At 71.7% G+C, this 51,892-nt stretch carries 45 protein-coding genes, 1 tRNA gene and 1 pseudogene; 22 read left to right on the forward strand and 25 right to left on the reverse strand.

The features are described from left to right. Positions 1-34: 34 nt before the first annotated feature. Both AB0K65_RS14235 and AB0K65_RS14240 read left to right on the forward strand, forming a co-directional pair. A complete protein-coding gene (locus AB0K65_RS14235) occupies positions 35-820 on the forward strand; it encodes a winged helix-turn-helix transcriptional regulator (RefSeq protein WP_365716131.1) in 786 nt (261 codons plus the stop codon). A gap of 164 nt (positions 821-984) precedes the next feature. After that, positions 985-1,680, forward strand: a complete 696-nt coding sequence (locus AB0K65_RS14240; protein ID WP_365716132.1) for a hypothetical protein — start codon at positions 985-987, stop codon at positions 1,678-1,680. A gap of 162 nt (positions 1,681-1,842) precedes the next feature. Here AB0K65_RS14240 and AB0K65_RS14245 read toward each other — a convergent pair whose 3' ends face one another. Next, positions 1,843-2,277, reverse strand: a complete 435-nt coding sequence (locus tag AB0K65_RS14245; RefSeq protein WP_365716134.1) for a hypothetical protein — start codon at positions 2,275-2,277, stop codon at positions 1,843-1,845. A 549-nt stretch (positions 2,278-2,826) separates the two neighbouring features. On the opposite strand from AB0K65_RS14245, the gene AB0K65_RS14250 reads away from it, so the two are divergent. From AB0K65_RS14250 to AB0K65_RS14260, 3 genes are all read left to right on the forward strand, one after another. After that, a complete protein-coding gene (locus AB0K65_RS14250) occupies positions 2,827-3,420 on the forward strand; it encodes a TetR/AcrR family transcriptional regulator (protein ID WP_365716135.1) in 594 nt (197 codons plus the stop codon). A 98-nt stretch (positions 3,421-3,518) separates the two neighbouring features. Next, a complete protein-coding gene (locus AB0K65_RS14255) occupies positions 3,519-4,190 on the forward strand; it encodes an enoyl-CoA hydratase-related protein (RefSeq protein ID WP_365716136.1) in 672 nt (223 codons plus the stop codon). Between the two features lie 148 nt (positions 4,191-4,338). Next, a complete protein-coding gene (locus AB0K65_RS14260; RefSeq protein WP_365716137.1) occupies positions 4,339-4,782 on the forward strand; it encodes a PaaI family thioesterase in 444 nt (147 codons plus the stop codon). Between the two features lie 71 nt (positions 4,783-4,853). On the opposite strand, the gene AB0K65_RS14265 is transcribed toward AB0K65_RS14260, so the two are convergent. Next, entirely contained in the window at positions 4,854-5,588 is a 735-nt protein-coding gene (locus tag AB0K65_RS14265) for a translation initiation factor IF-2 (RefSeq protein WP_365716138.1), read from the reverse strand. 151 nt (positions 5,589-5,739) lie between these two features. Then, positions 5,740-6,861, reverse strand: coding sequence for a hypothetical protein (locus tag AB0K65_RS14270; RefSeq protein ID WP_365716139.1), 1,122 nt, complete (start codon positions 6,859-6,861; stop codon positions 5,740-5,742). Between the two features lie 430 nt (positions 6,862-7,291). On the opposite strand from AB0K65_RS14270, the gene AB0K65_RS14275 reads away from it, so the two are divergent. From AB0K65_RS14275 to AB0K65_RS14285, 3 genes are all read left to right on the forward strand, one after another. Then, on the forward strand, positions 7,292-8,557 hold the full coding sequence (locus AB0K65_RS14275) for a helix-turn-helix domain-containing protein (protein WP_365716140.1): 1,266 nt from the start codon (positions 7,292-7,294) through the stop codon (positions 8,555-8,557). Positions 8,558-8,763: 206 nt separating this feature from the next. Continuing rightward, the gene (locus tag AB0K65_RS14280; RefSeq protein WP_365716141.1) at positions 8,764-9,048 is read left to right on the forward strand and encodes a hypothetical protein; all 285 of its coding nucleotides are present in this window, start codon (positions 8,764-8,766) and stop codon (positions 9,046-9,048) included. Then, positions 9,048-10,634, forward strand: coding sequence for a cation acetate symporter (locus tag AB0K65_RS14285; protein ID WP_365716142.1), 1,587 nt, complete (start codon positions 9,048-9,050; stop codon positions 10,632-10,634). The genes AB0K65_RS14280 and AB0K65_RS14285 overlap by 1 nt, the downstream gene beginning before the upstream one ends. Positions 10,635-10,723: 89 nt before the next feature. Here AB0K65_RS14285 and AB0K65_RS14290 read toward each other — a convergent pair whose 3' ends face one another. From AB0K65_RS14290 to AB0K65_RS14300, 3 genes are all read right to left on the reverse strand, one after another. Next, positions 10,724-11,089, reverse strand: coding sequence for a hypothetical protein (locus AB0K65_RS14290; RefSeq protein WP_365716143.1), 366 nt, complete (start codon positions 11,087-11,089; stop codon positions 10,724-10,726). Positions 11,090-11,153: 64 nt separating this feature from the next. After that, entirely contained in the window at positions 11,154-11,813 is a 660-nt protein-coding gene (locus AB0K65_RS14295) for a DUF4352 domain-containing protein (RefSeq protein WP_365716144.1), read from the reverse strand. A 141-nt stretch (positions 11,814-11,954) separates the two neighbouring features. Then, positions 11,955-12,164 (reverse strand): hypothetical protein, encoded by a 210-nt coding sequence (locus tag AB0K65_RS14300; protein WP_365716145.1) that lies wholly within the window; start codon positions 12,162-12,164, stop codon positions 11,955-11,957. A 455-nt stretch (positions 12,165-12,619) separates the two neighbouring features. Here AB0K65_RS14300 and AB0K65_RS14305 point away from each other — a divergent pair, with 455 nt between their 5' ends. The 3 genes from AB0K65_RS14305 to AB0K65_RS14315 all read left to right on the forward strand — a co-directional run bounded on the left by AB0K65_RS14305 (position 12,620) and on the right by AB0K65_RS14315 (position 14,329). After that, positions 12,620-12,760, forward strand: coding sequence for a hypothetical protein (locus AB0K65_RS14305; protein WP_365716146.1), 141 nt, complete (start codon positions 12,620-12,622; stop codon positions 12,758-12,760). A gap of 58 nt (positions 12,761-12,818) precedes the next feature. Next, positions 12,819-13,283 (forward strand): hypothetical protein, encoded by a 465-nt coding sequence (locus tag AB0K65_RS14310; RefSeq protein WP_365716147.1) that lies wholly within the window; start codon positions 12,819-12,821, stop codon positions 13,281-13,283. 182 nt (positions 13,284-13,465) lie between these two features. After that, positions 13,466-14,329 carry an LLM class flavin-dependent oxidoreductase gene (locus AB0K65_RS14315; RefSeq protein WP_365716148.1) on the forward strand — a complete coding sequence of 288 codons (864 nt, stop codon included), beginning with the start codon at positions 13,466-13,468 and terminating at the stop codon, positions 14,327-14,329. A 242-nt stretch (positions 14,330-14,571) separates the two neighbouring features. Here the strand turns inward: AB0K65_RS14315 and AB0K65_RS14320 are convergent, their stop codons facing one another. After that, entirely contained in the window at positions 14,572-15,453 is an 882-nt protein-coding gene (locus AB0K65_RS14320) for an AraC family transcriptional regulator (protein WP_365716149.1), read from the reverse strand. 199 nt (positions 15,454-15,652) lie between these two features. Between AB0K65_RS14320 and AB0K65_RS14325 the strand changes: the two genes are divergently transcribed. Then, complete coding sequence (locus AB0K65_RS14325; RefSeq protein ID WP_365716150.1) at positions 15,653-16,768, forward strand: serine hydrolase domain-containing protein; 1,116 nt, start codon at positions 15,653-15,655, stop codon at positions 16,766-16,768. Positions 16,769-16,855: 87 nt separating this feature from the next. Here the strand turns inward: AB0K65_RS14325 and AB0K65_RS14330 are convergent, their stop codons facing one another. After that, positions 16,856-17,170: a DUF6882 domain-containing protein gene (locus AB0K65_RS14330; protein WP_365716151.1), complete on the reverse strand. Its 315-nt coding sequence runs from the start codon at positions 17,168-17,170 to the stop codon at positions 16,856-16,858. 84 nt (positions 17,171-17,254) lie between these two features. Between AB0K65_RS14330 and AB0K65_RS14335 the strand changes: the two genes are divergently transcribed. Then, positions 17,255-19,045, forward strand: coding sequence for a serine hydrolase (locus AB0K65_RS14335; RefSeq protein WP_365716152.1), 1,791 nt, complete (start codon positions 17,255-17,257; stop codon positions 19,043-19,045). 494 nt (positions 19,046-19,539) lie between these two features. Then, on the forward strand, positions 19,540-21,192 hold the full coding sequence (locus AB0K65_RS14340; protein ID WP_365716153.1) for a cation acetate symporter: 1,653 nt from the start codon (positions 19,540-19,542) through the stop codon (positions 21,190-21,192). Between the two features lie 152 nt (positions 21,193-21,344). Here AB0K65_RS14340 and AB0K65_RS14345 read toward each other — a convergent pair whose 3' ends face one another. From AB0K65_RS14345 to AB0K65_RS14375, 7 genes are all read right to left on the reverse strand, one after another. Further along, the gene (locus AB0K65_RS14345) at positions 21,345-22,553 is read right to left on the reverse strand and encodes a hypothetical protein (protein ID WP_365716154.1); all 1,209 of its coding nucleotides are present in this window, start codon (positions 22,551-22,553) and stop codon (positions 21,345-21,347) included. A 334-nt stretch (positions 22,554-22,887) separates the two neighbouring features. Continuing rightward, positions 22,888-24,117 (reverse strand): SpoIIE family protein phosphatase, encoded by a 1,230-nt coding sequence (locus AB0K65_RS14350; protein ID WP_365716155.1) that lies wholly within the window; start codon positions 24,115-24,117, stop codon positions 22,888-22,890. Between the two features lie 197 nt (positions 24,118-24,314). Next, positions 24,315-25,271: a sigma-70 family RNA polymerase sigma factor gene (locus AB0K65_RS14355; RefSeq protein WP_365716156.1), complete on the reverse strand. Its 957-nt coding sequence runs from the start codon at positions 25,269-25,271 to the stop codon at positions 24,315-24,317. Positions 25,272-25,281: 10 nt separating this feature from the next. After that, on the reverse strand, positions 25,282-26,499 hold the full coding sequence (locus AB0K65_RS14360; RefSeq protein ID WP_365716157.1) for an FAD-dependent oxidoreductase: 1,218 nt from the start codon (positions 26,497-26,499) through the stop codon (positions 25,282-25,284). Positions 26,500-26,804: 305 nt separating this feature from the next. Next, positions 26,805-29,303 carry a hypothetical protein gene (locus AB0K65_RS14365; protein ID WP_365716158.1) on the reverse strand — a complete coding sequence of 833 codons (2,499 nt, stop codon included), beginning with the start codon at positions 29,301-29,303 and terminating at the stop codon, positions 26,805-26,807. Positions 29,304-29,306: 3 nt separating this feature from the next. After that, positions 29,307-29,380, reverse strand: a tRNA-Cys gene (locus AB0K65_RS14370). Positions 29,381-29,586: 206 nt separating this feature from the next. Next, the gene (locus AB0K65_RS14375; protein ID WP_365716159.1) at positions 29,587-30,453 is read right to left on the reverse strand and encodes an AraC family transcriptional regulator; all 867 of its coding nucleotides are present in this window, start codon (positions 30,451-30,453) and stop codon (positions 29,587-29,589) included. A 315-nt stretch (positions 30,454-30,768) separates the two neighbouring features. On the opposite strand from AB0K65_RS14375, the gene AB0K65_RS14380 reads away from it, so the two are divergent. The 3 genes from AB0K65_RS14380 to AB0K65_RS14390 all read left to right on the forward strand — a co-directional run bounded on the left by AB0K65_RS14380 (position 30,769) and on the right by AB0K65_RS14390 (position 33,202). Further along, the gene (locus AB0K65_RS14380; protein WP_365716160.1) at positions 30,769-31,209 is read left to right on the forward strand and encodes an Rrf2 family transcriptional regulator; all 441 of its coding nucleotides are present in this window, start codon (positions 30,769-30,771) and stop codon (positions 31,207-31,209) included. A gap of 81 nt (positions 31,210-31,290) precedes the next feature. Next, entirely contained in the window at positions 31,291-32,487 is a 1,197-nt protein-coding gene (locus AB0K65_RS14385) for a globin domain-containing protein (protein ID WP_365716161.1), read from the forward strand. 172 nt (positions 32,488-32,659) lie between these two features. Continuing rightward, complete coding sequence (locus tag AB0K65_RS14390; RefSeq protein WP_365716162.1) at positions 32,660-33,202, forward strand: hypothetical protein; 543 nt, start codon at positions 32,660-32,662, stop codon at positions 33,200-33,202. 36 nt (positions 33,203-33,238) lie between these two features. Here the strand turns inward: AB0K65_RS14390 and AB0K65_RS14395 are convergent, their stop codons facing one another. The 4 genes and pseudogenes from AB0K65_RS14395 to AB0K65_RS14410 all read right to left on the reverse strand — a co-directional run bounded on the left by AB0K65_RS14395 (position 33,239) and on the right by AB0K65_RS14410 (position 38,475). After that, the gene (locus tag AB0K65_RS14395; protein WP_365716382.1) at positions 33,239-34,432 is read right to left on the reverse strand and encodes an alpha/beta fold hydrolase; all 1,194 of its coding nucleotides are present in this window, start codon (positions 34,430-34,432) and stop codon (positions 33,239-33,241) included. A 690-nt stretch (positions 34,433-35,122) separates the two neighbouring features. Next, a pseudogene (locus AB0K65_RS14400) lies at positions 35,123-35,653 on the reverse strand (DUF6221 family protein); the annotation flags it as partial. A gap of 90 nt (positions 35,654-35,743) precedes the next feature. After that, positions 35,744-36,118 carry a VOC family protein gene (locus AB0K65_RS14405; protein WP_365716163.1) on the reverse strand — a complete coding sequence of 125 codons (375 nt, stop codon included), beginning with the start codon at positions 36,116-36,118 and terminating at the stop codon, positions 35,744-35,746. A 356-nt stretch (positions 36,119-36,474) separates the two neighbouring features. Further along, a complete protein-coding gene (locus AB0K65_RS14410) occupies positions 36,475-38,475 on the reverse strand; it encodes a hypothetical protein (protein ID WP_365716164.1) in 2,001 nt (666 codons plus the stop codon). A gap of 489 nt (positions 38,476-38,964) precedes the next feature. Here AB0K65_RS14410 and AB0K65_RS14415 point away from each other — a divergent pair, with 489 nt between their 5' ends. Next, positions 38,965-39,591: a maleylpyruvate isomerase family mycothiol-dependent enzyme gene (locus AB0K65_RS14415; protein ID WP_365716165.1), complete on the forward strand. Its 627-nt coding sequence runs from the start codon at positions 38,965-38,967 to the stop codon at positions 39,589-39,591. Positions 39,592-39,877: 286 nt separating this feature from the next. Here the strand turns inward: AB0K65_RS14415 and AB0K65_RS14420 are convergent, their stop codons facing one another. After that, positions 39,878-40,402, reverse strand: coding sequence for an ATP-binding protein (locus tag AB0K65_RS14420; RefSeq protein ID WP_365716166.1), 525 nt, complete (start codon positions 40,400-40,402; stop codon positions 39,878-39,880). Between the two features lie 415 nt (positions 40,403-40,817). Between AB0K65_RS14420 and AB0K65_RS14425 the strand changes: the two genes are divergently transcribed. Further along, positions 40,818-41,657, forward strand: coding sequence for a GAF domain-containing protein (locus AB0K65_RS14425; protein WP_365716167.1), 840 nt, complete (start codon positions 40,818-40,820; stop codon positions 41,655-41,657). 424 nt (positions 41,658-42,081) lie between these two features. Here the strand turns inward: AB0K65_RS14425 and AB0K65_RS14430 are convergent, their stop codons facing one another. Both AB0K65_RS14430 and AB0K65_RS14435 read right to left on the reverse strand, forming a co-directional pair. Beyond that, on the reverse strand, positions 42,082-43,764 hold the full coding sequence (locus AB0K65_RS14430; RefSeq protein ID WP_365716168.1) for an amidohydrolase: 1,683 nt from the start codon (positions 43,762-43,764) through the stop codon (positions 42,082-42,084). Positions 43,765-43,846: 82 nt separating this feature from the next. Next, the gene (locus tag AB0K65_RS14435) at positions 43,847-45,334 is read right to left on the reverse strand and encodes an APC family permease (protein WP_365716169.1); all 1,488 of its coding nucleotides are present in this window, start codon (positions 45,332-45,334) and stop codon (positions 43,847-43,849) included. Between the two features lie 134 nt (positions 45,335-45,468). On the opposite strand from AB0K65_RS14435, the gene AB0K65_RS14440 reads away from it, so the two are divergent. Beyond that, positions 45,469-46,212 carry a TetR family transcriptional regulator gene (locus AB0K65_RS14440; RefSeq protein WP_365716170.1) on the forward strand — a complete coding sequence of 248 codons (744 nt, stop codon included), beginning with the start codon at positions 45,469-45,471 and terminating at the stop codon, positions 46,210-46,212. 239 nt (positions 46,213-46,451) lie between these two features. Here the strand turns inward: AB0K65_RS14440 and AB0K65_RS14445 are convergent, their stop codons facing one another. Both AB0K65_RS14445 and AB0K65_RS14450 read right to left on the reverse strand, forming a co-directional pair. Continuing rightward, positions 46,452-47,033 (reverse strand): restriction endonuclease, encoded by a 582-nt coding sequence (locus AB0K65_RS14445; protein ID WP_365716171.1) that lies wholly within the window; start codon positions 47,031-47,033, stop codon positions 46,452-46,454. Between the two features lie 351 nt (positions 47,034-47,384). Further along, positions 47,385-48,044, reverse strand: coding sequence for a DedA family protein (locus AB0K65_RS14450; protein ID WP_365716172.1), 660 nt, complete (start codon positions 48,042-48,044; stop codon positions 47,385-47,387). Positions 48,045-48,617: 573 nt separating this feature from the next. On the opposite strand from AB0K65_RS14450, the gene AB0K65_RS14455 reads away from it, so the two are divergent. Continuing rightward, entirely contained in the window at positions 48,618-49,877 is a 1,260-nt protein-coding gene (locus AB0K65_RS14455; protein ID WP_365716384.1) for an SLC13 family permease, read from the forward strand. A gap of 22 nt (positions 49,878-49,899) precedes the next feature. Here AB0K65_RS14455 and AB0K65_RS14460 read toward each other — a convergent pair whose 3' ends face one another. Next, entirely contained in the window at positions 49,900-50,208 is a 309-nt protein-coding gene (locus AB0K65_RS14460) for a hypothetical protein (protein WP_365716173.1), read from the reverse strand. A 633-nt stretch (positions 50,209-50,841) separates the two neighbouring features. On the opposite strand from AB0K65_RS14460, the gene AB0K65_RS14465 reads away from it, so the two are divergent. Further along, positions 50,842-51,892: glycoside hydrolase family 5 protein (locus AB0K65_RS14465; RefSeq protein ID WP_365716174.1), on the forward strand; the 1,051-nt coding region annotated here is incomplete at its 3' end.

The following is a 51,892-nucleotide window of genomic DNA, read 5'->3' on the forward strand; positions in this document are numbered from 1 at the left end:
GAGCCACGCGCCGCCGGCGTTATAGGAGGCATCCGTGCCGCATGTCCTGGTCTTCGATGCGCTCCAGGAGGAGCTGGGCATCTCCCGGAAGGTACTCACCGAGCGCCTGGCGCACCTCGTGGAGGCGGGGGTCCTGGAGAAGGTCCCGTACCAGGACAGGCCGGTGCGGCACGAGTACCGGCTGACGGAGAGCGGCCGGGGGCTGTTGCCGGTGCTGCTGTCGATGCAGGACTGGGCGGACCGCTGGGTCTTCGGCGACGGCTCCCTCAGCGGCACCGCCGACGAGGCGAGCGCGGAGACGCGGCGTGTCGCGGGCCTGACGGGTGAGCGACTGCCGCGCCTGGAGCTGCCGGGCCACCGGGACGGCGCACCGGTGGATCCGGTGGCCGGCGGCGTGGCCACCGTCCTGTTCTGCTATCCGGCGACCGGGAGTCCGACCCCCCTGCCGGACGGCTGGTCGGGCATCCCCGGCGCCATCGGCTGCACGCTGGAGAACCGGCTGTTCCGGGACGCGCACGAGGACTTCCGCGCGGCGGGCGCGGAGGTGCGCGGCGTCAGCACCCAACGCACGGACGAGCAGCGGATGTTCGCGGTCGAGGAGGGCCTTCCCTTCACTCTCCTCTCGGACGTCGACCTGCGCCTCGCCGCCGCTCTGCGGCTGCCCACCTTCCGCGCGGGGCAGCTGCTGCGGCTGAAGCGGGCCGTGCTGGTGGTGGACCGCGACCGCGTCGTGCGGCACGCGCGCTTCCCGGTGACGGACATCCCGGCAGCGGTGGGCGAGGCACTGACGCGGGTACGGCGCCTGGCGTCGGAGGACTGAGGGGCGGCTGCCGGAATCAAGGTGGCCTCGGTGCCGGGAGTGTCGGTGAGGTATGTGAGGCTGCGCGCATGTCGTGGAACAGTGAAGTCCCCTCATGGCGGGACGTCGTACAGGCATTGCGTAGGGCCTCGGCTGCCGAGGAGAGCGTGCGCCTGGGTGGCGGGGTGAGCGACGCGGAGATGGACGGCTGGGGCGTGCCGGTGCCCGAGCCGGTCCGGGAGATCTGTCGCCGGGTCGGGGTACTGCACGTCGGCGGCCACGGTGAGTTCGGGGCCCCGTACCCTTCCGCGGCCGTCGGCGGCGGGGCCGCGTGGCGGTGCGGCGAGCCCGGCTCGTTCCGCGTCATCCACACCAACGCGGGTGCGGAGACCTTCTACGTGGATGTGGATCCCGTGACGGGTGCGTGGGGCCCGGTGTTCACCTTCTGGGAGACCCACGGTGCCGAGCTGGTCGCGCCGTCCCTCCAGCACTGGCTGGTGACCGTGGCCGGGCTGGTGACGTGCGCCGCAAGGGACGCGGAGCACTTCGACGGCTTCTCCACCGCATTCCTCAACTGGTTCTCCGGAGACTTCGCCGATGCCGGCGACGACTTCCCCGAGGACTCGCCGGAAGCCTTGGCATGCGCGGCCGCGCCCGCGAGCGCGGCGCCCATCACCGTCGCGGAGGCGCGTGCCTCGGGTGACCCGGCGCTCGCGGGCCTCGGTTCCCGGCTGCCCGAGGGCGCTCTCCTGGCCGACCTGCGCGGGGCGACCAGGCGTACGAGCGTCCCGTTCGGCCGTCACCCGCAGTGGCCCGGAGGCACTCCCGTCTACGGACGCTTCCGTGGCGGCACCCTCCTCACAGCCACCAGCAGGACATGACCCCACCGGCCCGCGATGGTCTGCGAGCCCCGCCCGGGTGGCATGCCGAGACGGAGGCGGGAGACGCTGCGCGACGGCCCGGGCAAGGCAAGGGTGGCCAGGAGGTGCGCGGCAGGGACGTGGGCGACGTGGTGGGACCGGTACGGTGGTGCGGCGGCCGGGTCAGTGCGGAACCCTTCCCGCTGTGAATCCCTCGCCGTCCTGGAACTCGATCAGCACTTCACCGTCGGCGAGGTAGATCCAACTCTCAGGAGAGCACTCCAGCACCGCCTCTGCGTGCTCCGCTACCAATGCGGCCTCCAGGGCGACGGACGGCGTTGCGAGATTGCTCCAGAACACGACCGCGAGTTCGTTCGCTCCCGCGCATGAGGCCAGCAGGGTGCGCAGTCCGTCGGCGTCGAACGACTCGCTGCGCGCGATCTCCTCGGCACCGGACCAGTCCAAGCGTGTCGACCTCACGGCTCTGAAACGCCCCACACTCATGGCAGCGAAAGCGCGGTCCTCCCGGAACGACAACACCATCGCCGCTTCGCCCGCGGCGTCGAGCAGCGCCGCGATCTGCTCCGGGTGCGTTCCGTACCTCTCACCGACGCTCACAGTGGCCCCCGGTCCGCCTCAACGAAGTGCTCCTGATCAGCCGGCCGCAGCGCCCCGGGCCGGGAGCGCGGTGCCGTCTCCCTCTCCATCTCCCCAGCGCTGAGCGCTCACCGCGTCATTCCGTCCACGTCCTCCACCGCATCCGGGGAGGGTCGCATTGACCGTATGCGACAGCTTCCTCGATGGAGTGGTTTCCGAAGTACACGCAGTCCGGGTACACCGGCTGCGTGGCGTACCAGCAGGTCGCGATCAGCGACACGAGCACCAGTGCCGAGGCCAGGTGTCTCCGCGTAGGGGGTCCTGAGGTGGGGCGAATCATGCCGATGATCATACGGTCGGAGTCTGAAGCGCCCCTGCGGCCGAAGCTTCGGCACGTGAGGGGCATGCGCGAGGACGGGGGGAATCTCGCGTACGCGGACCCGGGGCCCGGGCAGGTGGCCGCAGATCCCCAGGCTCCCCACCCCTTGCATGTTCTATGACCTACACCATAAGTTACCGCCAGGTAGCCCGCCCGGTGGGCCACCGCATCTACTGGAAGGTGGTGGGCGGGTGAGTCCGCGCAGGAGTGACAGCCGCGAGCGGATGATCCTCAGTGCCGCCGCGCTGCTGCGTGAGTACGGGGCGAGCGCGACCAGCGTGGACCGGGTGCTCGCGCACAGCGGAGCGCCTCGGGGATCGGTGTATCACCACTTCCCCGGCGGGCGGGCGCAGCTCATCGACGAAGCGGTGGCGCTGGCCGGGGACTTCATCGCGGGCCTGATCGATGCCGCCGTGCAGGCGGATGACCCGGTGGATGCGATCGACGCGTTCTTCGTGTTGTGGCGCGAGCGGCTCGTGGACAGCGACTTCCGGGCCGGTTGCCCGATCGTGGCGGTAGCCGTCGAGACCAACGACGACGCTCCGCAGCTCGCCCGCTCCGCCGCCGCCGTGTTCGCCCGCTGGCAGGACGCCCTCGCGGCCCTTTTCCTGCGGCACGGCCTGACCGAGGAACGCAGCCGCCGGCTGGGCGCCTTCGTCATCGCCGCCGTCGAGGGAGCGGTGATCATGTGTCGCGCCGAGCAGAGCACCGCCCCGATCGAGGCGGCCGCCGCCGAGATCCACAACCTGCTCCTCCACACCCTGCGCGACCGTCCCGGCGCCTAGGGCGTGGTTCGAAAGTCCCGCCTGCCCCGCGACGCCTGGCACACGCCCTAGCCGTACGCAGCCGCCTGACCTCACCCGGCTCAGCCGAAGGAGTCGCCATGCCCTCGCTCGACCGTCAGGACAACGTCTTCGTTCTCGACCTCGGAGACGGGGAGAACCGCTTCCACCCCGACTGGCTCACCGCCGTCGGTGCCGCGCTGGACGAGGTGGGGAAGGCGGAAGGCCCTCGCGCGCTGGTCACCGCCGCCACCGGCAAGTTCTACTCCAACGGACTGGACCTGGACTGGCTGTTCGCCCACGCCGACCAGCACCGGGACTACGTCGTCTCCGTCCATGAGCTGTTCGCGCGGATGCTGTCACTGCCGGTCGTCACGGTGGCCGCGCTGCAAGGGCATACCTTCGCCGCCGGCGCGATGTTCTCCCTCGCGCACGACTTCCGCGTCATGCGTGCCGATCGCGGCTACTGGTGCCTGCCCGAAGCGGACATCGACATCCCCTTCACCCCCGGCATGGCCGCCCTCATCCAGTCCCGGCTGACCCCGCGGACCGCCCACGAGGCCATGGTCACCGCCCGTCGCTACGGCGGCGTCGACGCCGCCGCCGCCGGCATCGTCGACCGGGCGGTCGGCGAGGACGCCGTGCGCGCCACCGCGATCGAGATCGCCCGAGCGCAGGTGAACAAGGCCGGCGACACCCTCGGCACCATCAAGTCGCGCATGTACGCCCCGGCCCTGGCCACCCTGCGCGACACCGCCGACCCGCTCGGCTGACCGACGCCCCACCGCCCACGCATCCCCGCCCGCACCCGGCCGCTTCAGCGCCCACGCATCCCCGCCCGTACCCGGCCGTTTCAGCGCTGACGAACAACCCCGCCCTCCCGGCGGCGGCACGACCCGCACCACGCAAGGAGACCGACCCGTGACCACCACCGACTTCACCACCATGACCGGCCTGGAACTGATGCGCTGGGTTCAGACCGAACGCCCCACCGACATCCCCTCCATCGGCCGCCTGCTCGGCATGCGCTTCGACGAGGTCGACCACGGGCGCATCGTCATCTCCCTCGACACCCGCCCCGACTTCGCCAACCCTCTCGGCACGGTCCACGGCGGCATCGCCGCCACCCTCCTCGACTCCGCCATGGGCTGCGCCGTTCACACCACCCTGCCCGCCGGCACCGGCTACACCACCCTCGAACTCAAGGTCAACTACATCCGCGCCGCCCGCACCGACGGCCAGACCCTCACCGCCGAAGGCACGGTCATCCATGCCGGCCGCCGCACCGCCACCGCCGAGGGCAAGGTCCTCGACGAGCAGGGCCGGCTCATCGCCCACGCCACCACCACCTGCATGATCTTCTAGCCTGCCGGGTGCGCGGCTCCGGGCGAGGACCCCGACGCGGGTGGGGCCCAAGGAGCCGGCCCCCTCCTCGTTCAGTGGGGCGGAGGTGCCGGGTCCAGGGCGTTGGCGACGGTGCAGCCGCCCTCTCCGGGCATCCGCTGGATCCGGGACGGCACCCACACCTCCGTGCCACCGGGGCTGACGCGGGCGAGAAGGCAGTCCTGCGCGTCGAAGCCGTGGCCCCGCACCGACAACAGGACGCCGACCCGGCCGCCGTCCGCCTTCACCTCGGTACGGATCTCCGGATGCGGGTCCAGGGCGGCGATCCGGCGGCGCACCTCGGCCTCGTCCACCCGGCCGCCCTCCGGCACCCGGGGAAGCGTCGCGCGAAGCGCGTCGTACGGCAGCCGGGGCGGTGCGGGTGGCGGGGCGAAGGTCAGCGGGGGGCCATCCGGGCAGTCCACGTCACGGGGCTCCTCCCGCCACTCCGACCTCGGCGAGACCCGCACCGCGAAACAGCGCCGGACGACGACCTCCTCCGCGTCGACCCATCCGTCGTACGCCGAGCCGGAGGTCCGGACGACCACGTCCACGCCGTGCCCGTCGTGGGTGGAGACGCCCGTCACCCGCAGTACCTCCACCCCGTCGATACCGGAAGCGGAGCGCCCGACCTCCTCCGCGGTGCGCGGCCGCTGGCCGTGGAGCCGCTCGCCCGCCTTCCGGGCAGCGTCCCGTGCGGCGTCGGACGCCGCGTTCTCGGAGGTCGGCACCAACCCGCAGCCGGCGGTGAACAGCAACAGCGGGGCGAGCAGCAGCAGTCGGCGCATGCGCCCCACCCTTCCCGCGCCGCGCGCGGCGGACAGCCCCTCACGTACTCGGACCGGCGTAAGCGATCGTACTCACGCTGCCCGGACTCGCGTCCGCGCCACCCCGGGAGGGCAGCGGTCTCCCCACCGCGCCGAGGAGAGCATGACGGCGTCAGGCCCGGCGGCAGCGATCCCGAAGCTCGGAGATCACGGCCTTCTCGTGCGCGCCGACGTGGCCGGACACGGCTGCCACCCGGTCGGCGACGTCGAGGAGGTCGCTCACGTCCCCGGGCTCCGCGTCCAGGTGTCGCCACACCTCGGCGGGATCGACATCGACCAGGCGAGCGAGCCGTTCATCGACGACCTGGTGCCGGTCCCGGACCAGTCTGACCAGGTGCCGCATCAGCAGGGCCTCGTCGTCGTCGATCTTCTCGTCCGCCGTGATGACGAGCCAAGCGACCCACAACATCAACCGCGGGTGCCGGCTGCGCTCGCTGAGGCCCTCGGCGATCTCGATCACCCGCGCCTCGTTCCGGAAGACCGCTTGCGCGTGCCGCCCCGCGAGCAGCGTCGTGTAGCGGTTCAGCACCACCGCGAGGGGCACGCCGACCACGGGGATACCGATCTTGATGACGTTGCGCTGCAGAAGGAACTTCCCCACGACGGGGAGCCCTCTCGCAGCGCTCAGTACCGCTCCGGAGTAGAACCGCTTGATCAACGGCCGCATCATGGCCGGGACCGCCTTGGTGACGCCTCCCCGGACCACTTCCCCGCTCTTGATCGTGAAGGCCACCCGAATGAGCTTCCACATGTCGTCGGGATCGGACAGGTCGAGCGGGACCCGGTACAGGACGGAGATGTCGTAGGCCAGGCGCATCTGGAGCCGGGTGATGTAGGCGACATCGACCATGACGGTCGCGACGGCGGCCGGGACGGTCGCCGGCGAGGCACCACCAAGGCTGCCGAGGGTGGCGACGACGGCCGCCGTGTAGGCCCCGGCGGAGAGTCCGCCTTCGAGTGCCGCGTACCGAGCCGCCATCTTGATGCGCTGATCGACGATGGCATCGGCGGGGACGCCCTCGTACCGCTCCTGGAAGTACCGCCAGTCGACCTTCTCGGTGTAGGAGCTCATCGCCTGAGCGCTGAGCTTGGTGAACCAGCCGCCCGACTTGATGTCGTCCGGGCTCAACCCCTTGACGAAGTCCCGCAACTCGTCCCGCTCACGCTCGACCGCCTCGCGGTCGGAGTCGTCGTCGCCACTGGCGTCGACAGCGTCGATCAGAGCTTCGGTCACGGCGGGTCCTCCCAGGTGGGTCAGCGTCCCGTCAGGTTGCCAGGTTTTGGACAACCCCGCTGACATCTCGACAAGTTGGCCCACCGACAGATGTCTGTCGACGTGTCACGACACCACGGAGGGAGCGGGCCGGCCCGTGGGAGGAGGTGGCGAGGGTGCGCGGGGCCCGGGGGCGCTGTGTCGCGGTCCCGCGCGTCCCCGGCTCCGCGGGTCCGTGCATAAGGAACATTACGATCCGGCTGAGACCCCTTCCCTTCCTGACCGACCGCTTAGCATGATGCCCGTTCCGGGAAGGACGCTGTCGGCCGTCGCCCACGGCGACCGGCCGGAATGCCTCCCCACAACACGCGCAGCTCACGTCGGCACCGCAGGTGGGCGCCTCGCGTCGGTACCCCGCGTGGCGCTCGCACCCCGTCCACCAGGAGCGTCCATGCACCGTAGTTCCGCCACCGCCACCGCCACGGACCCGTCCTCCGTCGAACTCTTCGACCGCGCGTGCCGACGGCTTCTCGGGTACGGCACGGTCTTCACGGACGCCGTCCTGGAGACGATCCGCGCCGAGGTGCCGTACTACGCCGACCCCGTGCTCGCACCGCCCGACGTCCGCGAGACCGTGGGAACGGGCATCCGCCACGGGTTGGAGACCGGGGTGGATCCGGGCAGGATCGTGGACGTCGAGCGTTTCACGAGAGAGCTGGGCATGCGGCGCGCCGAACAGCGCCGCCCCCTGGACGAGGTCCTGCACGCCTTCCGGGTCGCCGGATCCGAGGTCTGGAGCGGGATGATCGGCGTGGTGGAGCGGGAGGGCCTGGGCGACATGCGCCTGCTGGTCCACGTCGCCGAGCTGGTGTGGAAGAGCAACGACCGCGACGCCGTCCTGGTCGCCGACGCCTACCGGCAGGTGATCGAGGGGGTGGCCGGCCGGCACGCCGAGCGTGTCCGCCTGGTCCTGGCCGCCCTGCTGGAGACGCCCCACGACCCCGACTTCGCCCGGAACGCGGCCGACGTCCTCGATCTGCCGCTCGGCGGCCGGTACGCGGTGGCGGTCGCGGAGGCGACGCCGCCGTACGGCCGCGTGCCCAGGACCGCTCCCGAGGTGAGGGGCATCCGCGTCCTGCGACACGCCTGGGGCCAACGCGTCGTCTTCGTGGCCCATTTGGGGAACAGGCCGCTGGAGGCGTTCGTGTCCGGCCTCGCCGCCGGCCCGGGGCTGCGCATCGGGGTCAGCCTGGAGGTCACGGGCCTGGGAAGCCTGGCCCGCGCGCGGGACCTGGCCGGAGTCGCCGTACGCACCTGCCGAGCGGACGGGGAGGTCGTACGTCTCGACTCCCGACTGCCCGACGGTCTCCTGGTCTCGCGGCCCGACCTGTCCGGAGAACTCGTCCGCCAGGTGCTCCAGCCCCTGTACGAACTGGAACCCACCGACCGCGACCTTCTCCTCGACACCATCGGGGTCTGGATGGAATGCGGCGGCTCCACCGTCCAGGCGTCGCGGTACATGTTCTGCCATCGCAACACCGTGCTGAACCGCCTGCGCCGCGTCGAGCAGATCACCGGTCTCGCACTGTCCCGTCCCCGCGACCTGGTCCGACTCACCCTCGCGCTCGACGCCCATCGCCTGCTGGGGCCGGCCGCGCCGGCGGGCTCCGCCGGCTCCGTCGCCGACGAGGAACAGCGGCGCCGTCGGCCGGCCTGACCCTCTTCGGCCTCCTCGCCTCCTCGGCCTGACCCCCGCCTGGGCGTCGGCCCGCCCCCCTGGGCGTCGGCACAGTCACGCCTCCCGGACGTTGGGAACGCACACCCGTGGCGGCGCAGCGCGTGGACGAGCCGGACGCCAGGTGTTCTGGTGTGCCTCGTTCATGGGCGATCCATCCGCCCCCAGGCCCCCCAGAGGTGACCGCCATGTCCCACCCGCACGTCCCCCGCACCTCGCATCGCTCCCGGCCTCATCGCCCCGGCCGGTCCTTCGCCGTGGTCAACGGAACGGCCTTCGCCGTGCACGTGCTGCTGGTGTGCTCCTTCGCCGACCTCATGGCCGCCCCCGCCCAGGGTGGAACCGGTATCGGCATCCCGGCACTCCTGCTCCAGGCCGTGCTGCTGGTGTGGACGGCGGCGCGCTACGACCGCCGCGCGTGCACGTCCCGACCGGACGGCCACCAGACCACGCGCGAGCACGGGGGGTACTGATGACACCCGCGCCCCCACTCGCCGCGCCCGGCTCCCTGGACGCGGACACCCACACACTGGTCCTCGGCTGCTTCGTGGCGTTCGTCGTCCCCATCCTGTTCCTGTGCGTCCTCAGCGGCCCTCCGAGGGACCGCGTCAACGACTTCTACACGGCGGGCCGCACCCTGCGGCCACTGCGGGGCGCGCTCGTCCTCTCCGGTGTCTACCTCTCGTCGGCCACCGTGCTCGGCACCACGGGAAGCGTCGCCGTCTTCGGGTACGACGGCCTGTTCATCGCGCTGTGCACCCTGCTGTCCCTCGGCGTACTGCTCCTGCTGGCCGTGCCGCTGCGCGAGCGCGCCGGCTACACTCTGGGCGACACGTTCGGCCTGCGCGCCCCCGGGCGCGCCGTGAGGATCGCGGTCGCCGTCGTCACGCTGTGCATCTGCGTCCCCTACCTGGTCGTGCAGCTCTCCGGTGCGGGGGTGACCACCGCGGCGCTGCTGGGGCTGTCCGGTCCGGGCATCGAGAAGACGGCCGTGATCATGATCGGTGCTCTCGTCGTCTGCACCACGGCGTTCGGCGGCATGCGCGGTACGGTCGTGATCCAGGTGATCAAGACGGTGGTGCTGCTCTGCGTGGCCCTTGCCCTGTCCGCCGTGCTGCTGCACCGTTTCCAGTGGAGCGTCGACTCGCTGATCTCCGCGGCCGAGCGTGGAAGCGGCCGCCCCGCCGACTACCTGCGCCCTGGCCTCCGCTTCGACAGCAGCGGTGAACCGGCGGGCACCCTTGACTTCATCGGTCTCATGATCACCATCGTCCTCGGCGTGGCCTGCCTGCCCCACGTCGCCCTGCAAGTCGGAACGGCTCCCGATGCCGCCACGGCCCGCCGTACCGTACGCCACACCCTGACGATCGTCGCCGCGTTCTGCCTGACGACGGCCCTCATGGGCTTCGCTGCCTCGGCGTTGATCGGCACGCCGACGATCCTCGCCGCCGATCCGGGCGGAAGCAGTGCGCTGGTGTTGCTCGCGGGCGAGCTGGCGGGGGGTTCGGACGCCGGCGCCGGCGGGGCCATGCTCGTCGTCCTGGTCGCCTCCGGCGTCTTCCTCACCACGCTGGCCGTCGTCGCCGGCGTGACCCTGGCGGCAGCGGGGACGATCGCCCACGACCTGTACACCCACGTGCTGCGTCGCGGGCGCACCACCGAGGGCCGGGAAGTGGCCGCCGCCCGCCTGGCGTCCGCCGGTGTGGGCGTCCTGAGCATCGCCCTGGCCGTCTGGGTCCAGGGGTGGAACGTCCAGTTCCTCACGGCGCTCTCCCTGGCGGTGGCCGCCTCCTCCCTGCTTCCGGCACTCGTGTACACCCTCCTCTGGAAGGGTTACACCCGCGCCGGCCTGCTCTGGACGTTGTACGGGGGTCTGGGCTGCGCGGTCGGGCTGCAGCTGTCCGGCCCGGTCTTCTCGGGCAATCCCCTGGCCCTGTTTCCCGACTGGCACGTCGACTGGTTCCCGCTCCAGACGGTCGTCCTCGTGTCGGTACCGGTCGCCTTCCTCCTGGGCCGGCTGGGCAGTACCGGCGTGAGGCGACGCACCTCTCTGACGTGACCACGGCGGTGCGGCCACCGGCGGAGAGCACGCACCGCTCCTCGCCGGCGGTCGGCTCCCGCGGGCCCCACCCGCGCCGGCGGGCCGAATCAGGCGCCTTCGTCGAACAGCCCGGCCTCCACCTGGAAGGCGAGCGTCTGCAACACCTCTGCCGAGGAGACGTCGGACCGGCCGCTGTCGTGCGTCATGGCAAGGCTGCTGAAGGCGAGTGTGAAGCCGGAGATCATCGTCTGCAGGGCGGGACCGAGAGCGCGGGCGACGAGCCGGGCCACCTCCTGCGGGGCGGCGTCGGCCGGAACGCGGATGGCGGGCAGCATCTCGTTCAGCATCTGCGTGACCACACTCGACCCGAGCTCCGAGTCGTCCTCGTCCTCACCCGCTTCCGCGGCACGACGGATCTCCTCCGCCTCCGTCAGGATGCCAATCACTCGCTTCAGTACCTCGGCTCGCTGCATCCCCGGAGCCTAAGAGATCCCGACGGGGCCGGCAGCGGTGTCACGGCCGGACGGGCCTTCGCGGTCACGACACGTCGCCGCGCACGCCCTTGCCGAAGAGGCCGTCGACGTACGTCACGTACTGCGCGGTGAACTCCCCTCCACTGGTGACGGTGCCGGTGACCTTCTCGCCCGGCTCCAGCTCCACGGTGGCGATCTGGCCTTCGTCCATGCCGAGTTCGGCCACGTGCTTGACGCCGTCGGTATCGGTGATCGTGAAGTAGAGCGGGTTGACGTCGATCTTCTTCTCGCCGTTGTTGGCGACCGTCACTTTCACGCTGGTGTACTTCCCGCCTCCGTGCAGCACACTCGGCTTGAAAGCCGTCTTCACCGCGGTCACCGTGACGGGGGCCTTCTCCTCCGGGAGCGCGCCACCGAGAGCGCTGCTCTTGGTCGGAGCCGCCGCGCCGGCCTTGCCGTCGCTGGTGCCGTCTCCCCCTTTGACGAGCGCGCCGAGGACGACGAGGAGGACGAGGACGCCGCCGACGCTCAGGCCGACGGTCGCGCCTGTGGACAGGCCTTTCCTGGGCGGGAGCGGGGGCGGGCCGCCGTACGGTCCGGGGTGCTGAGGCTGTCCCCATGCGGGTGTCCGGCCGGGCTGCTGCGGCGCGTACGACTCGTGCGGCGAATACGGCTGCTGGGGCGGATACGGCTGCTGCTGCGGCCCGGGGTATGACTGGCTCATGGTGTCCCCTCGCTGACGCTCCTGGTGTGGAGGTGGCGTGAACGTACCGTGCACACGGTGCGGGCGGAGGGCGATCCACCGGATCGAGATACGAAAGAGCCCCGCCGCACGGGGCGGGGCGGGGCCGTCTCGGGTGGGACGTCAGAAGGCCGGCGGCACCTTCAAGGGGACGAGGCGCGGCGCACCGAAGGTCTGCGCTCCGTCCGGGCCGACCACGCGCTCCCGGTAGCGGATGAACCTTCCGTTGACGATCTCCACGTCATCGGCGATCTCGTCCGGCTCGAGGCCGTTCGCTCTCGCCCACTCGACGGCGTCCGGGCGTAGCTCCACGATGCGCTTCTTCAGGTTCATGGGACTCATCATCCCTTCTTACGGGGTGGTGCGGGTCTTGCGGTGTGGTGCGGGATGTTCCTCGGGGTCTCGGCGCCGCCCTCGGTATCCGCTTCCGGCGCTTCTGGCCGAGCGCCGACGAGCCCCCACCTCCGCCGAATGTCAGAAGGTGGGGGCTCTGTTGCGTCCTTCCGCCGTCCGGCCCTCTCCGGATGCACGCGGAACGAGTGATGCCGTCGAGGTGCTCATCAGGCCGATGCCACCACTCATGCCCTCCGTGGGCTTCTCGCCGCCCGAGGATCACGGCAGCCTGACCGACCGACAGCCTATGATCTTGCCGTGCGGTCCACGCTGGGCCGCAGGGGAGGGGCCTGTTCCATGGCGCATTCGGATCTCATCGACCTGGCCGGTCCGCCGAGGGGCCGTTCGCGCAGCTCCCGCCTACTCTGATCCCCAGCCGTACGGTCGGGGCCGACGTGACCCGGAACAACAACGGCGGCCGCTGCGTCTGCCGGGTCGAGGCCACCCCCGAGGGCAGACTCTCGGTGTTCGGTCCGACCGCCGACAACAGGATCTCCTGGATCGACCTCGACGACTTCTCGGCGGCCTGGCGCTGACGGTCCGTCCGCTCGTCTCACTCTGTCGCTCCCTCTCGACGATCCCGGAGGATCAGTCATGCCCCAGAACCACACCAGCCGCCGCGCACTGCTCACCGCCGCCGTCGCCGTCCCCGCTGCGGCGGTCGGCGCACCGATGCTCGCCACCTCCGCCTCCGCGGCCGACCTCCCCAGTGGCATCAGCGTGGTCCACGACTGGCAACCGCTCGTCCTCGCCTCGCATGTCACCCCCGCCGTGGACGTCCCGGCGGTCCGCGTCGTGAACATCGCGGGTACGGAGTTTCTGCAGATGCGCGGCGGATTCACGTGTGCGTTCACGGCCGATGCCGTGATCGGCACCATGCCGACGACGATCACCGTGCCGAAGGTGGTCCGCGCGGTCTGTCCCCGCAACAACTCCGCGGGCATCAACTCCTGCCGCGTGGAGGTGCACACGACCGGCCGGATCACCGTGTTCGGCGGCACGGCCGCCAATGACATCACCTGGGTCACCCTGGACAGCTACTCGGCCGTCCTCGCCTGAGCCAGGCCCACCTTCGCGCGACCGTCACCGGACGACGCGTGCGGCGGGCCCGGGCTGGGGCCGTGCGAGGCTCCAGTCCGCGAGCCCTCGGGGTCCGGTCGACACCGGACCGGATCCTCTCGTAGAGCCGTATGCGTCCGAATTCTGTTGCTCCTTCGCGGCCACGTGCGCATCCTGCTGGGATGCGCTTCTCCATCAACATCCCCAACTTCGGAGACTTCGCGGACCCCCGTAACGTCGCGGCTGTGGCGGCTGCCGCCGAACAGACCGGCTGGGACGGACTCTTCGTCTGGGACCACGTACTGCACCGGCGACACCAGGGGCGGCCCTTCGGAGACCCTTGGATGCTGCTGACCGCGGCCGCACTGGCCACCTCTCGGATCCGGCTGGGCACCCTGGTGACGCCGGTCCCCCGTTATCGTCCGCAGCAACTCGCCCGCCAGGTGGCCACCCTGGACAATCTCAGCGGTGGCCGCGTGATCTTCGCAGCCGGCCTGGGCGGGCCGGTCGAGGACGAGTACCGCAGCTTCGGTGACACCGCTGAGCCACGGCTCCTCGCCGAGCGGCTGGACGAGGGACTGGAGCTGTTGAGGCGCTGGTGGTCCGGCGAACCCGTGGACCATCACGGCCGGCACTACGAGGTCCGGGACGTGACACTGCTGCCCGCGACCGTGCAGCGGCCTGGTCCGCCGGTGTGGATCGGCGGGTTCTGGCCACGTCGCCCGCCGATGCGGCGGGCGGCGCGATGGGACGGCGCGGTGCCTCTTTTCGAGACGGCCAGGCACGGGCATGTGCCCGATGTGGCAGAGGTTCGGGACCTTGTCGGCTATGTGCGCCGGCACCGCATGGGCGGGGCCGAGCGGCCTTTCGAGTTCGTGCTCGGTGGTGCCACGCCCTCGGATGCCGCGAAGGCCAGGGACGTGATCGGTCCGCTGCGTGACGCCGGTGCCACCTGGTGGGACGAGCGGCAGGTCCAGACGGGCCCCGGTCTCGATCGCCTGACCCCGGTATTGCGCCGGATCGAGGCCGGACCGCCGGTGATCTGATCAGCCGGCCGAGGGGCACACGGAGAGCACCCGGTCCCTGGGACGGGCACCAGCGGTTCCACCTCCTGACGCGCCCCACCCGCCGCGCCTCTCCCCGCAGACGAACGCGAGCGACTGCTGCGAAGCGAGGCGCGATCGATCAGCCCTCTCGATGGCCGAGGCGTCAGCCCGCACAGCGCCGCGCACGGTGGGCGGCGGGACGGCCGTCAGCGGTCCCGAGCCGCTGGTTCGGGTACGGGCGTTCACGCCCCGGCGCCGTCGCCGCCCCGCTCGACCGGGATCCACAGCTGCGCGTCGGTGTCCGCGCCGACCTCCACCGGCCGGGTCAGCAGGAGCTCCGGGCCCGGGCGGCTTGCGTACGGGTTCGAGGGGAACCACTGCGTGAACACGTCCCGCCACAGCTCCTGCAGAGCGCTCGGATAGGGCCCGCGGGTGTCGAAGACCGCCCACGTGCCGGCCGGCACGTCGAGGACGTCGAGCTCCTCGACGACCGCCTCGGGACCGGTCGCCACGCCGACCCAGTAGTCCACCACGGCACCCTCCTCGCGGCTGTCGGTCAGGTGCACCACCGCCGACAGGATCCCCTCAGGGTCCCGGCCGGCCAGCCCCTTCATCCGTGCGATCGCCTGCGCGTCCAGGCTTTCCACGTGCGCCGCGGCGGCCTCGTTGACCCCTTCGTGCACGAGCGGGACCCGGGCCTTCCTGCCGACGACCCGGAACGGCTCCTTTCCCACGATCCGGTACCGCATGGCCGTCCTCCCCTCGACGACGACACGGAAGGACATGCGCGGCTGCGCCGTGAGCACCGCGCCCGTCCGCCGGGCCTCGCCCGGGCCGATCCCGTGCACCGAACGGAAGGCCCGGGCGAACGCCTCGCCGGAGCCGTAGCCGTACCGCACCGCGACATCGAGCAGCGTCGCCTCACCGGCCAGCACCTCGGCTCCCGCGAGCGTCATCCGTCGACGCCGTACGTAGACCGGGAGCGGCATCCCGGCGAGCGCGGAGAACAGCCGCCGGAAGTGGTACTCCGACACCGCGGCGATCCGGGCCACCTCCGCCATGTCCACCTCACCGTCGAGACCCGACTCCAGGTGGTCCAGCGCCTGATTCATCCGCTCCAGCACCGGTAGCCGTCCTCACGTCTCGTGTCTCCCCACGGGGACACCCACTCCGCCGACCGGCCGCGGCCGCAGAAGCCAGAACAGCCGCCTCCGGTGCCCTTTCGACACCCGGGGCGCCCTGGAGGTGGATCGCGCCCCACCCGACACATCCCGTACGGGAAGTATCGGGCAGAAGCCCCGGCCTGGCCCTGAGGCTTGTTCCATGACCGATATCAAGGGATTCTACGAGCCTCGGTTCACCGCAGTCCGTGAGGCGCTCGCGACGTTGCTCGCCGAGGACGACGTGGGGGCGTCGGTCGCCGTCTACGTGGGCGGCGAGCCGGTGGTCGACATCTGGGGTGGATACGCCGACGCGGACCGTTCCATCGACTGGGAGCACTCCACACTCACCTGCGTGAACTCGACGACCAAGACCATGACCGCCTTGTGTGCGCTGATCCTGGCGGACAGGGGCCGGCTCGATCTGTCCGCGCCGGTCGCCGCCTACTGGCCCGAGTTCGCCGCGGCAGGCAAGGAGAACGTGCTGGTTCGGCACGTCCTGTCACACACCGCGGGGCTTCCGGACCTGTCCGGGCTGGGAAAGGTCGAGGAACTCCACGCCTGGGAGAGCGTGACGGCGGGACTGGCCGCGCAGGCGCCGGAATGGGTACCCGGAACGGCGGCCGGGTACCACGCGCTCACCTTCGGGTTCCTCGTCGGTGAGCTCGTCCACCGCGTCACGGGACGAAGTGTCGGCGAGTTCTTCGCCGAGGAGGTGGCCGAGCCCCTGGGCGCTGACTTCCACATCGGCCTCTCCGCGGAGCACGACCACCGCGTCGCACGCCTCATCCCTCCGCCCTCCCTCACCGACGCGTACGCCGCCGCCCCACCACCCGGACCGGACGGTGCTCGCCGGGAGCACACCGGTGCCGCCATCCGGGTCGGTGACGCCAACTCCATCGCCTGGCGTCGCGCACAGATCCCTGCCGTCAACGGCTTCGGCAACGCCCGGTCCGTCGCCCGCGCCCAGTCGGTACTGGCGAACCGGGGCTCCGTCGGCGGCGTACGGCTCCTCTCCGCCCAGGGCTGCGAACCCGCGTGGCAGGAGGTGTTCAGGGGCGACGACCGCGTCCTGCGGACGCCGATGTCCTGGACCATGGGCTTCGGAAGGTTCGGCAACACCTTCGGCTGGGGCGGTTGGGGCGGCTCGCTGGTCGCGAGCGATCCCGAGGCACGCATGACGGTGGCCTATGTGATGAACCAGATGATCGACCCGGTCCGGCAGGAGGACAACCGTGGCATGGAGATCGTCATGGCCGCATACAGCGGACTGGACTGACGGCTCCATCGGACAGTGGCTCCGGCCCGCCGGTCCGTGAGGCGCATGGCTGCATCCCGTCGCGAAAGGAGCTGATCGGACAGCGATTCACAGGCGTTCGGCGGTGAACGACAAGTCGTGGATCAGGAGGAGGAGTTGCAGGTCATCGGTGGACTCCGCCCACAGTCCGTCGGCGTCGAGCACGGACGCCGCGACCATCCGGGCCTCGGCGACGAGGTCGGGCTGGTAGTCGAAGCCGGGCCATGGCAGGACGGGGTGGTCGTTCTCCTCGCCGAACTGCCGGACCCGCTTGATGTCACCCAGGACCCTGGGGGGCAGTGACTCGTTCGCCCACGCCCACAGCCACGACCTCCGGGGCCGGGGCGGCGAGGCCGCCGCCGTGCGAATGTGACCGGTTCGCAACAGGACGACCCGAGGAGCAACGTTCCGATCATCTCGGTCATCTGGGTCCTCGACATGACGGAACACACATAAGAGGACTGAACGATGAACGCGGTGCCGGTGGACGGGGCGTCCTCCAGAGAGTCGGAGCACGAGCGGCCGCCGAACGGCGGGGACGCGGGGCGGGCCGAGGACGCGGATGCCGTCGAGGCGGGCGGGCGTGGGAGTGCGAAGACCCCGCGGGAAGCGGCGCCCACCGCGGACGCGCCCCCCGGGACGGGCACGGCGCCGGAGCCCGGGACGGAACGGCGGGCCGAGACCGGGCCGGAGATCGCCGACGATGCCGACGGGAACTCCGACGACACCGCTGACCAGGCTGAAGCAGCCCCGGCGACCGAGCCCGTGCAGGAGAAGGCTTCGGCGACCGAGCCCGTACACGACGAAGCACCCGCGACCGAGCCCGTACACGACGAAGGCTCCGCGACCGAGCCCGGAAACGGGAAGGCACCGGCGCCTGGGCCGCCGGCCGTCCTCGCCCTCTCGCCGGACGCCGGTCATCGCGATCCGGACCCGGAGCCGGCGCGCGAGGCCGCCCTGCCCGCGCACGATCTCCCGGCGGAGCCCGCCGGCACTCCCCCGCCGCCCATGGCACCGACACGGACGCTCGCCCGGCGGAGCACGATCTGGACGCCGCTGGTCCTGTTGGCGGCCGTGGTGTTCGTGGTCGTGCAGGCGCTGCGGCCCTTGCCTGAGGCCGGCCTCCACGGCGCCGAGGTCTCGTACACGCTGCCGGGCCGGTTCGAGGTTCCCTGGCCGGACCACGGGCAGGGAGCGGTCCACATTCCCGGGTCCGGCCAGGTCGCGGTGTTCGGTCCGCAGAGGCCGGTGCCGACGGCCAGCGTCGCGAAGATCATGACGGCGTACGTCATCCTGAGGGACCATCCGCTGAGGAAGGGCGAGGAGGGGCCGCGGATCACCGTGGACGACAAGGCCGTCGCCGACGGGACGGCCACGAACGAGTCCAGGATCGAGGGCCTGACGGCGGGGACCACCTTCAGCCAGCAGGACATGCTGAAGATGCTGATGATCCCGTCGGGCAACAACGTGGCCCGGCTGCTGGCCCGGTGGGACGGCCACAGCGACTCCACGGCACCCTTCGTGGCGAAGATGAACGCGGCGGCCGAGGACCTCGGGATGCGCGACACCACCTACACCGATCCCAGCGGGCTGGACTCCAGGACCGTCAGCACACCCGTCGACCAGCTGAAACTGGCGGAGGCGGTGATGAAGTCCGACGTGTTCCGGGCGATCGTCGCCATGCCGAACGCCACGATCAAGGGGCTGCCCAAGCCGCTGTACAACAACAACGACAATCTGCTGCTCGCCGGGCTGAGCATCAAGGGCATCAAGACCGGCTCCAGTACGCCGGCGGGCGGCACGCTGGTGTGGGCGGCCTACAAGACGGTCGGCTCGCGGACGCCGCTGATCCTCGGCTCGATGATGGGCCAGCGCGCCGACGGGCCCGACCCGGACGCCCTCCGGAGCCTGGCGCTGGTGAAGTCCCGCAGCGAGAAGGTCGTCGCAGCGGTCCGCGCCGGCCTCACGTCCGTGACCGTCGTCCCCAGGGGACAGGTCGTCGGGCACGTACGCGATCGGCTGGGCCGCCGCGTACCCGTGGTGGCCGCGAGCGACCTGACGGTCATCGGCGTCCCCGGTCAGAAGCTGGACGCCGTACTCAGCGTCAAAGGCCGGGCGCTCCCCCTGTCGGCCCCGGCAGGCACCGAGGTCGCCACGCTGACCGTGGGCAGCGGTCCGCAGGCCCCGTCGATCCCTGTGGCCCTGCGGGAGAAGCTGGCGGAGCCGACGTTCCTCGACAGGCTCGCGCGCCTCAAGTGACAGGCGCCGAGGCGGGCGACCCCCGGGCAGCTGTCTCGGACGGTCGTGGACACCGCACGGCGCGACCGGTCGCGCGGGAGCTGAAGAGCCCCGTGGGCCCGTTTCGCGCAGGAGCGTGAAGCGTGTGATCCGGGGCACGAGGCCGTCATGAAGTTTCTGATCGTCATCGTGGTCATCGCACTCGCCGCCGCCTGGTATCTGCAGTCGCGCAAGCGGCGGTGACCGACCCGCCCGACGGCCCCCCGCCCGTGCTCAGGTGGTGCTCACGCGCGGGTCGAGGGACCCGGCTCGGCGGGCGTCGCCCGGGCGGACGCAGCGGTTCCGCCGAGAGGCCCTTCCCCGTCGGGCGCTCCCCGCCCGTACGGCATTGGTCCCGTGCACAGGCCGGGGCCGCGCCGATGTGCTCGTGACACGTCCCCGCTGCCGCTCCTTCACCGGCGGGCCCGCACCGTGCTCTCGTGGGCTCCTTACCGTCGCGAGCGTCCCGGAGAGTCATGACCGCGCATCCCTCCCCCGTCACCGAGCTGTCCATGTCCGGGGGTGTCACGCAGGGCGCGGTCCTGATCAGCTTCCTTCTGATCGTGGTCGCCGCGCTGTTCGCCTGCCTGCTCCTCGGGCCTCAGCGCGAGGAGGCCGAGCACTTCTACATCGGCCGTCGGCGGAACAAGCCCGTGCGCAACGGACTCGCGTTGGCGGGGGACTACATCTCGTCGGCCACGGTGGTGGGAACCGCGGGGACCGTCGCACTGATGGGATTCGACGGCCTGTTCGTCGCGGGCAGCACCGTGGCCGCTCTCGTCGTCCTGTCCTTCCTCGCCGGGCCGCTGCGTGCGCGCGGACGGTTCACGATCGCCGACGTCTTCGCGGACCGTGCGCCGGGAACCCCCGTCCGGGTCGCCGCGGCGGTCGTGACCCTGCTGGTGTGCCTGCTCTACTTCGTCGTACAGCTGTCGGCCGTGGCCCTGGTGACCGCGCAGCTCCTGAGCCTGGAGACCGTGGGAGCGCAGCGCACGATCGCGGTGATGATCGGTGTCCTGATCGCCTGCGCCACCGCCGTCGGGGGGATGCGCGGGGCAACCGCGCTGCAGGCGGCGAAGACCGTCATCGTCATCGTCGCCCTGGTCCTCGTCGTCGGCGCGCTCCTCGCCCGCTTCGGCTGGAATCCGGTCGCTCTGCTGGACGCCGCGCGGGCCAACAACGGTGCGGGATCGGCGTACTTCCAGCCCGGGCTGCTGCAACGCTCCAACCCCAGCGCCAGCTGGACCTTCGACTTCGTCGGGCTCCAGCTCAGCATCGTCCTCGGCGCGGCCGTCATGCCGCACGTCGTGATGCGACTGCACGCCACTCCCGGCGCCACGGCGGCGCGCCGCTCCGTCCGGGGCGCCCTGCTCGTCGTCTCGGCCGTCATCGCGTGCACGGTGGTGATCGGCCTGGGGACGGCGGCGAGCGTCGGTGGCGCGAAGCTGGCCGCGGTCAGCCCCGGCGGCACTGGGGCCCTGATGCTCGTCACCGGGACGCTCGCCGGCGGGCCGGGATCCACGACCGGGGCCGCGCTCTTCGTCCTCGTGGCCACCGCCGTCTTCGCGACCTCCCTCGCCGTCATCGCGGGCATCACCCTGACCGCCTCGGCCGCGGTCGGACACGACCTGTACCGGCAGGCGCTGCGTCGGACGGGGAGTTCGGAGAAGGGCGTCGAGATCAGCACCGCCCGCTGGGGTGCGGTCGCCGTCAGCGCGGCAGGCATCATCCTCACGTACGCGGCCCTCGACTGGAACATCCAGATGTTCAGCTGGGTCGCGCTCGCCGTCGCCGCCTCCAGCCTGCTGCCCGCCCTCGTCTACAGCCTGTACTGGAGCCGCTTCACCGAACGCGGCCTGATGTGGACGCTCACCGGCGGCGCGGGCTGCGTCGTCGTGCTCCAGGCGTTCACGCCCATGGTGTCGGGTCTGCCCTCGTCGTTCCTCCCCCGCGTGGACGTCGCCTGGCTCCCCTTCCAGTCCGTCGCCCTCATCTCCATCCCGGTCGGCTTCGCTCTGGGCTGGCTGGGCAGTGTGACCCACGCGCGGCGCGCCCAGGGCGGTCGGGACGACGCGCCCCGGACTGACGACTCACGAGGCCGTGACGCGCGAGGCAGTCGTACGGCCTGATCCGCCCGGCGTGCGCCGGCGCCGGGGTCACGCGCCGACAGGACTCCGCTCAGGCCTCTTGCTCGTCGCCCGCGGCTTCGTGGGCGAGCGAGGGCCGCCGCCCGCCCTGCTGCGTGCGGACGGCGGCCCCGGTCAGTGCGGGACGGACACGGTCAGCTGGGGAGCCGATCGATGATCCAGGTGCACAGCTCCTCGGTGATGGCCGTGTGCGCGGTGGTCGTGGACGAACAGAGGAAGTCGTCCAACTCGCTCTCCTCCGAGTTCAGTTCGCCGATGTTCGCGTAGAGGTTGCCCTGCTGGTCGATGTCGCGGATGGCGACCGCGCTGACCGACGGGACGAAGCACACGTCCTCGTGGCGCAGCTCCGCCTTGCCGCCGAGCTTCTCCAGCGTGTCGGCGAGGATCTTGTACGTGTGCAGGGTTCCGCCCGGGGCGCCGTCCAGCTCCGGGAAGTCGCTGGTGGTGATGGTCTCCTCTGCCTTGGGGAGCCTGCGGTTGAGATAGGCGGCCGTCACGTCGTCGCCCTGAGCCTGGGCGTAGAAGGTGGTGCCCGGGTAGATCCGCTCGATCCGCAGCGCGACCTCGCCGGCCTTCACCTCCGGCAGGCCGACCCCGTCGGCGCGGCCGTTCGCCACGGCGATCGTGCGCGGGATCCGCGGCCACCCGCCGACCCGGTCGAGGTCGTCGAGGAAGTCCGTGCGCAACGGGGAGACACCGGTCTTGCCGGTCTCCGGGTCGTAGTGCTGCCACAGCATCTGGCAGGCGGCCGGGCTGCTCATCTGCCGGGCGAAATCGTTCGGGAACGGGATGAAGTACGAGAACGCCTGCACGCCGACCGGAATGGTCGCGCCGCGGTGCGGGCTGTCGTAGGAGAAGTACAGCGCGGTCCGGTGGTCGATGCGCCGGGTCTCCATCCGGGCGAGGGCGTAGCGGGTGACGATGCCGCCCATGCTGAACCCGCCGACGGCCAGGCGCGCATCGCCCTGCTGTTCGGCGATGGCCCGCATGACGGCGGCTTCGGCCGCCTGCGCGTTGTCGCGGATCGAGGCGCTGCGCTCCTCGAAGCCGAGCAGGATCACGTCCCTGCCGCGTCGGCGCAGCTCGCTGATGAAGGGGAACTCGCCGTTCTCCAGACCGTGGTAGAGCGCGTCGAGCTTGCTCCGGCCGAGGTTGAAACCGTCGGCCATGATGACGGGCCGGACGAGACCGCTGGTGTTGCCCTCGCCGGGAAAGACCCAGGCGAAGCCGTTGGGCAGGGGCCACTCCTGGTGCTCCGGCACCTCGATGGTCCCGGCGGGTTCGGCGGTCAGCGGACCGCCGAGAGTGAACGAACCGACGTTGGGCTCGGTCGTCTCGGACATGGTCGTGCTCCTTGTGCGTTGGGGGGTGGGTGAGACGACGTCATCATGGTGGTCGATCGGGGTGCATTACTCCTTTGAGCTGGGGAGTTCACCAGTTCTGATGGAGCGTGGGCGGGAAGTGTTTGACGCACCTGACACATGACACTGGCCTGTTCTCATCGCTCGCTCGTTCCCCCGGAGAACCCCACCGGAACGGCCACCCGGGGGGCGGCATCGTCCAGGGCGGCCGGGAGAGCAGCCCCGGGCGTCGCGGGCCCGCGCTCGCCGGGTTCCGGACGCCGGGATCGCCGGTGAGGCGGACGGCTTCGGGCGGTCGCTCCGGGCGCGTCGACCGTCAGAGGCGGAGGACGACCAGGGCGGTGTCGTCGGTGATGCCGGCCGGCGGGATCAGATCGGCCAGGAGGGCGTCGGCGAGCCGGTCGGGGTCGGCCGCGCGGTGGCGGTTCAGGGAGTCCGCGAGTCGGCGGAGGCCGGTGTCGATGTCCTCGTGACGGCGCTCGACGAGCCCGTCGGTGTAGAGGACGAGAGTGGAGCCGTCGGTGAAGCCGGTTCGGCCCTGCGGACGCGAGACGTGTTCCGGGCGGGCTCCGAGCGGCGGGTCGGTCGCCTGGTCGAGGAACGTCACCGTGCCGTCCGGGTGGCAGAGGACGGGCGGCGGATGTCCGGCGCTGCTGTAGGCGAGCGTGTGGGCCGTCCAGTCGATGAAGACCGAGACGGCGGTGGTCGACTCCGCGCCGTCGACATGGCGCGCGTACAGACCCAGCACCTCAAGGGCCTGAGCCGGCCCGGCGGCGACCCGGGAGGCGGCGGACAGCGCGCTGCGCAGCTGGCCCATGACGCCGGCGGCACGCAGTCCGTGGCCGACGACGTCACCGACGGCGAGGACGGTGCCATCGCGGTCGGGCAGGTCGATCAGGTCGTACCAGTCACCGCACACGTTCAGGGAGCCGGTCGCGGGCCGGTAGCGCACCGCTGCGCGGTGGCCGATCGGGCCGGGGGCGGGGAGCATCGCCTGCTGGAGGTGGAGTGCGACCTCGCGTTCGCGGGCGTGTGCCTCGCGCAACCGCTGGTTGAGTTCCTGGAGTTCCCGGCCGCGGGTGTAGAGCTCCGCCTCCAGGACCCGGGCACCGTCACCTCCGCTGCGGCGGTCGTGCGCGCGGATGATCTCGGTGACCTCCTCCACTCGGTGGAGCAGCAGCGCCACCGCACCGTCCGGAGCGAGCACCGGGGCGTTGACCGGGCTCCAGTACCGCTCCTCCCACTCCCCCGGCCGCTCGGGGTCCTGCACGTCGTAGCGCTGCAGTGCCATGGTGTCGCTCTCCCCCGTGGAGGCGACCCTCTGGAGCGAGGCGTGCAGGTTGCGCACCCCGCTCGCGGCCGGGTCGCCGGGGTTGTCGGGGAAGACGTCGAAGAGGAAGTGCCCCACCACCTGCTCGCGCGTACGGCCCGACAGGGAGAGGTACGCCTGGTTGACGTCGACGAACACCAGCTCCTTGCTCAGCAGCGCGACGGCGCCCGGCAAGGACTGGAAGACCGCCTCGAAGTCGATGTCGGAAGTACGCACAGTCCACCTGTCCGGCACGAGACCGTTCGATCCGGAGACACGGGATCCGACCCTACGGCGCCGTCGACCGCCCGACGGCGACCTTCGTCCGGACGCGCCCGGCTCGGCCCGGTCGGCCCAGTGTGCGGCGGCCGCACCGGCCCGGGCGAGGCGCGCTCCGCCATCCGGCGGGCGGACTCCTCATGTTCGGTGCCGGGTCACCATCGCGGGACGAGCGGCGTGACCGGTTCGTGTCGGCGCCATGCCTCGGTGAGGCGTACGAGGCGGGCGGAGGCGGCGATGCCGCGCATGGTGGTGATCCTGCCGTCGGCGAGGTCGAACGTCACGGCGCCGATGACCCGGTCCTCGAGCACGAAGAGCAGGGCAGGGGCGTCGTTGACGCGCGCGTAGTGGATGGCGGGCGTGCCGCCGGCGAGTCGCCGTTTCGCGGCGGTGGGTCTGAATCCGGCCCGTGCGAGCGTGGCGATGCGCTGCGGGGTGTCGAACCGCAGCAGCTTCCTGGCCAGACCGGCGCCGTCGGAGATCGCGGTCGCGTCGTCGGTGAGCAGCGCCACCAGCCGGTCGGTGCGCCCCGAGGAGGCGGCGGCGAGGAACTCCTCCACAATCCTGCGGGCCGACGCCGGGTCGGTCTCGCCTCCGCCTCGGCGGCGCTCGGCGGTGACGCGGCGCCGGGCCCGGTGGAGGTGCTGCTGGCTCGCGGACTCGGTGATGTCGAGGATCTCGGCGATCTCGGCGTGGCTGTGGGAGAACGCCTCGCGCAGGATGTAGACGGCCCGTTCCAGGGGCGTGAGCCGCTCCATGAGGGTCAGCACGGCCAGGGAGACCGATTCGCGCTGCTCGAAGGTGTCGGCCGGCCCGAGCATCGGGTCGCCGTCCAGGAGCGGTTCGGGCAGCCAGGCGCCGACGGCGCGTTCTCGGCGGGACTGGGCCGAGCGGAGGCGGTCGAGGCACAGGTTGGTGACGACCTTGGTCAGCCAGGCTTCCGGCACCGTGATCCGCGACCGGTCGGCGGCCTGCCAGTGCAGGAAGGCGTCCTGCACGGCGTCTTCGGCGTCGGCGGCGGAACCCAGCAGCCGGTACGCCAGCGAGGCCAGCCGCTTGCGGCCGGCCTCGAAGCGATCGGCGTCGAAGCGATCGGCGTCCGAGTTGTTCACGAGGACCACCCTAGGCAGCGACGGGTCCGGCCTTCTCGACGGACGTCTCCGGCGCGGCGGTCGTGCGGCGCTTGCGCTGGGGCAGACCGAAGGTCGGGTGGGAGTTGGCCCACAGCGACATCCTGAGGATGCCCGCCTTGATCCGCGCGGCCTTCCAGCCGCCCACGTACTTCGGCTGGGCCAGCCCTTCGCCGTCGACCGTCTGCAGGATCCCGTCCCTCCGCCCGAGGCTGATGTGGTTGCCGAGGTACTCCAGCTTCGCCTTCGCGATCTCGCGGCCGGTCAGCCGTCCCACGATCGCGGCCGTGGCCTGCCTGCCGGTGAAACCGGCGGAAGCGCAGGACATGGGGAGCGGCCTGCCGTTGTCGCCGATGGCGTAGGCGCTGTCACCGACGGCGTAGACGTCCGGGTGCGAGACGGACCGCATGGCTCCGTCGACGATGATCCGGCCGTTCTCGGTGACCTCCAGCCCGCCGGCGGCGGCGACGGGGTCGACCGCGAAGCCGGCCGCCCACACGGTCGCGTCGGACGCCAGGGTCGCGCCGTCGGCGCACAGCACTCGCCTCGCCTCGACGGCTTCGACGGTGGTGTGTTCCAGGACGGTGATCCCGAGCCGGTCGCAGGCCCGGCGCAGGTGGCCGCGGGCTCCGGCGGAGAGCGGAGCGCCCAGCTCTCCGCGGGCGATCAGCGTGACCGACAGGCCGGGCCGGGATTCGGCGATCTCGGTGGCGCTCTCGATGCCGGTCAACCCGTCGCCGACGACCAGCACCCTCCCGTGTTCGCCGCGATCGCCGTGTCGGTCGAGGCGGTCGAGGTGGGCGCGCAGGCGCAGGGCGGAGGGGCGGGAGGCGATGTCGAAGCCGTGCTCGGCCACACCGGGGACGCCGTGGTCGGCGCCCCGGCTGCCGAGAGCGTAGACAAGCGTGTCGTAGACGAGTTCGCCGACGCCGCCGGCGTCTGCCACGGCGACGACCCGGCGCTCGGGGTCGACGGCGGTGACACGGCCCAGGCGCAGGCGTATCCCCGTGCCCGCGAAGACCTCCGCGAGCGGCGGAGCCTCGATCTCCTGGCCTGCCGCGAGCTGGTGCAGCCGCAGCCGCTGGACAAAGTCCGGCTCGGCGTTGACCACGGTGATCTCGATGTCCGCCGGGGACAGCCGGCGGGCCAGGTTCCCTGCCACGTGGGCCCCGGCATAGCCGGCGCCGAGGACGACGATGCGGTGCTTCATGTGCTGCTCCTGTCGGTTCGTTCGCTCTCGGTGACTTGAGCGGGACAGCCTCTCGATTACTGACAGGAACCTCATGTGATGTGAGTCACAGCGCTACGGAAGCGTCGTTCGACGTCGCCTCACGCGGCGTGTGCGCCCGATCCGGACGGCCCGCGCGGGCGGGTCGCGCCGTGTGAGGATCCCGGCGCGCCCACCGCGACACGCAGCCGCGGGTGCGGTGTGACGTGGTGCGGGCGCCGGTCACGGCGAGCAGGTCCGAGGCGCCCGCACGACCGGGAGCCGAGCCGGCCGGAGGCTCCGCATGGTCAGATCATCCAGTGGCCTCCGCGGCTCCAGCCGAGGAACCGGCGGGCGAGCCCGCCCTGTGCGGTGCCGTCCGTGTCGAATGCGCCGCCCGCGGCCACCAGGCGCAACCCCGCGACGGCCGGGCCCAGTCGAGCCGCCGTGTGCCACGGCTGTCCGGCGGTCTGCGTGGCCACCCACTCCACGACCGCCGCCTGACGGTCAGGGGCGCAGAGCGACAGGTGGAACAGCATCTGCCGCCACGCGTACGCCGCGTCCTTGACCGTGGCCAGCGGGCGCGGGTGCCCCTGCACCCGTGTCACGAGCCGGCACACCGTGGTGAAGCATGCGCGGGCCAGCGACTCCCAGCCGGCCGCCGGAGCGATGCCCGCCTGCCGGACGAGGACTGCCAGGTTGTGCGTGGTGAGGATCTGCGCCTGCTCGATCACGGTGCCGTTCGCCGCCGGGGAGCCCGACCAGGATCCCGCACCGCGCCCCGAACGGGCCGCTCCCGTGGCGGACGCCTCTGCCCGCTCGGCGCACATCCGTGCGAACTCGCGGGCGGGGGCGGAACCGGCCCCCGCGAAGGTCGCGCGGCGGCGCACGAGGCCTTCCGCGGCCTGGACGACTGCCATGCTCCGAACCGCCACGCAGTCGATGGCGTAGTAGCGGGCGTAGAGGCTGCCGTCGAGGAGGTCGGCGGCAGCGCGCGCGGAGTCGAGGAACTTCGGGGTGAACGAGCCCATGAAGATGTCGGCGGCCAGCTCCTCCACGAACGGCGCGGCGAGGTCGGCCTGCCGCGCCAGCTGGGACAGTTCACGCACCAGCGGGTTGGGCAGCAGGGTGCCGGGGAAGGCGCCGACCGCGAGCTCGCCGAGCTGCCGCAGCGTCTCCGCGGCCGCAGCCCGCGATCGCTCGGTCGCGTCGGTGTCGGTACCGTGTCCGGCGACCGCCCGCACCCAGGGGAGTTCGTCCACGCGCACCTGGTGTTCGAGGTTCAGAAGCAGCAGCGAACGGCGGTTGCGGAAGGCGCGGTAGGTGGCCGCCGCCAGCGTGCGCAGCGCCGGGTCGACGAACCGCCGGGCCGTGGCGGCCGCGACCAGCTGCGGTACCAGCGTCGCCAGGACCTCCGCCGACGGCACGAGTCCGCGCTCGACGAGGGTCTCCAGCGGCGCGCTCAGGGCGGATGCCACCGACCGCCGCAGCGGCTCGGGGACGGCCGCGCCTTCCGGCAGCCCGGTGGCGTCGGCCTCGACGGCGGTCACCGGGGCGACCGGGGACTCGACGTCGGCGATGCCCGTGCGCTGGTCGCGGTCCGCAAGCCGGCGCACCACGAGCGCGGCGATCCGGTGGTGGGAGGGCAGGGCTGCCTGGCGGGCCTGCGCGCTGCGCAACCGGATGTGCTCGGGAGAACCCGGAAGCCCGCGCTTGGCGACCATCGAGGTCACGGCGTGGCGGACCAGCCCGGCGAGCCGGGGCGGCACCGGCCGGCCGGCGGCCACGTCCTCCAGGGCGCGCCGCAGGATGCCGGCGTTCGACTTCGCATTGCGGTGCTTGCCGCACAACGGGTGCGCCGCCGCGAGCTTTTCGTACCGCTGGAGGAGTGCGGCGGCTTCCCTGCGGCGGCCGCTGTCATCCGGCACGCGCGCCGCAGGACCTGTCGCCGAGCGCGGCGCCGCACCCCGTTCCCTCCGTTCCCCGCCGGCGCCGGAAGCACCGCCGTCGCCCAGCGCGGCGCCCTGCGTTGCGCCTGCCCGAGGGGCATCGGCCCCCGAGGCCTCGGTCCTCGTGGCGTCGGCGGCCTGAGAGCGCAGCCAGAAGCCGAGGAGTTCGTCCTCGAACGGCCGCCATACGGTCAGCGCCTCCCGCTGCGCCTCGATCGCCGCCTTCGGCTGCCTGCCGGACAGCTCCGCGGTCACCTCGGCGACGGTGCGGCGGTGCACCGCGCCCGGTGCGGCGGCCGGACGGTCCACCGGCCGGGGCAGGAAGCGCAGTCGGTCCGCGTAGGGCTGGAGCTCGCGCACCAGTCCGGCGGCCGCCTCGACGTCATCCGCCCGGACGAGCCAGGCGACCGTCAGCAGCGCGGTCTCCTCCGGCAGCGCCGCCTCGTAGCGTCCGCTGTCCAGCAGCTCCCACAGCTCCGTCAGGCCCTCTTCCGTCAGGGCGTGGGCGAACAGCGCGGAACGCGTGGCGGGAACGCCCGCTCGTCGCGCCGCCTGCTCCTCGTACGGGGCGAGCGGTCCGCCGGCCGCGGGCGTACCGGTCGCGAACCCCCCGCGTACGACCTCGGGCGTGACCCAGCCCGGCAGTCCGGCCACCGGCGCACGGGAGCCGATGGTGAGCCGCCCGTCCGCGATTCCGGAGAGCACGTCCCGCCACTGGCGCATCCGGCTCTGGGCGCGGTCGCGCGTGTCGGCGTCGGGGTGCGTCAGGAAGGTGCGCACGGCCCGGTCCAACTGGGCGGCGGCATACGCCGGGTCGGCGTTCGGAGGCGGGAGCTGCTTGTCAGCGATCTCGTTCATAAGCCGACGTGGCAGGTTCCGCCCCTGCGCCCTCCGGGTCTGCAGCCCGGCGCTCTGACTGACTGAGCTACACGCCGTCGATGGTCGAAACCCTAGAAGGAAGGTCACGGCGACGACAATCCATTTCCCGGCGGCCCTCTCATCCCCCTGCCCGCGGCAACGACCCGCGCGAAAGGGGCTGCGCCGCCCGGTCGCGCCGTCGCGGCGAGTACCGTCCCGAGGCCGTGGCGGCGTGGCCCCCGTGCGCGGCGCGCTGCGGCGCGGGGCCGCCGCGCGCCGTGGTTCAGAGCGCCGTCCGCTCCACGGGGATCCACAACTCCGCGTCCGCGCGCGTCCCGTCCTGCGCCAGCCGGGTCCGCAGGATCTCGGGCCCTGGCCGGCTCTGGTAGGGATTGGACGGGAACCACTGGGTGAACACGTCCCGCCACATGTACTGAAGCGTCTGCGGGAACGGCCCGGAACTCTCGAAGACGGCCCATGTCCCGGCCGGGACGGTGAGCGCGTCCATGTCCTCGGGCACCGCGGCGCGGGTGACCACGCCGTGGTAGTAGTCGAGTTCGGTCCCTTCGGCGCGACTCGCGTCCAGATCGTCACTCACCGAGACGATCCCCTCCGGTTCCTGGTCGGACATGCTCTCGATGCGCCGCAGCGTCTCCGGGCCGATCCCCCGGATGAAGTCGGCGATGGCGTGGTTCATCCCCTCGTGTACGAGCGGGACGCGCGCCTTCCTTCCGACGACACGGAACTCCTCCTTCTCCACGACCTTGTACTGCATGCTCGTGCTCCCTTCGACGACGAGTCGGAAGGACATCCGTGGCTGCGACTGAAGGCGCGCGCCGTTCCGCCTCGCCTCGCCGGGGCCGACGCCGTGCATGACGCGGAACGCGCGCGCGAACGCCTCCCCCGAGGTGTAGCCGTAACGCACCGCGATCTCCAGCAGCGTCCGCTCCCCGCCCAGCACCTCCGCGCCCGCGACCGTCAGCCGCCGGCGCCGGACGTACTCCGAGAGCGGGATCCCCGCCAACGCGGAGAAGAGCCGTCGGAAGTGGTACTCCGACGTCGTCGCGATCCGCGCCAGGTCGGCGACCTCGATCCGCTGGTCGAGGTGACGCTCGATGTGCTCCATGGCCTGGTTCAGCCGCTCCAGCACCCCGGTCTCCTTCCCTTTCGATCCCTCACGCTAGGAAGGAACCACACGGCCGGACCCGACATCCTGTGCCCGGTCCGGTCGGGTACGCCAGGGACCGTCCGGTCCGCGCGACGCCGATGCGCCCGCCGGGGCGAAGGGGCGCCCCCTCGGCCCGTGCCGCACGGACCTCGCCGCGCCTGCCCGCTCCCTCGCCGCGAGGGCGTGCCGGCAGGCCGTCGGCACGCCGTGGCACGCACCGGTCCGTGACGCACGCCACACGACCCCGAGCGGATTTCAAATATGAATGCCGGATGCGTATTTGCTAGCGTCCGGGCTGTGCGACTGACGAAGTTCACCGACCTGGCCCTGCGATCCGTCATGCGCCTGGCGGTCTGCGGCGACGACGAAGTACTCACCACCCGCGAGGTGGCCGAGGCCATGGACGTGCGCCAGACCCACGCGGCGAAGGCGATCACCCGCCTGCAGCACCTGGGCGTGGTCGAGGCCCGGCGCGGCCGCGGCGGAGGGCTCGCACTGACCGGTCTCGGCCGGCACGCCTCCGTCGGCTGGCTGGTACGGCAGCTCGAAGGCGAGAGCGAGGTCGTCTCGTGCGAAGACCCGCCATGCCCCCTGCGCGGGGCGTGCCGCCTGCGGCGCGCACTGCACGACGCCCAGGAGGCGTTCTACTCCACGCTCGATCCGCTGACCGTGGCCGACCTGGTCACCTCGCCCACCGGGCCGGTCCTGCTGTCCCTCTCCGGCCCGCCCCAGCGGTAGCTCGGCCCCCTCCACGGAGCCGCACGCGGCTCCGGACCCACACACCAAAACACGAAGATCATTTACCTATTAGGAGGCGTTGTGCTCTCCGAGCAGTCCGCTCCCGTCGTCCGGGCCACTCTGCCGGCCGTCGGGGCCGCCATCGGAAACATCACCGAGCTGTTCTACCGGAAGCTGTTCGACGCCCATCCCGATCTGCTCCGCGACGTGTTCAACCGTGGCAACCAGGCCACCGGCGAGCAGCAGAAGGCGCTGGCGGGATCGATCGCGGCGTTCGCGGGCCTGCTCCTGGAGAGACCGGACGCCCGACCCGACGCCATGCTGGCCGGAATCGCGCACAAGCACGCGTCGCTGGGGATCACGGCCGACCAGTACAAGATCGTCCACCGGCATCTCTTCGCGGCGATAGCCGAGGTGCTGGGTGACGCGGTGACCGAAGAGGTCGCTTCGGCCTGGGAGGAGGTGTACTGGCTGATGGCCAACGCCCTGATCGCCGTCGAGGCCCGGCTCTACCAGGAGGCGGGCGCCGCGGAGGGCGGAGTGTGGCGGCGCATGGAGATCACCGAACGGCGCCGGGAGACGCCTGATGTCGTCTCCTTCCTCCTGCGGCCCGGCGACGGCGGCCCGGCCGCGTCCTTCCGCCCGGGCCAGTACGTCAGCGTCCAGGTGAAACTGCCGGACGGCGCACGGCAGATACGCCAGTACAGCCTCTCCTCCGCCCCTGGCCGACCGGACTGGCGGATCAGCGTCAAGCGTGTCCACGGCGCGGCACGACCGGACGGCGAGGTCTCCTCCTGGCTCCACGAGCATGCGCGGCTGGGCGACACACTGACCGTGTCGGCGCCCTTCGGCGACCTGACCCTGCCCGAGGGCGAGAGTCCGCTGCTCCTGGCGTCCGCCGGAATCGGCACCACGCCCCTGCTGGCCATGCTCGACCACCTGTCCTCCGCCGGGTCCGGGCGCAGCGTCATCGCGGTCCACGCCGACCGTTCCCCCGCCGACCACGCGCACCGCGCGGAACAACTCGCCTTGGTGCGGGCGCTGCCCGACGCCCGCCTCCACCTCTTCTACGAGGTCCCGGGCGACCGGTCCGCACAGGCGACGGGCGGCCGGGCCGACCTGAGTGGTGTGGAACTCCCCCGCGACCTGACCGCCTACCTGTGCGGGCCGCTGCCGTTCATGCGGGCGGTGCGTGGCGACCTGCTCCGGCGCGGTGTTCCCGCGGAGCGGATCCACTACGAGGTCTTCGGCCCGGACCTCTGGCTGGGCGGCCGGTAGAGCCGGGCCGGCCCAGGCCGGAGCCGTACGGGTGGGCCGTACGGGGGGGGGAAGGGCGGCGGGGCGTGCGCCCGGCCAGGGGAACGCGACCTGCCGCCACGTCGTTCTCACCTGAGCGTGCCCCAGCGGCACGCGGCAGTCCGGACGTTCCGCAACCCGCCGAGGTGGATCGATGACGACCCTCGCCCAGCTTCGCAGGACCGCGCTCTCGCTTCCCGAGACCGCCGAGCGAGAGAGCGGCCCCGGCTTGGCCGCCTTCACCGTCCGGGACAAGCGGTTCGCGGCCGTGGACCGGGACCAGCACGTCCGGCTCCATCTCCCTTCCGGGGAGCGCGACGAGATGCTTGCGGCGCAGCCGACCGCGGCGTTGCTGTACCGGGGCGAGACACCGTTCGGTGTGAGAGTCCCGCTCTCCGACATCGACGGTCGGCAGCTCGACCACTGGGTCCGCCGAGCCTGGCTCACGCGGGCGCCTCGGCGGCTCGCGGCGCAGGTGGCGGCCACGGACGCCACCGCCGCAGGCGACGTCGGCGACCTGCCCCGGGCCATCGGAAGGCCCGCGACGCGGGCACTCGCCGCCGCCGGCATCCTCACACTCGCCGACGTCTCCACACGGACCGAGGAGGAACTGCTCGCCCTGCACGGAGTGGGCTCCAAGGCCGTACGCATCCTCGGTGAGGCGCTGCGAACCGGTGGCCGCTCCTTCGCCGGGTAGGCCGATGCACCCGACAGGCCGGCAGGCGGGCCGTCACTACAGTGGAATGAGGACCTCGTCCTCATCCCGGTAGAAGCTTCCCTGGCTCACGCCGAAGACCTTGCCACTCTTCAGCCAGTGCTCGGACATGGTGTGCAGCAGCTTCGCCTGGCGCTCCCAGACGATCTGGTGGCCGGCGCAGGCGAGCCGGAACATCAGCTTCTTGGACCCCGGGATGGCGTTGTAGAGCTCGGAGGTCGAGAAGTACAGCAGGCCGAGGCTCGACGAGGTGTTGATGATCGTGTCGTGCTCCCCGTACACGATGCACACGGGCACCTTGTCGCCGAGGACTCCGTGCAACGGTACGGTGGTCTTGTTCCATCCCCACCAGTACGCGTTCCGGACGCGGTTGAGCCCTTCCGGGGATCCGGGCACGGGGCCTCCCCACTTGGCGCCGACCGGATCGGCGGCCAGCACGGCCTTCCACACCTCGTCGACCATCCCGGCCTCGCGCTGGTCCGGGCACCCGAGATCCCTCTTCCAGGCGGTGTCGAAACCGATCTTGGTACCGACGGTCATCGGGAAGCCGAAGGCGGCTTCCGGCGTGGACACCGGCAGGGGCACGGGCGCGCCGAAGTCGGTCCCGGGGGCGCTCTGCCTGCCGTTCGGCGGGAAGATCGGCGCCGTGAGGAGGAGACTGCGCACCTTGTCGGGGTGCTGGATGGCGTACGGGCCGAGCTGTTGGGCGGCCGCGGACCAGCCGATGAGGTCGACCTTGCTCACTCCGCTGCGGGCGATGATGAAGTCGACGACCGTGTCGACCTCGTCCCAGTCGCTCTGCGAGTTGTTCAGCTGCGCGGCGTAGGCCACCGGGCCGGTGTACTCGGTGGCGTTCGGGTTGGGAACGAGGAGCTTCTGCTGGGCGGGGCTGACGTTGCGCGGGTCGTCCATCTTCGGACGCGTGGAGAGCCCCGATCCCTGCTGCTCCATCACGTAGACGTCGAAGCCCGCCTTCGCCAGCTCCTCGGCCCAGCTGTACTTCTTGTACTGGAGGTCGAAGCCGGCCAGGGCGCAGACGCTGCGGCCGTGCAGCATGAGCACGGGCCGGCGCTGGCCGCCCGTGGGCGTGCCGTTGCGCTCGCGGACGAAGAGCTTGATCCTCTCGCCCTTGTTCGCCGGGATGGTGGAGTCGTGCTCGACGTAATGGTCGGTGAGGACGGGTGCGGCGGAGGCTTGAACGGACGATGCCACGGGACGTTCCCTTCGATCGCGGGCCGGGACCGACAGGCACCCCGGCCCGCCCATGCTCCGCACGGCGAGGCGTCGGCGACCTGCGACGGGCCGTGGCTTCCTCACGGCCGACCCGATCGGACGGGCGTACGCCGGAGCGCACACATGCCCGAGAGAGCGTCGGCTGACCGGAGGACCGCCGACGGCGGCGCCCGGTGCCGGGCGCAGGCTGCGGGCGCGGCGGGCGCGAGGCGGGGAGTCCGGCGGGGGGCGCGGGCTCAGGACCCGGTCAAGCTCGGCCGGGTCCGGCGCGAGGGCCGAGCGGAGCTTCGGTGCGCCCCACTCAGAGAGGGAGCGCCAGTGCACTGCGGGCAGCGGCGGCAACCACGGCGCCGGTTCCTTCGTCGGCCTTCTGACCGTCAAGGCGTGCGTGGGGGGCAACTGAAGCCTGTCACCAGGGCTGCAACGGGCCGCCTTGTCGCGGGCTACCTCCGTATGCCTCGCGTGATGATCAGAAGGCCGATCGCAAGACCCCTGACCAGTACCGCAACGGCCAGCCCTCCAGGCCGGCTTGCCCATCCTGATCGAGCGAGGTGCATGTTCCGCATCCTCCTGTGACTCAGGGCTGTGCCGTAATCGGTCTCCGTGTCGGGGGTAGTCAGGGTGGTCGGCGTAGGGTGACGCGAGGTCGAGCAGGTCGTCGCATGGCCAGGTCTCACCGTCGTACTGGCAGTCGTCGCGGTTGTCCCACGGTAGTTCGGGGTCGCCCGTGGCAGGACTGAGCACATGGCGGGCGAGTACGCGTCGCTTGGCCTCGACCTCCCGCAGGACGCGAGCCGGGTCGTGCAGCGCCACGTGCAGGGCGACCGTGGGATGGAAGCCGGGGAGTTCTCCTTGGCAGAAGTCGACCGTGTGCCCGTGAGCGGTCCACTCTCCGCAGCCGTCGCCGTCGCAGCGTCGGGCGAGGTCGGCCTCCTCATCCAGCCGTCGGTGGAGGAACGCCACCATGTCTTGACTCATGTGGTCATCCTGGACGATGCGCCGACCCCGGTCGCCTGATTTCCGTGGTGGCGGCGAGCTTCGGCCGGCTGGCCGACAGGGTGCGTACTGGCGGGCCCACCTCACCAAGCGACAACTGACCCCGCTGTTTTCTGCCAGAACGTGACGGACGGCCAAGCGGGCGCGCCCATGTCGGCGAAGATCACCCTGTGCGGCCCGTGGTCCAGCTGCCCGGCGGGGCATCAGCGGCACGCCTGCGCGGGCTGAGGGGCAGCGCCGCCGTCGAAAGCGACGGCGGCGGAATCTCCCGGGACGTGGTGCCGCCAGGCGCGTTCAGGCTCCGGGCAGGAAGAGACAGAACAGGTGCCCATGGGGGTCGCGGAGGACTCGCACCCTTTGCTGGGGCTGATGCTCCTCCACTGTCGCGCCCAGCGCGCAGGCTCGTGCCGTTTCCGTCTCCAGGTCGTCGACGAGCACGTCCAGGTGCGCCTGCATCTGTTGCGTGCCAGGGCGCGGTGGCCATACCGGAGGCTGATGGTCGGTCTCCAGCTGGAAGCTGAGGCTGGGGCGGTCTCGCCCCTGCTCCTTCAGACGCACCCATTCCGGAGCACGCTCCGCTTCCTCCCACCCCAGCAGGGCCCGGTAGAAGTCGGCGAGCGCGGGAGGATCGGGCGTGCCGAGGACAAAGGCGCCGAGTGTCGTGGTCATTCTCACCACCTACCCCGCCACTGCCCACAGACCACAGACCCCCGAACAGGAGCCACGAGCGGCCAGTGACGGCAGGCACCGCGCCACGGGGAAGGGTCGAGGCGGGGGGCTTTCCAGATCCGGCTCTTCCGGGCGGACTCCGGGGCCCGGGTCAGGGAGGGTCACACGAGCCGTCACCCGCCGCGAGACCGTCGCCCTCGAGCGCCGCCGGCGCCGGCTCCACGCCGGGTGGTCGTAGTTCTGTATGGAACTCCGGCAGCAAGAGCTGGACGCCCGAGGAGGAACGGACGTCCCGACTCCGCTCCTCCTCGACACCCTGGCCGACTACCAGGTGATCCACACCACGGGCCCGTGGGTCAGGGCTTGGGTGGCGCGATGCCGCCGGCGGTGGTGACGGCGAAGGCGTCCTGGTCAATGACGCGGTTCTCGCCATGGAAGGCCCACATCAAGCTCCCGCTGTGGGAGTTCTGCCCCGCATCGATCATGCAGACGCTGTAGCCCTTCGCACCCGTGGCGATGGGCAGGTCCCTGACATTGCAGTCGTCGTGCACGGTGCGGCCTGGGCCGCCCGAGGTGGCAGCACCCTCGTTCGTGGACGCGAAGGGGTACTCGTCGCACGAACGCCCCGGCAGCACCCGCGCGTTGCGCACGGGCCCGGACCTCGGGCAGGACAGCTGCCGGTTGATGTCCCGCTTGACCTTGTCGGCCTGCCGGTGCAGCGGCCGACCGGGGGCGCCGGGCAGCCCTGACCTGATGGCCTCAGCCACGTGCCAGGTCTGCTCCGGGGTGAGGGAGGTCAGCTCGAAGGTGGGAGTGAAGCCGGAGACGACGCAGCCCTGCCGGTAGCCGCCCCGGCTCGTCTTCATGGTGGAGTCACAGCGGAACTGGTTGTTCCGGATCGTGCCGGGGTTGGAGTGCGTCACGTCGGGCGAGGCATTGCCGAAGCTGTAGACGAGGTGGAGGGTAGCGCCTGCGGACGTGTTGTCCGCCATCGATTTCTCCTTCCACGTGATCACGATCGCTTTCGTGCTGTTCGGCTTGATGATCGATCCGCTGGCGGGCCCGTCGATGCTGTAGGTGCCCGATCCATTGCTCGGCTTGTAGACCAGGGTGGGGGTGCCGACCTTGTTGATGAAGTTCCCGAAGTGGATGCGGAACTCCTGCTTCATCTCGCCGGACTTGTGGGAGCTGAGGATCCCGACCTTGACGACGAACGGCATCTTGCCGATCTCGGCGCCTGTGGTGTCGTGGACGACCAGCGCCTGGTCCCTCCAGATGCCGCAGGCGTTCTTCCGGTTCACCCGCCACTGGCCGTCCCAGGGGGCGGTGGTGCACCAGGCGGGGATGGTCGTCCCGTGCGTGTCGGGCCCGTCGATGATCGGGTCCTCGGGCTCATCGGGGTCGTCCAGCGGGGCCCGGACGGAGACTCCCTCCCTGATGCAGGAGATCCCGGCCTGACAGGCGTCGAGGTCACCGAGCCTGCCCGAGACCTTCGGATCGGGCGGGGAGGTGTTGGCGTCCCGGGCGAAGTCGTCCAGGGTCACCGGCCGCTGCTCGTCCACCGTGGGGTCGATGTCGCCTTCCTCCGGAGAGGCTCCGGAGGCCGGATCGGTCGGAAAGCCCATGGTGCCGAACTGGAACTCCTGGTCGAAGGAGGAGCCGCGCGGCCGCTGGTCGGCGATCGGGTAGCCGTACGGGCCCTTCTCGTACCCCGACAGCGTCCACTTCGACAGCAGGCCGCCACTGACCGGGTGCGCCCCGTACGCCTCGGTCCAGTAGATCATCCCGTGCTCGAAGCGGGAGCCGCGTCCCAGACCGTCGGGGGTGGCGAACTCGTCGCTGACCGGGTAGCCCAGGTAGCCGCCCTCCCAGCCGGCCTCGCCCCACTTGTCCCGGATCGCGCCGCCCACCGCGTACGCCTCGTTCAGCTTCCAGTAGATGGTGGACCGCTCGAAGTACTGTCGGCGCCCCACACCGTCGGGGTTCACGATCTCGTCCGAGGTGGGATAGCCCACCTTCCCCGCCTCGTAGCCGTTACGGGCCCACGCGGCGAAGAAGTGGTTCACGACCGGGTGGGCACCACCCTGCGGGGACCAGTAGATCGGCCCGTTCAGAAACTCCGTCCGCTTGCCGTACCCGTCGGGGTTGGTCAGCTCGTTCGACTTCGGCAGTGACAGGAAGCTGTTGGGGCCACCCAGCTCGTTGTACTTGTCGCGAATCGCCCCGCACACCTCGTACGGAGCCGGCCAGTACACCTGGCAGTCCCCGGCGGCCGCCAGGCGCGCTTCCATCGTCTCGGCCTCGTCGGCCTCCCTCTTGCTGAAACCACCCGGGACCCGCTCGCGATCCGAGCGCATCCTGCCCGGACTGATATGGGGCTCCGGACCGGCTGTAGGCCGCCACCTCGGCTCAGCGGGCGAGGCGGATGAGGCGCTGGCAGTACTGACGGTGCTGCCCACCATCGCAAGCACCACAGCCATGACCACCAGCAGTTGCCGTCTGAACATCGCGGTCTCCCAACTCGTCGCGGCGCGCGCTGAGTACGCCGCCTGCAGCGATGGAACGCAGGATCCGACCACGGCCGCTACCCCTGTTCGAGCCAGCTTCAGGGCCCCATACGAGCGTCAGGCCGGCCACGGTGCCCCCGCGTGACCTACCGGCTCACCTTCCGCACCGGCGTCCTCGACACCTACAGCCAGCTCCCCGACACCGCGCGCCGAGACCTCGCCGTCTGCCTTCGACCGGAGAGCCACGCCCCAGGGCGCTGTCCGCACACGCTCGGCGATGAGTTCACCCCCTTCGGGGAGTCTCACTTCACGACGCCCGAGGTCGATGGAGGAGACGCCGTGAGCACACACGTCTGGGCCCTGGTGCACGCGGAACGCGCGGCACTCGTCGACGACCTCTCGCGCCTCGACGAAGCGCGGTGGGGTACGCCGTCGCTCTGCGACGGGTGGGACGTGCACGACGTGGTCGCCCACCTCGTGGACACGGCCAAGACGACGCGCCTCGGGTTCGTGACCGGCCTCGCGCGAGCGCGCTTCGACTTCGACCGGCAGAACACCGGCGGCGTGGAACGGGAACGCGGGGCCAGGCCTGCCGTCACGCTGGAGCGCCTTCGGCGGGTGGCGCCCCGCACCTCGACTCCGCCCGCTCCGCTGGACAGCCGGCTGGTCGAGGAGATCGTCCACGGCGAGGACATCCGCAGGCCCCTTGGTCTGACACGCGCCTATCCGCAGGAGGCGGTCGTCCGGGCGCTGAAACTCCAGGCGCGTACTCCCGCCTCGTTCGGCGGGGCGAAGGAGCTGCTCCGCCGCGTGCGGCTCACCGCGACGGACGCCGACGTGTCGACCGGTACCGGCCCGCGCGTGAGCGGTCCCGTCCTCTCGCTCCTCCTCGCGGTCTCGGGGCGGTGGGCGGCGCTCGACGACCTCACCGGCCCGGGGCTCGGGGCCCTGGCGGAGCATGGATGACGCCAGGGCCCCGAGCGCGCGGCGACACGATGCCTGACCTGGCGATACGGCCGTGCGCGCTCGCGGTCGGGTGATCACGCCGTCCGCGTCGATCGCCCGGCGCGCCGCTCGCACGGAGGCCGCTCGGGGCACCCCCGCGGCCTTCAGCAGTCCCTCATTCGTCCGCGACTGTACGCGTCCGGCGGCAGACCGCCACCGGCCCGCCGCATGCCCACTGGGGAGCCGGTACGGGCTTTCGAACCGTCAAAAGCGGAAACTGTAGAGCCACTTGGGTCGGATGGTCCGGTCAGGCATCCTTCCGCTTCCTTCCCGAGAGCGATGTGGGGAGGACCTCCCACTCCAGGGCGCTGGTGTCGGGGTGTGGCGCCAGAGGCAGGTGGGCGGTGATGTCCTTGCCCTCGGGGTGGACGGCTACCACGACCCGCGCACTGACGGCGTGCACCAGGTGCAGTCCGTGACCGCCGATGCGGTGCGGGTCGGCCGGTTTCACCCACGGCCTCTCGGCGGAGGTGTCCCACACGGTGATCGCCAGTTCCTCACCGGACAGCTGCAAGGTCATCCCGCACGGGCCCGGGGCGTGCTGGATGGCGTTGGTGACGAGTTCGCTGACGGCGAGTTCGGCGTCCAGGGCTACGGCGGGTGGCACTGCCGGGCGGCCGGTGCGCGGGGCCTGGGCGAGGAAATCACGCAGGACCTGGCGTGCGTCCGCGGCGTGAGCCGCGCCGTCGTCCCAGGTCGCGTCGTAGCGCCACGGGGCGCACTCGGCCGGGCCCTGCTCATCTGCCGCCTGCTTCCTAAGCGGGATGACCATGTGGGAATCTTTCGTTGTGTGTGACGCTCTCGGCGCTTGTGTGCCTCACTTACCCTGCTACAGATCACGCACACGCGGCAGGGCGCCGGGGCGGGGCGGGCAGGGGCCCGGGGATCGCCGATGAGGTGCCGTCGCTCCTTCGAGTGACGCACCGGACGCCGGCTCTCGTCGGCTCCGCCCACCGCTCCGGGACACCGGGCCCCAGGCGCCGCCCGGAGTCTTCGCAGATGGGGCGAATCACCGCACGCGACGGGGTCACACCGGACGCCCTCCCGACCACCCCGTGAATGCCGGTCCGAGCCTCCGTACAGTAAGGGCCAGGTGCTTCGTCGACGAGCACCCCGTCATGCCCGCGCCCACGGCTCGTCCACGCCACGGGAGGTTCGCGGACCTCGGCAAGAGAGGATGCCCGCCGGTGACTGTGCACTCCGGTCCACCCGATCCACCGACAGCCGGATCGTCCCCGGCCGCGGAGGACGCGCTGCAGCAGGCAGTCGAGCTCCGCAACCGGCGACTGGCCCATGCCGGCGTCGCCCGCGCCGAGGACGTCCTCATGAAGCGCTACGGGCTCACCTCCCGGCAAGAGGCGTTCGGGCTGATGCGCCAGGCCTCCCAGCGGTTCAACATCAAGATGCAGACGCTCGCCGACGTCGCAGTCCGCCTCCCCGCCCCGTCGGGGAACGCTGCGCGCCCGCCGGCAGCCGCGGTGCGAGGGAATGCGCCTCAGCTGTCCGCCCTGTTGTCCGCGAACGGGACGCCACCGGCGACCCACGGCGCCGTCCTCAAGGCCGCTCTGCACCACACCCTGGAGATCACCGGCACGGCCATGGGCAATGTGCAGCTGGTGGAGAACGGGATGCTGCGCATCGACAAGCACACCGGCCTCAATCGTCACTTCACCGACTACTTCGCCTTCATCGAGACGTCCACCACCTCCTGCGCGCAGGCGGCGGAGGAATCCCGGCAGGTCACGGTGAAGGACGTCGCCGCCTCCGAGACCTTCGACGAGGGCTCGCGGCACGCCATTCTCCAGGCGGGCAGCCAAGCCTGCCACAGCGTCCCCCTGCTCAGCCCCAGGGGCGCCGTCGTGGGCATGATCTCCTCGCACCACGAACAGCCCCTGCAGGACCTCTCCGCCGCCCAGCTCACCCAGCTGCACCAGCTGGGGCAACAGGTCGGCCGGTGGCTGACCTGGCACCGCAACACCGCGGTCGTCGACGCACTCCATCACCTCCACGCCACCGCGACCGGCTGAGGAGCCACCGGCGGGCAGAGGGCTGTCACCGGAGGGACGTGCGGACCGCACTCAGGGTGCTCCGATACCGGCCGGAGGTCATGGACGGCGCCGCTTGGCGGCCACGGGTCCGGCTCCGCCGACGCGCCGGGCACCGGGTCCTCAGAAGACGCCGCAGAAGCGAGCCCTCCAGGTGAGGCGGCGCACGTGCGAGGGAAGCCGGGTTCGGCCCGTCGTCGCTTCCTGCTCGACCGTCACTGCCACCGGCTCACCCGCATGACGTCGGCACATCGCGGCTCTGGAGTGCTTCCCGGAGGGGCGGGCCCTCGTCATGGTGCGCACGCCGGACCCGATCGTGCCGAGCGGCTGCGCACGCCGGACCCGATCGTGCCCCGGCGGGCGGGTCCGCACGGGATCCGCCCGCCGTCCTCGCCCGGTGGCCCGCTCAGGGCGCGCCGGGGGCCTCGCGCCGGTCCGCGCTGTAGACCCGCACGCCGCCCACGTACGTCTCGACCGTGCGGACTGCGTGGAGGTCGGTGGGGGCGATGGCGAACGGGTCGCGGTCCAGGACCGCGAGGTCGGCGAGGCGGCCGATCGCGATCACGCCGGCGTCGTCCTGGTGGTTGACCCATGCCGAACCGGCCGTGTAGGCGGCGAGGGCGTCGCTGAGGGCCAGGCGCTGTTCGGGCAGGAACGGGGGGCGCAGATCCGGTTCGCCCAGCTCCTCCGGCCACACCTGGCGGTTGACGGCGACGTGGATGCCGTGCCAGGGATCGGGGCTGGAGACGAACCAGTCGCTGCCCGCCGCGAGGACGGCGCCGGCCGCGTGCAGGGCCCCGAAGGGGTACTGGCGCCGCCCCCGTTCCTCGCCGAGGAAGGGCAGCGTCAGCTCGTCCATCGCCGGTTCGTGCGCGGCCCACAGCGGCTGCATGTTCGCGGCGGCGCGCAGGGTGCGGAATCGCGGGATGTCGTCGGGGTGCACCACCTGGAGGTGGGCCAGGTGGTGACGGAGGCCGGTGTGGCCGTTCGCGGCCACGGCCGCTTCGAGCGAGTTCAGCGCCTCGCGGACAGCCCGGTCGCCCAGGGCATGGAAGTGGATCTGGAATCCGAGGCCGTCGAGGGCGATCACCGCGTCGCGGAGCACGGCGGGGTCGACCATGGAGATCCCGGCGTTGTCGCCCGGGCAGCCGCAGGAGTCCAGGTAGGGCTCCAGCATGGCGGCGGAGAAGTTCTCCACCACCCCGTCCTGCATGATCTTGACGCTGCCGGCGGTGAAGCGCCGGCCGCCGGCCGCCTTCTCGCGGCGGGCGAGCAGCGAGTCGATCTGGCCGAGGTCCTGGTCGCGTTCCCACCAGAGCGCTCCCCTCACCCGTGCGGTCAACGAGCCGTCGGCGTCGCAGGCGAGGTAGGTGTCGAGGGGGTCGGGGAAGCCCGCGTACGTGCCGACGAGGGCGTCCTGCCAGCCGGTGATCCCGAGCGAGTGCAGCAGTCCCTGGGCGGCGAGGAGCCCGGCTCGGGCTTCGGCCGCCGAGGTCGGCGGCACGAGGCCGCCGACGATGGACATGGCGCCCTCGTGCAGTACGCCGGTGGGTTCGCCCGTGGCGTCGCGCTCGATGCGGCCGTCCGCGGGATCGGGTGTGTGACGGTCGACCCCGGCCAGGGCCAGGGCGCGGGAGTTCACCCACGCCGAGTGTCCGTCGCGGACGGGGAAGTAGGCGGGCCGGTCGGGGAGGAGGTCGTCGAGCCGGGCGCGGTGCGGCAGCCCGCCCGGAAAGGCGTCGAAGGACCAGCCGCTGCCCTGGATCCAGGCTGCCTCTGGGTGGGCGGCGGCGTATGCGGCGATCGTGGCTCGGTAGTCGCGGGCGGTGCGGCCCGCGCTCAGGTCGCATCCGAGCATGCCGATCCCGGCGATCACGGGGTGGACGTGGGCGTCGGTGAACCCGGGCTGTACGAACCGGCCGCCGAGGTCGGTCACCTCGGTGCGCGGGCCGATGTGCTCGCGGACCTCCCGGTCGGTGCCGAGGGCGGTGATCCGTCCGCCGCTGACGGCCAGTGCCGATATCCGGTGGCGTACGGGGGATGCCGTCCAGATGGTGCCGTTGAGGAGGACGAGGTCTGCGTGGCGCATGTGCGGGCTCCGGTGGGATGGAGGGGTGGAGGGGTGGAGGGTGGCGGGGGTCGGCGTGCCGGCGTCCGTGTCCGGGCCGCGGTCAGCCGCCGGCGGCGGACGGGGCGGGCGCGAGCGGGGCCGGCGGTTGGGTGAAGTAGGCGGCCCTGCGCCGGAAGCGGGTCCACAGGGCGGCGGGTATGCCGAGGGCGATGACGGTGAGCGGCAGGACGGTGAGGAAGCGCCCGTTCTCGGCGTCGAAGGCCAGGTGGTCCACGGAGTACCACTGCTGGTGGGCGACGAGCCCACCAAGCAGCAGCAGCGCGATGCCGCCGAGCAGCGGCAGCACGCCCACCACGAGCGTGTCCCGTATGCGGCCCCTCAGCTCGCGGCGGAAGGTGACGACGCAGGCGATGCCGCCGACCCCGTACATCAGCGAGACCAGGATGCCGACGGAGTTGACGACGGCGACGACCACTTCGGACAGCGACCCGGCGGCCAGCCCCGCGAGCGACACCCCGACGGCGAGGGCCGCGATGCGCACGGTGGAGGTGGCCGGTGTGCCCCAGGCCGGATGCAGCCGGGTCCAGCTCGGGCCGAGGACCCCGTCGCGGCCCATGGCGAGCGTGAGCCGGGCCCCCGCGATGACGCTCGACTGCATGCAGGCGACGGTGGCGAAGAGCATGGCGGCGAGGGCGGCGGTCGCGCCCGCGGTGCCGTAGAAGGTGCGGGCCAGTTCGGTGACGCCGGACAGCGGGTCCGCGAGCTGCTCGGGCGTGAGGGCGTGCAGGAAGCCGGTGGCCGAGAAGAGGAAGAACCCTGTGGTGACGAGGATCGCGATGATTCCGGCCCGGCCTGGTGAGCGGACCGAGGTCGACTCCTCGACCACGGAGAAGGCGCTCTCCCAGCCCCAGAACATGTACGCCGCCATCACGACCGCTCCGAGCAGCGTGAGCGTGTCGGGGAAGGCGAACGGCGAGAACCACGAGGCGGAGACGGGGGCCGCGTCACCCCGGACGAAGGCGGTGGCCACGAGGACGGTGACCACGACCGCGGAGACGCCGAGCAGCCCGCTCTGTACCGCGGTGGCGCCCCGCACCCCCCGCAGCGCGCTCACGACGATCAGGCCGCTCCACACCAGGCCGGTGGCGGTGACCGCGAGGGCGTTGTCCGGGGAGAGCGCCGTGACGCCCGCCTCCGCGAGCAGTCCGACGGTGAACTGCCCGGTGAGCTGGCCCGCGTACGACAGGAACAGGATGTTGGTGGCGACCGAGGTCCATCCGGTGAGATAGCCGGTCCAGGGGCCGAGCGCCCGGCGCACCCAGACGTACGCCGTCCCGCAGTTGGGGTCGCGGGCGGCGAGCCGAGCGTAGCCCCCGGAGACGGCCAGGATCGGCAGGGCCGCGAGCAGGAAGGCGGCGGGCATCGCGGTGCCGGCGAGCGCGGCGAGGAAGGCGAGGCCGATGCCGACGCTGACGGTGGGGCTGATGTTGGCCAGCGCGATGATCACGCCGTGCCGGGTGCTGAGGGTCTTGCGGAACGCGGCGACGGGCGGCGACGCCTCGCCGGAGGCGGGGAATCCGTGGTCCATGAGCAGCACTCCTCGGTTCGGGGTGCCCCGCAGACAACCGCTCGCCGCACTATTTTGTCAACGGTGTGGGTAAAAGATTTCCGGCCCCCCGTCAGGGCTTGCGGAGGCGCTGCCCGGCCTGATCTGATCACCCCATGGCAGCACGAGGCAGAGGCCGTCCCCCCAAGGTCGAGCTGGACCTGCGGATCATCGTGGACGCCGCCCTCGCGCTGACCGACGACGAAGGCGCGGCGGCGCTCAGCGTGCGGCGGCTCGCCGCCAGACTGGGCGTCGACCCTTCCGCGCTGTACCGGCACGTCAGGGACAAGGACGAACTCCATCTGGCCTTGGCCGACCGCCTGTTCGAGGAGGTGCTGACCGGGTTCGAACCCTCGGAGAGCTGGCGCGACACGCTGCGCGACCTCGCGCTGCGCACGCGCGACACGGCGCTGCGCCACCCCGGCGCGGCGGTCGTGGCCACCTACCGCACCACCCGGCGCCCTGCCGAGATGCGGATCGTGGAGCACATCCTGGTCGCCTTCGGCCGGGCCGGCTGCTCCCCCGGGCTGGCCGCCGTACTGCACCGGGTCTACGGGGACTTCTCCCTGGCCTGGGCGGGGATGGACGCGGCGTTCGAGACCCTCGACGGGGCGGCCCGCAGGGGCGACGAGCAGGCGTGGACCCGCGACTACCCCGCTGCCGACCCGGGCGCCTTCCCCGCGATCGCGCGCAGTGTGGCCCACATGGCGCGGCTGGACGGGACCACGGTGTTCCTCGCCGCGGTGGACACCCTCCTGGACGGGCTCGCGGCGCGGATCGCGGCGGAGGCCGCGATCCGGCGCCCGGCCGCGCCCGGCGAACCGGCGGATCCGGCGCCGGCCGCACAGCCGCCCCGATAGCCGCCTCATGGCCCCGGGCGGCAACCGGGCCCGGTGGACGGGGTGGTGGCGCTACGCGCCATCCTGGGCGCGTACGGCCGCTCGTACGCCCGATGACGGGCGGGCGAACGACCACCCGCAGACCGCCGGGACGCGCCCGCCCCCGCGAGGACGGCCCCTGGGACGACAGGCCGCGAAGGGCCGAGCCGAGCTGCTCCCCGCGCCTGCGGGGGGGCCGGCCCCGCGTGCTCTCGAACCGTTCAGTCGTCCGGGGCCAGCTTCCGGTTGGTCCCGGACCTGCCGATGTCCAGGTCGAGGAGCGCGGTCAGGGGCGTGCCGCTGTTCCAGAAGCCCAGAAGGTCGACATCCACGAGGACCAGGCCGTGGCGGGCGGCGAAGGCTCGTGCCTGCTTGGTGAACTTGCAGGAGGCGACGAAGAGCGGGACGTCCGCTCCGTGTTCGCTGCGAGCGGTGCCGTTGAACTTCTGCAGGTCTGGGCTGCCTACGGTGCGGTGCTTGGCGTAACGCTTGCACTGCACGACGAGTTTCCGGCCGTCCGGGAGCCGACCCGTCACATCGGCACCCAGATCGTTGGCGGCACCTACCCGGCGGACGCCGGTACAGCCGTCCCGTCGGCACAGGTCCGCGACGTACTCCTCGAACTCCAAGGGCTGTAGCGACCAGACCTTCTCCATCGACCGCACGGCCCGAACCCGCGCCTCTTCCGCCAGTCGGGCCTTCTCGGCCTCGGCTTCACGGCGCCCGGCACGCACCAGGAACCCGGCCAGACCCCCACATGCCAAGACGGCCGACGCCACCAGCACCAACACGCCCGTTCCCATGTTCCGGCCCTCCCCCTCGAACTGCCGGCCGGCTACTGCTCCCCCTCCGCACCACGATCCATGCCCGAGGTGCACGATCTCGCCCCTTCGCGCCCATGTGGGAGTGCCGCCCAGGGGTGGTGTGGCCGGGTCTCGCACCAGCCATCTGTCCCGCGAGGGAAGGCCCATGGCTTGGCGGCTCTCAGGGGGCCTGCGGTCGCCCGGCAGGCGGGCACCGACGTGGGGCGCGATCCCGGGGAAGCTCAGCATGATCGCCGCGTCCGGAGGTGACGGAAACGGATTCTCGGTAGCGCTCGGCGAGCCGAGCCGGGGCCGTGTTCGTGGCAGCCGAGGGTGTGCGCTGGTGGCCGGTCAGGGTGTGCGCTGGTCGCGAGTGCGGTTCCGGTCGCGCAGCCGTACGGTCACGTAGACCGCGAGGGCGAGGGCGATCAGGATCAGGACGGCCTTGGAAAGGAACCCGACGTAGCGCCCCACCACGTCCCACTGGTCCCCCAGCCAGTAACCGGCCAGGATCAGGACCGCGTTCCATATCAGGCTGCCGAGCGTGGTCAGTGTGACGAACAGGGGCAGGGGCATGCGCTCCACCCCGGCGGGCACGGAGATGAGGCTGCGGAAGACGGGCACCATGCGGCCGAGAAAGACCGCTTTGGTGCCGTGCTCGGCGAACCACTTCTCCGTCCGCTCCAGGTCGCTGGACTTCACCAGCGGCAGCTTGGCCCAGATGGCGCGCATGCGTTCGCGTCCGAAGAGCATGCCGACCCAGTAGAGGGTCACCGCTCCTACGACCGAGCCGAGCGTGGTCCAGAACAGTGCGGAGGCGAGGGACAGCACTCCCTGCGCGGCGGCGAAACCGGTCAGTGGCAGGATCACCTCGCTCGGCAGGGGCGGGAAGAGGTTCTCCAGCGCGATGGCCAGGCCGGCTCCGGGGCCGCCCAGGGTGTCGATGAGATCGGCTGCCCAGCGCGCGGGACCGTCCGCAGGCTGCTGGGCCGCCAAGGGCGTGAGGTGCATATGAGTCTCCAAGCTGGCGGGTCGGTCGGTCACCTGGGGCCGCGCCCCTGCTTCCCTCCTCGCCGGGTCGCACATCGGCCGGCGCTCGGGGGCCTCCGGTCCGGAGGTGCCTTCCGTAGTACCCGCCCTGCGGCAAACCGCACCTGTGCGGTGGGAAGGGGGCGCTGGACATGCACGGCAGGCGCTCCTCCGTGAACGGACCAGCCCGGTCCGCGACCGTCCGGTGTACATGGAAGACGAGGCCAGGCTGACAGCCCGCGATCGTGGCCCTCGACCCTGCCTGACGCCGTGATGCGAGGCCGCCCCCGTACAGAACAGAGAAATCGCCGTCTGCCGGTGCCCCGCGTGGTTCGGAGCGGGTACCGAAGATCACGCCTGCGGCCCGGAACCTACCGGTTCGGTGCGGCAGGATGAGGCTGTGATCGTTACATGTCCCTGCGTGTGCTGCGGCCATCTGACCATGTACGGACCGCCGACCTCGTGGGGACGAGGGCTCCGTCGTGGATGGCATCCTGGTGACGGGGTCGTGACCGCTGTCCGGCCGGGGTCGATGTTCATTGCCGGGAGCTCGTGCTGAGTGGTGTCCTGGCCGAGTCGCTGTCGCTCGGCCTGCTGATAGGTGTCCTCGCCTTCGCGGTCGTCAGGCCGCGGGGGTTGCCCGAGGCGGTCTTCGCCGTCCCCGCCGCGGGGTTGCTCGTCGCGGTCGGGGCGGTCGCGCCCGCCGATGCGTGGCGGCAGGTCCGCGAGCTTTCGCCGGTGGTCGGGTTTCTCGCGGTGATCCTGGTGCTGGCGAGGCTCTGCGCGGACGAGGGGCTGTTCCGCGCGGCCGGCGACGCCGTCGCGCGGCGCTGCGGGCGCAACCCGCAGACCCTGCTGGGCGGCGTGTTCGTGCTGGCGTCCGTCACCACGGCCGCGCTGAGCCTGGACGCGACCGTGGTCCTGCTCACACCGGTCGTCTTCGCGACCGCGGCCCGGATCGGCGCCGCGCCGCGCCCTCATGTGTACGCGACCGCGCACCTGGCGAACTCGGCCTCATTGCTCCTGCCGGTGTCCAACCTCAGCAATCTTCTGGCCTTCACGGCGAGCGGACTGTCCTTCACGCGCTTCGCCGCCCTGATGACCCTGCCCTGGACGGCTGCCATCGCCGTCGAGTACGGGGTGTTCCGCCGCTTCTTCCGAGCGGATCTGGCCAAGGCCGTGCACCCGCCCGACGACACGGAACGCCGCACACCCGTGCCCCGTTTCCCGCTGGCGGTGCTGGCCCTGACCCTGGCCGGTTTCGCCGTGGCCTCGCTCGCCGGCGCGAGCCCCGCCTGGGCGGCGCTGGCCGGAGTGCTCGTCCTCTCCGTGCGGGCGCTGCGGCGCCGTACGACCACGCTCCGGCAGCTGGCCGCGGCGACCGCGCCCGGGTTCTGCCTCTTCGTTCTCGCCCTGGGCGTCGTGGTGGGCGCCGTCGTCGACCACGGACTCGGCCGGGGCCTGGCGGCCGTGCTGCCGGAGGGCGACTCACTCGCCGCGCTCCTCGCGTTCGCGGGCGTCGCGGCCGTCCTGGCCAACCTGATCAACAACCTGCCCGCGGTGCTCGCCCTGCTCCCTCTCGTGGCCCCGATCGGCCCCGGCCCGGTCCTGGCCGTGCTGATCGGCGTGAACGTAGGCCCCAATCTGACGTACGCGGGCTCTCTCGCCACCCTCCTGTGGCGACGCATCGTGCACGAGCACGAGGATCGCGTCGCCCTCGGCGAGTTCACCCGCCTGGGAGTGCTGGCCACCCCCGCCGCGCTCGTGGCGGCCGTCGTCGGCCTGTGGGGCGCCCTGAACGTCATCGGCGCCTGAGCCGCGGTGAGGGGCCCGCGCCTCAGAGGTCGCTGTCGATACCGGTGACGGCCGGCGGGCCGAGCGGCGCATCGGCTTCCGCGACGCCCGCCTCCCTCAGCGCGGCCGAGACAAGCCTGGTGGCGTCCAGTTCGGCCTCGTATTTGTCTGCGGCGTCGACTTCGAGCCGGATGGAGAACGTGCCGTCGTCGTTCAGTGTGAGCAGGTCCAGACCCTCGCTCTCGCTGACGTCGGTGTGCTGCGAGGCCAGCTGCCGTTCGAGGACCGAGCGCGCGGAGTCGGTGATGCCCGAGACGAACGTGCCGGGGACGGTGATGACGAAGGTGGTCATGGCGACTCCTCGCGTGGGGCGGAGCTTGCGTGTCGTCCTGCTTCCCTCATTCTCCGGGCCGAACCCGCCCCGGCCACGCCGCGCCACGGCGGGAGCGTCCGGGCGCCTGCCGGGAGGTCCCCGACCGCCGTCCCCGGGCCGGGTGGGCCCGCGGCCTCGACACGAGCCCGCCGGCACGCCTGCCTCGCGACGCCGCGGGAACCTGGGAAAAGGACGGACCGTAGGTCCCCTTTCCGGACAGCCGAGAAGCGAAGGTAAAGGGAGTTCGGACGCGGGGCAACCACCCGGGTAGGACGAGTTCGGTTTAGTCGGAGTTTACCCGCACTAAACTTTGCTGAATTACCGTCAGGGCGAAACATCATGGTCACCTCTATTGACATGGAGCGAACACGCGGCGCCTTATGGTGAAGAACTTCCGGCCCGCCCGATCGGCACCGGCGGAATCCCGCCCCACCCCGGCAGGACCCCCGGACACACACCGTTCGGAGCCTCGTACAGCACTCTGACAACGTTGTCTCACATGACGACCCCTCAACGGCACCCAGGCGCGCCCTCACCGGGCTGCCGTGCCGTACGAGTGTTCACCCGGCATCCCCCGGGCCGGCCCCCCGCTCCGATCCCCCGAGGAGAGGCATGAACAAGCAAAGAAGCACCTGGTGGACGGCGCTCGGTACTGCCGTCGCGGGTGTCGTCGGCCTTCTGCTGCCCGTCGTCGGTCCTGCCGGACCGGCCGAAGCCGCCGCCACCGCCACCGGAATCCACGTCAGCAACGGGCGCGTCTACGAGGCCAACGGCGCGGAGTTCGTGATGCGCGGGGTCAACCACGCTCACACCTGGTACCCGGACCGGACCGGCTCGATCGCCGACATCGCCGCCAAGGGCGCCAACACCGTCCGCGTCGTCCTCAGCAGCGGCGACCGGTGGACCAAGACCGGTGCGGCCGAGGTGTCGTCCCTGATCGGCCAGTGCAAGGCGAGCAAGGTCATCTGCGTGCTCGAGGTGCACGACACGACCGGCTACGGCGAGGACGGCGCCGCTGCGTCGCTGGACAAGGCCGCCGACTACTGGGTCGGCGTCAAGGGCGCACTGACGGGCCAGGAGAACTACGTCGTCGTCAACATCGGCAACGAACCCTTCGGCAACAGCAACTACAGCGCCTGGACGAACGCCACGAAGAGCGCGATCGGCAAGATCCGGAATGCCGGCATCCACCACGCGCTGATGGTGGACGCGCCCAATTGGGGCCAGGACTGGTCCCACACCATGCGAAACAACGCCGCGTCGGTCTTCGCCTCCGACCCGGACCGTAACACCATCTTCTCGATCCACATGTACGGGGTCTACGACACCGCCGCCGAGGTGCAGGACTACCTCGACCACTTCGTGAGCAACCGCCTTCCCCTCGTCGTCGGCGAGTTCGGAGACGCCCACAGTGACGGCAACCCCGACGAGAACGCGATCATGGCGACCGCCCAGGCCCTCCGTGTGGGCTACCTCGGCTGGTCCTGGAGCGGCAACGGCAGCGGGGTCGAGTACCTCGACATGGTCAACGGCTTCGACGCCGGCTCCCTCACCGCCTGGGGCAACCGCCTGATCTACGGCGCGAACGGCATCTCCACGACCTCCAAGGCCGCCACCGTCTACGGCGGCGGCAACGGGGGCGGGACGGGCGGGGGCACAGCAC

Origin of the sequence: Streptomyces sp. NPDC053755, assembly GCF_040677675.1 — a bacterium.
Taxonomy (GTDB): Bacteria; Actinomycetota; Actinomycetes; order Streptomycetales; family Streptomycetaceae; genus Streptomyces.

Excerpts from the sequence above, each read along its gene's own strand:
- AB0K65_RS14255 (WP_365716136.1), top strand. The coding sequence starts at position 3,519 with ATGCCCTCGCTCGACCGTCAGGACAACGTCTTCGTTCTCGACCTCGGA.
- AB0K65_RS14265 (WP_365716138.1), bottom strand. The coding sequence starts at position 5,588 with ATGCGCCGACTGCTGCTGCTCGCCCCGCTGTTGCTGTTCACCGCCGGC.
- AB0K65_RS14275 (WP_365716140.1), top strand. The coding sequence starts at position 7,292 with ATGCACCGTAGTTCCGCCACCGCCACCGCCACGGACCCGTCCTCCGTC.
- AB0K65_RS14280 (WP_365716141.1), top strand. The coding sequence starts at position 8,764 with ATGTCCCACCCGCACGTCCCCCGCACCTCGCATCGCTCCCGGCCTCAT.
- AB0K65_RS14285 (WP_365716142.1), top strand. The coding sequence starts at position 9,048 with ATGACACCCGCGCCCCCACTCGCCGCGCCCGGCTCCCTGGACGCGGAC.
- AB0K65_RS14290 (WP_365716143.1), bottom strand. The coding sequence starts at position 11,089 with ATGCAGCGAGCCGAGGTACTGAAGCGAGTGATTGGCATCCTGACGGAG.
- AB0K65_RS14295 (WP_365716144.1), bottom strand. The coding sequence starts at position 11,813 with ATGAGCCAGTCATACCCCGGGCCGCAGCAGCAGCCGTATCCGCCCCAG.
- AB0K65_RS14300 (WP_365716145.1), bottom strand. The coding sequence starts at position 12,164 with ATGAACCTGAAGAAGCGCATCGTGGAGCTACGCCCGGACGCCGTCGAG.
- AB0K65_RS14310 (WP_365716147.1), top strand. The coding sequence starts at position 12,819 with ATGCCCCAGAACCACACCAGCCGCCGCGCACTGCTCACCGCCGCCGTC.
- AB0K65_RS14315 (WP_365716148.1), top strand. The coding sequence starts at position 13,466 with ATGCGCTTCTCCATCAACATCCCCAACTTCGGAGACTTCGCGGACCCC.
- AB0K65_RS14325 (WP_365716150.1), top strand. The coding sequence starts at position 15,653 with ATGACCGATATCAAGGGATTCTACGAGCCTCGGTTCACCGCAGTCCGT.
- AB0K65_RS14335 (WP_365716152.1), top strand. The coding sequence starts at position 17,255 with ATGAACGCGGTGCCGGTGGACGGGGCGTCCTCCAGAGAGTCGGAGCAC.
- AB0K65_RS14340 (WP_365716153.1), top strand. The coding sequence starts at position 19,540 with ATGACCGCGCATCCCTCCCCCGTCACCGAGCTGTCCATGTCCGGGGGT.
- AB0K65_RS14345 (WP_365716154.1), bottom strand. The coding sequence starts at position 22,553 with ATGTCCGAGACGACCGAGCCCAACGTCGGTTCGTTCACTCTCGGCGGT.
- AB0K65_RS14360 (WP_365716157.1), bottom strand. The coding sequence starts at position 26,499 with ATGAAGCACCGCATCGTCGTCCTCGGCGCCGGCTATGCCGGGGCCCAC.
- AB0K65_RS14365 (WP_365716158.1), bottom strand. The coding sequence starts at position 29,303 with ATGAACGAGATCGCTGACAAGCAGCTCCCGCCTCCGAACGCCGACCCG.
- AB0K65_RS14390 (WP_365716162.1), top strand. The coding sequence starts at position 32,660 with ATGACGACCCTCGCCCAGCTTCGCAGGACCGCGCTCTCGCTTCCCGAG.
- AB0K65_RS14405 (WP_365716163.1), bottom strand. The coding sequence starts at position 36,118 with ATGACCACGACACTCGGCGCCTTTGTCCTCGGCACGCCCGATCCTCCC.
- AB0K65_RS14410 (WP_365716164.1), bottom strand. The coding sequence starts at position 38,475 with ATGCGCTCGGATCGCGAGCGGGTCCCGGGTGGTTTCAGCAAGAGGGAG.
- AB0K65_RS14420 (WP_365716166.1), bottom strand. The coding sequence starts at position 40,402 with ATGGTCATCCCGCTTAGGAAGCAGGCGGCAGATGAGCAGGGCCCGGCC.
- AB0K65_RS14430 (WP_365716168.1), bottom strand. The coding sequence starts at position 43,764 with ATGCGCCACGCAGACCTCGTCCTCCTCAACGGCACCATCTGGACGGCA.
- AB0K65_RS14435 (WP_365716169.1), bottom strand. The coding sequence starts at position 45,334 with ATGGACCACGGATTCCCCGCCTCCGGCGAGGCGTCGCCGCCCGTCGCC.
- AB0K65_RS14440 (WP_365716170.1), top strand. The coding sequence starts at position 45,469 with ATGGCAGCACGAGGCAGAGGCCGTCCCCCCAAGGTCGAGCTGGACCTG.
- AB0K65_RS14445 (WP_365716171.1), bottom strand. The coding sequence starts at position 47,033 with ATGGGAACGGGCGTGTTGGTGCTGGTGGCGTCGGCCGTCTTGGCATGT.
- AB0K65_RS14450 (WP_365716172.1), bottom strand. The coding sequence starts at position 48,044 with ATGCACCTCACGCCCTTGGCGGCCCAGCAGCCTGCGGACGGTCCCGCG.
- AB0K65_RS14460 (WP_365716173.1), bottom strand. The coding sequence starts at position 50,208 with ATGACCACCTTCGTCATCACCGTCCCCGGCACGTTCGTCTCGGGCATC.